Here is a 53208-nt window from a genome sequence, read left to right as displayed (position 1 = left end):
ATCGTCTGCAGCGTGATATGTGTATTAGAGACAGACTACATACAATATAGGGAAAGTGGAAGAAATGTATCTGCTTTCCTTTTTTGATTATAAATTTGAATAAATTTATGTAAAACTTATTCAAGTTTATATTGTATTTTTTTTTAGATGTACTAAAATAAACTTATAAAGAAAATAAAATTTATAACTAATTGATACTATTACAAACAAGGGGGAAGTTAAAATGGATCAAAATCTAAATTGGCTTAATGAAAAAAGAATAGAAAAAACGATAAAATCTCTAGAAAATAATAATATGAGAGGGCATTTAGTAAATAATAAAGAAGAGCTTCTAAAAAAAATTGAAGAAATAGTTAAAGCAGGTTCTCTAGTAGGATGTGGAGGATCTATGACCTTATTTGAAACAGGGGTAATTGATTTTATAAGAGAAAAGTATGATTTTCTTGATAGATATGCAAAAGACATTAAACCAGAAGAAATGAAGGAAATATATAGAAAATCTTTTTCTGCAGATGCTTATTTTACAAGTACTAATGCAATAACAGAGAATGGAGAGCTTTACAATGTAGATGGAAATGGAAATAGAGTAGCTGCTATGATATATGGACCTGACAAAGTAATAGTTATAGCAGGAGTAAATAAAATAGTTAAGGATGTAGATGAAGCTATAAAAAGAACAAAAACGATAGCTGCTCCAGCTAATTGCAAAAGATTAAATACAAATACTGGATGTAAGACTACTGGCATATGTATAGATTGTTCAAGCCCAGGAAGAATATGTTGTAATTATACACTTATAAAGAGACAATTAGCACCAGAAAGAATACATGTAATTTTCTTAAACGAAGATTTTGGATATTAAAAGAATAAAATAAGTAGGGAGAAATAATGAAAAAAGTAAAACTTATATACAATCCTAATTCAGGTGAAAAAAAGATATTATCAAATTTGGACACAATTATAGAATTATATCAGGAGAGAAATTATTTATTGATACCCTATAGATTGAATATTAAAGAACCTGTAAAGAATGCATTTAAGGAAGTGGATAGTTCCTATGACCATATACTGATAGCAGGCGGTGATGGTACCATAGATTTAGTGGTAAATGCAATGAAAGAATTAGACATAAGAATCCCAGTTGGAATTTTACCTACAGGAACTGCAAATGATTTTTCAAATGCTCTTCAAATTTCATTCGATATAAAAGAAGCTATAAAGAAAATCATAAATTTAAAGCCGAGAAAAATAGACATAGGGAAAGTTAATAATAAGTACTTTATAAATGTGGCAAGTGCTGGTATGTTTACAGATGTATCACAAAGGATAAACACAGACTTAAAAAATTCATTTGGAAGAATTTCTTATTATATAAAGGGAATAGAAGAAGCATTGTATATGAGGAAGTTTAAGATAAAAGTATCTTCTAAAGAAATGTATTATGATGGAGATATGTATCTTATGTTGATTTTTAATGGCAAAACAGCAGGAAATATAAATCTAGCATACAAAGCTGAAATAGATGATGGTTATTTGGATGTAATTATTTTTAAAGGAATGCCAATTCCAAAATCAATACCAGTTTTGATAAGTGTGCTTAGAGGTGATTACTTAGATCAGTATAATGGAAATGAAATACTGTACTTTAAAACCAAAAAAGTATATATAGAATGTGAAGATTCCCTTATAACGGATATTGATGGAGAAAAGGGTCCAGATTTTCCTCTTAGCATAGAATGTATAAAAGATGGGATAGAGGTGATGGGAATTAGTAGTGAAAAAAGTTAATAATCTAAAGTAAATTGTGAAGACTCAAATAAAAAATTACTTCTAACTAAAGTTATATATAGTAGAAGTAATTTATATTTTAAGTCTTCATTTTTTTATTGTAGGATTATTTAGCTGGTTTAAAAGAACTTTTTAGAGGAACTATTCTATTAAATACAAGTTTTTCATCAGTTGTATACTTGTTATCTATACTAAAGAATCCATTTCTAACAAATTGGAATTTATCAAAAGGTTTAGCATTTTTTACTTGTGTAGGTTCAACAAAACCTTGTAATATTTCTAATGAATTAGGGTTTATTTGTTCTAGGAAATGTTTGCCTTCATTTTCAGGAACATCATCAAGAATTAATGGCTCAAATAATCTAAATTCACATGGTATAGCAGATTTAGCATCCACCCAATGTATTGTAGATTTTACCTTACGACCTGTAAATCCAGAACCACTCTTAGTTTCAGGGTCATAAGTTCCATGTATTTCAATAACATTTCCATTTTCATCCTTAATTACATCAGTGCATTTTACGAAATAAGCACCTTTTAAACGAACTTCATTTCCTGGGAAAAATCTGAAATATTTCTTAACAGGTTCTTCCATAAAATCATCCTGCTCTATATATAGCTCTCTAGAAAAAGGAACTAATCTCTTTCCTTGAGATTCATCTTTAGCATTATTTTCTATTTCAAGCATTTCAATTTTATCTTCTGGGTAATTAGTTATAACTAGTTTTAAAGGTCTTAAAATTCCCATAGCAAGAGGTGCTTTTGGTTGTAGATTTTCTCTTAGGAAATAATCAAGCATTTGGCTATCTACTGTAGAGTTAACTTTTGATACCCCTATTTCACTACAGAAATTGCGTAATGCTTCTGCAGTATATCCTTTACGTCTGATACCAGATATTGTAGGAACACGAGGGTCATCCCAACCATCAACAACACCTTCATCTACAAGTTGTTTTAATTTTCTTTTACTCATAACAGTATTGTTTATATTAAGTCTAGCAAATTCTATTTGTCTAGGTACATTTTCCATTTCACACTCTTTGACAAACCAATCATAAAGCGGTCTTTGGTCTTCAAATTCTAGAGTACATATAGAGTGAGTTATCCCTTCAATTGCATCTTCAATTGGATGAGCAAAAGCATACATAGGATATATGCACCATTTATCTCCTGTGTTGTGATGTGTTGAATGAGATATTCTATATATAATTGGGTCTCTAAGGTTTATATTTGGAGAACACATATCTATTTTAGCTCTTAATGTTTTTTCACCATCTTTAAATTCACCATTTTTCATTCTTTCAAATAAATCAAGGTTTTCTTCAATAGACCTATTTCTATAAGGACTTTCTTTTCCAGGCTCAGTTAAAGTACCACGATATTCTCTCATTTCTTCTTGTGTCAAGTCACATACATAAGCCTTACCTTTTTTTATTAATATTAAGGCTCTCTTGTACATTTCATCAAAGTAGTTAGATGCAAAATTTAACTCGTTCCAATCAAACCCTAACCACTTAACATCTTCTTTTATAGATTCTACATATTCAACATCTTCTTTTAATGGATTTGTATCATCAAATCTTAAATTAGCTTTTCCATTAAACTCCTTAGCTAGTCCAAAGTTAAGACATATACTTTTTGCATGACCAATATGTAAATATCCGTTTGGCTCAGGTGGAAAACGAGTTATTATACTGTCGTGTTTTCCTGTTTCTAGGTCATTTATAATAATATTTTTTATAAAGTTAGATGAGTTCGTTTCATTTGACATATTTTATACCTCCTATTTAATTTGCTTATAATACAGGACACTACACTGTATTGCATAATATTAATTTTAATCCAAGATTAGAAAAAAATAAAGGTGTAATTAAGAGTATTATGCAAAATATTAACTTTTATACTAAAAATATGTTTTTTACAGTTTATTTACAAAAAATGAGATTTGTTGAATTAATCCTTAAAAGGCTGTATTATAATATGTATATTGTTAAGAATATTATGTGAAGTTAGTTATCTAAATTTATTTTAAATCTGTTGACAGATTTGTAAAGGAGACGATTATGGGAAAGGTTGCAAAAATTTTATTGAGTTTAATTGTTATTGTTCTAGTGTTTACAGGAATTGTTGTATACACTTTAACACCAAAAGAAAGATATGATGTCAGTTCACAAAATAATGAAATTATAGATGAAGAATACTTATCAAAAGGTTCATATATAAATTCCATGGAAGTAGTAAAAAATCCACTTAGAATGGTTGGGAAAGTGTCTGTTTCAGAGGATGAGTTTAGAAATTTAATATATACATTAATGCATAAACATGGGATTAAAGAACTTGAAAATAATTTTGTTGAAATGAAAGATGGAAAAATAAAAGTAGCAGGGCCATATAAGGTATTTGGATTAATAAATAGCCAATATGAACTTGAATTGAGACCTACTTTAAAAGGAGAGAATCTAATTGTAAGCCTTGAAAATGTAAAACTTGGTAAATTCAAGATAAGTGATAAGATGTTAGAGAAAATACTAAGTAACTATAATAAAAAAGTTCCATTTGAAGTTAATGGAAATAAGGTTACTTTAGAGAAAAGTTATCTTTATCCAGTAACTCTTAAAAATATATCTATAAAAAAAGGAAATATTGATTTAGATATGGAAGTAGAAATAGATTTGAAGTCACAAATAAATGGGGCATTAGGATATTTGAAGGATTCTGGAAAGGCTCAGGATATACTAAATCATTTGATTAATTTAAAGAAAACAGCTGTTGGTTAAAAATATAGAAAACTTATATTTATATTTTTATTATATTTCATACAATATTGGAGTACTTTAAAATCAAAATTTGTAAAATAACATTTATTGTGTTAGAATGTTTTATGATATTAAGTTGTAAATACGTAATATTATTTAGTTACTAGATTGGGGGGAAATGATGAATAAAGTCTATATTGTAACAACATATACAGGAACTTTATTATCTTACTTAATAAGGAATATAAGTAAAAAACTGTATACACATGTGTCAATATCACTAAATGAAAATTTAAAGCCAATGTATTCTTTTGGGAGATTAAATCCGAGAAATCCGTTTATTGGGGGATTTGTTGAAGAAAATATAAATCAAGGATTATATGCTATAAGAAAAAATACTGTGTGTAGAGTATATTCATTAGAAGTAGATAATTTACAATATGAAAATCTATTTAAAAATATAAAATTAATTAGTGATTATAGAGAAGATTACTATTATGATATAATGGCATTAATATATTTGCCAATGAATATTCATAGACAATCTGAATATAAATATGTATGTTCAAACTTTGTTGCTGATATGTTAGAAAAAAGTGAAATAGACATTTTAAATAAACAATCATTTGAAGTAACACCAAATGATTTTTATAATTTACCTGGTTTAACCTTAGAATATGAAGGTTTATTATCAGAATATAATTCTAGACAACATTCTTATGTATCAAAAATCGCAAACATCTAAAAATTTATTTTAGAGTTTATCATATAAAAACTATTGCTAGATAATTAGGCTGAAGATAGTAGTTTAACTTCGAGAGGATTAAGAATTCGTAAATCTTAGTTAGAACACTTTCTTCAGTTTTTAAATTTTAGTGATTATTTGTATTTTTACAGTATTTTTGGGGTATATAGATAAGATATAATTGAATAAAATATTTATATAAATGTATAAAGATATCTTAACACATAAATAAATATGATAAATATTTATTTTTTGTAAATATATGGATATAATAGTAATAATAACATTTTGTAGAGAGGAGTATTAAATGAAACGATATCTTAAAACATATGGAGTTGCAATAATAATTGTAGCAATTTATGCATTTATTAAATTACCTGTACTTAGATTAGATTTCACATCTTTATTTTCAGTAGGAATAATTTTCTTTGTTGTGGCAGGAATACTAGATATGATGTTAGATAGAAATGAAAGAACATCTAAACTTGCTAAATATAATTTTTCAATAGCAATAGCTTTACTTGTGTATATTGTAGTTGTACCTTTTATAACTTCTACACCTGTATTTCATGCAAAGGCATATAAAGAATTATTAGGAAAAGTAACTGAAAGTAAATTTACTGACGACATTAGTCCTGTCAGTGTAAATGACATTCGTCTTGTAGATGAAGATATGGCTATGAAATTGGGAGATAAAAAGCTTGGAGAAGTTCCAGCTATAGGCAGTGTGTCAAAATTAGGAAAATTCCATATACAAAATGTGGATGGAGAATTGTACTGGGTTGCACCTCTTGTTCATAGAGACATAATTAAGTGGGTAACATCTTTAAGTGGTTCAAGTGGTTATGTAAAAGTATCTGCAAGTAACCCTCAAGATGTTCAATTAGTTCAAGAAATAGATGGAAAACCAATAAAGATAGTATATCAACCAGAAGCTTACTTGCATCAAGATTTACAGAGACATTTATACATACATGGTGTGGTAAATGTTGGTATGACAGATTTTACCCTTGAAATAAATGATGAAGGGAAACCTTATTGGGTTGTAAGTTTATATGAGCATAAAATTGGTTATGGAGGAGCAAATGCTACAGGAATAGCTACTGTTGATGCAGAAACTGGAAAAATAAATGTTTACAATGTTAAAAATACACCTAAATGGGTGGATAGAATCCAGCCACAAGAATTTATAACAGACCAGATTAAAGACTGGGGAGTTTATGTTAATGGATTTTTAAATTCTGTTATATCAGAAAAAGGAGTACTAGTGCCAACAGAAGGAACATCATTAGTTTATGGAAATGATAATAGGTCTTATTGGTATACAGGTATAACATCTTCAGGAGGAGATGAATCTACAATTGGATTTATGTTAGTTGATTCTAGAACAAAAGAAGCTAAATTATATAAGCAACCAGGAGCCACTGAGACAGCTGCAATGAAATCAGCTGAAGGTAATGTTCAAGAAAAGAATTATGAAGCAACATTCCCTGTAATGTACAATATATTAGGTCAACCAACATATGTATCATCGTTAAAAGATAAGGCTGGTCTTGTAAAGAGAGTTGCATTTGTATCTGTTGAAGATTATAATGTGCTTGGTTTAGGTGAAGATAAAAACGAAGCATTGAGAAACTATAAAGATTCATTAGAATCTAAGGGTAATGATTTAAAACTGGATAATGATTTAAAAGATGAAGTCATAGAAGGTACAGTGACAAGAATAAGTCCAGATGTACGAGGTGGAAATACTAATTATTATGTGACTTTAGATTCAAGTAAAGAGATAATATTCAAAGCTACTTCAAAAGTATCTAGTGAATTGCCATTGACTCAAGTTGGAGATAAAGTCAAAATATCATATTCAAAAGAATTATCTGGTGTAATTGAAATGTCAGAATTTGATAACCTAAATATTGCAAACTTTGAAGATAAAAAAGCAAAAGAGGGAACAGGAACTGACGAAAATACAAACTCTCAAGGTTCTGAGAATCAAGATAATGTATAGTTTAACTTAAAAAAATCGAAAATAGTATTTAATATATTAATAGCTAGTTTTTATAAAATTTATTTTTATGAAAACTAGCTATTTTATTTTAATTCTTTGTAAATTTAATGTCATAAAATTAATATAATATTAGTACAACTTTGCAAATAATACTTCAAGGAGAATGTACTATGACTAATATGGAAAAAGAGATATTGCTTTTAATTAGCAGGGTTAGATGTGTTACAGAAGCTCAATTTAGAAAAATTTATGGAGACCAAAAGAGATATAATAAAAAAAACTTTAAAAAAACCTTGAGAAAAATGTGTAGTGAGTATACACTTAAAAAATATCCTTGTGATGTAGATTATTATAATTACAAAGACCTCTCATACGTATACTATTTGAATGGTAGTAAACTTTTTAAGGGAGATGATTTAATAAAGGCTCTAGTAGGGTCAGAATTAGTTGTTAGAATCAATACTGCAGGTTGTGATGTAAAAAGATTCTACCGAAATGTTAGTGTGGATGATATGAAATATGATTTATTTATTGAATATACAGACCAATTTGGTAATATAAAACAGGTTCTAGTAGATGTTGATTTAAATAATGAAATAGATATTTCTAAATATGAAAATCTTTCTAGAAAGATAGATAAATCTACAATTCCATTTTTTAAAGTGCCAAACGTTTTGGTAGTTACACCAGATAATCTATCTGAATTAAATGATTTAGAGAGATATGATAGTGAGTATAGTATAAATTTTATAGATTTAGGATTAAATAAACTATTTAATTGTATATAACCTAATTTTAAAAAAGAGAATTATAGATTTGCCACATTTTGTAAAATAATTGTTGCAATATTATATAGAATGTGATAAAACTATATTAATAAATTAATTAAAAATAATGAGCCTAGGGTAGAGGTAGCTATATTCAATAGTATTCAATAGGAGCTGGTAAGTGTTGATGATTGATGAAAGGGTCTATAGCCGAAGAAAATTTGTTGACGGATGGATTTTCTGGACTTATGCAGAATATGTATAAGGCTGTCACTTTTAAAGTGATGAGCTACAAGGTTACTTGGTCTATGAGATTTACACGTCCAAAGTATACCTTTGGGCGTTTTTATTTATCAAAATTTAACTTGAGGGGGAAAAAGCATGAGTATAATTGTTCAAAAATATGGTGGAAGTTCGGTGGCAGATACTGATAAAATAAAATCAATTGCAGAAAACATAATAGAACGAAGAAAAGAAAATCCACAAATGGTAATAGTTGTGTCTGCCATGGGTAAATCCACTGATGAATATATAAAGTTGGCTAAAGAATTGAGTAATGAACCTAGTAAAAGAGAATTGGATGCTTTGATGTCTACTGGAGAAATGATTTCAGCTTCTTTATTATCAATAGCATTAAATGCACTTGGATGTAAGGCTGTAAGTTATAATGCTTATCAGCTAAATATAAAAACAAGTGGTCTTCATGGGAAGTCTCAAATTGATGATATAAATGTAAATAGAATTAAAAATAGTTTAGATGAAGGAAATGTCGTAATAGTAACTGGATTTCAAGGAATCAATGAAGATGGTGATGTAACTACTCTTGGGAGAGGTGGTTCAGACACATCTGCTGTGGCTCTTGCAGTTAAATTAAATGGGAAATGTGAGATATATACAGATGTTGATGGAATCTATTTTACAGACCCAAGAAAATATTCAAAGGCTAGTAAACTTGATGAGATTGAATATGAAGAAATGCTTGAGTTAGCAAGTTTAGGAGCACAAGTAATGCATTCAAGAAGTATAGAACTTGCACAAAAATATGGTGTTGAAATTTATGTTGGACGTACATGTGGTACAGTAAAAGGAACATATATAAGAGGGGGAAAAGATATGAAATTAGAGGATAAAGTAATAACAGGATTAGCTACTAGTGATGACGATAGCTCTATAACAATCAAAGATTTTAAAGCAGAAAATATATCTAGTTTATTTGAAGATATAGCAACTATAGGGATAAGTGTAGATATGATAAGTCAGACTGCACCTATCTTAGATAAAATAAGTGTATCATTTACAGTTCCAAAAGAAGAATTAGGAGAATGTAAGAAGATAGTATCTAAGTACACAGATGAAGAACATGTAGTGGTTGATAATAATATCACTAAATTCTCTTTGGTAGGTCTTGGCATGAAAAATACTTCTGGAGTTGCTGCTAAGGTATTTAAGATATTCAATGAAAATGGTATAATGATAAAACTTATAACTACATCAGAAATTCGTATAACATGTGCTATAAATTCTGATGATAAGCAAATAGCTATAGAAAAAATAGCAGAAGTATTTAATATATAAAATTTGGGGAGGATATTATGAAACTTCATGGAACTATGACTGTAAATGATAATGAATTATATATTGGAGGAGTGAGTTGTCTAGAGCTTAGTGAAAAATATCAAACTCCACTTTATGTATTTGATGAAGCTTTGGTAAGACAAAACTGTAGAGAATATGTAGAATATTTTAAAGCCAAAGATGGAAAAAACAAGGTTGCTTATGCAGGTAAAGCTTTTTTACCTATTTATATGTGTAATCTTATAAATGAAGAACAAATGTGCCTAGATGTAGTTTCAGGAGGCGAATTATATACAGCCTACAAATCAAATTTCCCTATGGAAAAAGTTTTCTTCCATGGAAATAATAAGACTAAAGAAGAAATAAATATGGGATTAGATTTAGGTGTAGGTAAGTTTGTAGTAGACAATTTTTATGAATTGGATTTGATTGAAAAGTTATGTGAAGAAAAAGGTAAAGTTCAAGAAATATATTTTAGAATAACACCTGGAATAGAGGCTCATACACACGATTATATAAAAACTGGACAGATAGATTCTAAATTTGGATTTGCCTTAGTGAATGGAGATTTATTTAGAGCAATAGAGAAATTGAGTGAATACAAGAATATAAGACTTGTGGGTCTTCATGCTCATATAGGCTCACAAATATTTGATGTAGAGCCGTACATAGATACAGTGGACATAATGATGAACTTAGTAAAAGAGATAAAAGAAAAATTCAATATACAGTTAACAGAAATTGACTTAGGTGGAGGTGTAGGGGTTTATTACAGTAAAGAAGATAAGCCTAAGACTATAAAAGAATTCTGTGAGACTATAATTGCTAAAGCGGAAAGTTCATGTAAAGAGCTTGGGATAGAAGTACCTATATTGGTAATAGAACCAGGAAGATCAATAGTTGCAAATGCAGGAAGCACATTGTATACAGTAGGTTCAATAAAAGATATAAAAGATGTTAGAGTTTATGTAAGTGTAGATGGAGGTATGACAGATAATGTAAGACCTTCTCTGTATCAAGCTAGTTATGAGTGTAGTATTGTAAATAAAATTAACCATGAGACTATGAATCATGTAACAATAGCTGGAAAATGTTGTGAAAGTGGAGATATATTGATTGGGGATATAGATATAATGGATATTAAAAGTGGAGACATACTTATAACGACATCAACAGGTGCATATGGGTATTCAATGTCTTCAAATTATAATAAAATACCAAGAGCAGCAGTAGTATCAGTATTTGATGGAAATGATAAGGTAATATGTAAGAGACAAAGTTATGAAGATTTATTAGCTTTAGAAGTATAGAATGAAAATTAAATATTAAGTTTATTATAAGTAGATTTACTAAGGTATATATGGCTCTAAATTAATTTTTAGTTTGTTGTAGTTATACATAGCATATCTACTTATTTTTTTCTTTTACTAACAAATTTCTTGTAATAAATATAAAATATTTTAAAAACTTCCTAATTATGATAAAATTTAAAGTATATAACAAGGAGGGGTTTAATGAGAGGAAGAGTAATTTTATTAATATCGATATTATCTATATTTCTTGTAGGATGTTCATTTAATAATAAAGATGAAATAAATTTAACTGAGCAAGGAAAAACATACTTAGAAAAACATGACTATAAAAAAGCTATGGAATCATTGTCCTCTGCATTAGAAGAAGACAATACTAATGAGAATGCAAGGGCTATGTATATGCAAGCTATGAGAATGTCAAATATGACTGAGTTTGAAGAAGCGAAAAATTATGAGGATGCAATTAAGGAACTTAAGCTTATAGAGAAAATAAAAAATGGTTCATCTGTTATTAAAGAAGAAGCAACTAAAAAGAAAGAAGAATTAACTAAATTAGAAAAAGAACAAAATGAAGCAGAAGAGCAAAGAAAGAAAAAGGCAAAAGATACAGCAGGAGAAGATAGGTACAGAGTAGAATCAGACGCAAGAAAAACTTCTTATAGTAGAAATAGTAAAACTAATAAATCTAGTTCTAAAAATAACAGTAAAAAATCAGATGATGATAAATCTGATAATAACAGTAGCTCTTCTCAGAATCAAGAAAAACCAAATAATAATCCAGCACCAACACCACCTTCTCCAGATACTAGTGGTGGAGCAGAGAGTGGTGAAAATTCTCAAAGTTCAAATAATCAATAAATATAAAATGTGCATATATTTTTAATAAATAAAATATGCATTATAAAAAATTAGCTCTTAGCAAATTGTTTTTGCTAAGGGCTAATTTTTTATAAAATAGTTCAATAAAAAGCAACTAAATTTGAAATTAAAAATTTAAAAGTATATACAATAAATATAAGTTATTGTAGCCGATTATCTATATATTTATCAACATAAGTTTTTACAACAGCTGCTATTGGCACTGAAAGGAAAACACCTATAAAACCAAATAGAGATTGACCTATTAAAATTGCAGAAATTACCCATATAGCTCCTATACCAACTTGATTACCCATAACTTTTGGTTCTATAAAGTTTCCATCTAGTTGTTGTAATATAAATATGAATATAACAACCCAGATAGTTTTTTGTGGGCTATATAAGATTGTCATGGCTATTGGAGGTATTGCACCAATAAAAGGACCAAAATACGGTATTATATTACCTAAGAATATTATTGAAGCTAAAAATAAAGCATTTTCTATTCTGATAACAAATTGAAATCCTAAGAATGCAATTATACCAATAATAAGAGAGTCTAATATTCTACCAATCAAATAATCATAGAAAATGTCATGAGTAGTTCTAAAGAATTCTATAATATCATCTGCTTTGTTTCTATCAGTAGAAGAGTATAGTAATTTTTTAAACCCCAATGCAATTTTTTCTTTGTCATATATAATATATATAGACAGTATAAATCCCATTGTCATATTAAATAACATAGAAGATATACTAAGTGCATAGACTAATAAGTTTTTAGGAATTCTACTAATGGAATCATTTGCCTCTTTTAACACATTATCTAAGCTATGTTGTATGTGAGGAACTAAAGTCTTTAAAAAATCTATGTTTGACATATTTTTTTCTATAAAATTGTTTATATAATCAGTGTACATAGGCATTTCACTTATTAACCTGTTTAATGTATTGGCGATTGATGGAATTAACAATCTAATTCCAAAAGCTAAAATAAGACCTATAAATATATAAGCTATAAAAATAGCTAAAAGCCTATGTGCTTTAAATCTTATTTCAAAAAGCATTACTAATGGATTTAAAAGTAAAGCAAGCAAAATAGCTAGAAAAAATGGGCCAAAAAACTTTAAGAATCCTTCAATACTAGATATAAAATCTGATGGAGTATTAACAAATTTAAAAAATAAAATTCCAATAAACACGACTATTAAATAGTATTTTACATTTTCTTTTGAAATAATAATCACTTCCTTAAAATAGTGTTTAGTCAGCTATTACATATTAATAGTATGTGAAAAGAAATTACAATTATTTAGGAAAATTAAATAATTTTTTAGCTTGTTTTTAATCAAGGTCTAGTATAGTATAATAATGTAACAAAATTAACATTGATAAAAATATCAAATAACATATAATTTAAGATAAGAAAGGATTATGTATGAGAATTAATAAGTATATAGCTTCTTGTGGGATTGCATCTAGAAGAAAAGCAGAAGAAATTATTCTTGAAGGAAGAATAAAGGTAAATGGAAATGTAGTAAAAGAGTTATCATTTAATATTGAGGAAGATAAGGATATAGTGGAATTTGATAATAAAAAAGTAAAGCCAAGTGAAAAGCATGTATATATAGTGTTAAATAAGCCAGAAGGATATATAACTACAGTAAAAGACCAGTTTAATAGACCAAGTGTAATAGATATACTTAAAGATGTGAAAGAAAGAGTGTATCCAATAGGTAGACTAGATTATGAAACTAGTGGATTATTGATACTTACTAATGATGGAGACTTAACATATAAACTTACTCACCCAAAACATGAGGTTAACAAAACATATGTAGCAAGTGTGAAGGGAATTATAAGTAATGATGAAATAAGAAAGTTTGAAAGAGGATTAAACATAGAAGATTACACAACAGCACCTGCTAAAATAAGAGTAACTAAAGAAAATAAAGAAAAGAATTATTCTGTATGTGAAATAACTATACATGAGGGAAGAAATAGACAAGTGAGAAAAATGTGTAAGGCTATAAATCATCCAGTTTTAAATTTAAGAAGAATTTCTGTAGGTAAGATAGAATTAAAAGATATAAAAGTCGGAGAATATAGATACTTAACAGAAGATGAAATAAAATATTTAAAGTCAATAAAATAAGATAACAATGAAATAAGGTTAACAGTAGGGAGAGATAGTATTATGGCATATGCAAAATATTTAACTAAAATTACAGATATAAATAAATTTTATTTAGAAAAGGTTATAAGTAAAGGTGATATAGTAATTGATGCTACTATGGGAAATGGATATGATACAATGTATCTGGCTGAAAAGGTTGGAGAAAAAGGGTTTGTATATGCCTTTGATGTACAAGAAGAAGCAATAAAGTCTACAAGTAAAAAAATAGAAAAAGAAGGCTATGTAGACAGAGTAAAACTAATATTAGATGGTCATGAAAATATGAATAAATATATAAAAGAAGAAGTTTCATGTGTTTTATTTAATTTAGGATATCTTCCAAGAGCAAAACATTCAATTATAACCAAACCAGATACAACTTTAAAAGCTATAAAGTTGAGTTTAAAAATGTTAAAAGAAAATGGAGTAATAAGTATCGCTATATATACAGGGCATGATGGAGGTCAAGAGGAAAGAGATTGTATATATAATCTTATCAATAATTTAAGTCAGGATGAATTTAATGTTTTAGAATCTAAATTTTTAAATCAAGTCAATAACCCACCACAATTGATTTTAATTGAAAAGAAAAAATCACAATAAATACTAAAAAAAACTTGACAAGATTCTATTAAGAGTTAATATATATATTGTGACCTCTTAAAAATACTTTAAATAATAAGCATACGATAGTTTGCTTTTAAAATAAAATATATACTTAAATATGCAAAATAAGATAGGAAACTTTTAAATGAGTAAAAATTGAAAAATTTAAAAGAAATATTGGATAAATATTAAAAAATGCAAGGAAAGATGGTATAATAAATTTAATCGAAAATACTATGTGATGTATAAGGTACAGAAAAGTTAGAATTTTATGAGTTTAAGAAGTTATAATAAAAATTAATATGAAGTTGAGATAAAAACAAAATAATAGAATTTTTACAGAAAAAGACAATATTAACAAAAACAAAATAGTTTGTATAACTAAAAGGAGAAAAAAATGGAAGAAACAAATGAAATGAAGGACAGTAAACATTTGATATCAAATATACAATCTCAGTATACGAGATTGAGTAAAGGTCAAAAACTTATAGCACAATATATTTTAAATAATTATGATAAAGTTGCATTTATGACTGCATGTAAATTAGGTGAAACTGTAGGTGTAAGTGAGTCTACTGTTGTAAGATTTGCAAATGCCTTAGGTTATAGTGGATATCCTAAATTACAAGCAGCACTTCAAGAACTCATAAAAAATAAGCTAACTACAGTACAAAGAGTTGAAATGGCACATGATTATTCCGATGATTTTGCAATATTAAACAAAGTTTTAAAGAGTGATATAGATAATATAAGGTCCACATTAGAAGAAATTGATGAAAGAGCATTTAAAGAAGCTTCTAATAAACTTTTAAGAGCCAGAAAGATATATATACTTGGTATGAGAAGTTCTTTTGTAGTAGCTCAATATTTAGGTTTTTACTTAGATATAATACTTGACAATGTTCATATAATTAGAATGGATATGGGAGATGCTTTTGAGCAAATTGTAAGAATAAATGAAGAAGATGTTATAGTTGCAATTAGTTTCCCTCGTTATTCAAAAAAATCTTATCAAATTGTCGATTATGCTAAGGAAAAGGGAGCACATGTAATATCATTAACAGATAGTTTGTTTGCACCAGTAGCATCACTTGCAGATAATACTCTTTTAGTTAAAAGTAATATGGCTTCATTTGTAGATTCTTTAGTCCCAGCACTTAGTATTTCAAATGCTCTTGCTATATCTGTTGGAATGAAAGAGAAAGAAGATATTAAACAACACTTTGATGATTTAGAACAAATTTGGAAAAGATATTCTGTATATGAGTAAATTTTGTATATTAATAAATAGTTTCAAGGGTTAAAACGTTCAAATCTAGCCCTATTTAAACAAAGATATTATAAAAAAACTGACTGACACTTAACTGACAAATTCCTTTTTTAGGTCTAACTGACATTTAACTGACAGTCAGTTTTTTGTTTATCTGAATAATGTTTTGCTTAAATTGTTAGAGACTTCTTTGGCCATTTCCTCTAAAACAATAGAATATCTATTCATAGTTATTTTTATATATGTATGACCCAACCTTTCAGAAACCACTTTCATATTTAGAATAGGAATTTAATACTCTAGGAAAAGATGTTTGGAATACAATACAAAATTTTCCTCTAAGGTATCTAAAACATATTTTGACTTATGCTTAGATTGTGGTGAAATAGTGAGAACTTATATAAATGGTAAGACTGACAGGAATTGGTGTAAAGATGAGAAATAAAAATATATAGGATTTAGACTATCTTTATAGATGCTCTTTTTTTATACAATAAATTAAGAGGACAATGAAGTTATTAAATTTAAAGAAGTATATAAAAAGATTAAGGAATTAATAGAAATTATCTAAACTAATATTAGTACCTGTTGGCTAATAATTAGCTTTATTCTTTATTATATGATATAATGTAAAATAGAGATAAGGAAGTGGTTAGTATAGGAATATTAAAAAGTGCTGAATTAGTTAGAAAGATAGCACAAAGAATTGCTAGAGAAAAAGGAATAAGAGAGCAAGAAGCATGAAATGATGCTGTTACAGAGTATAAACAAAAACATAGATACTTAGTCTAGAGAATCATCTTTATAGATGGTCTTTTTTTATGTAAGAAGTTTGTGTAATAAATTAAAAATAAATGTAAAAAATATTATACAACTATAATAAGATAAAGTAATGTTTTTAAGGAGAAAAAGATATGTTTAATCAGTTTAATGAATTTCTTGGTAACTATATAAATATAATTTCTGTAATTGCATCATTTGCGTCAATAGCAGCCTTGATTATATCAATTATAGCTTTTATGGAATCTAATAAACAAGCCAAATTGATATTAAAATATAGAAGAAATAATGAGAATAATATAGCTGGTGATTATTATGAAAATGGTAATGGATATATTAGACTTGATTCTAATAAGATAGATGATAAACCTGGTATCTATACTAAGATTCGTAGTAATAACTTAGTTGATTTTGTAATAGAAAACAAAAGTACAATTGTTGCAAAAAGCCCTATATTAAGTTTGAAATTTATTAATATGGAAGTAGAGATTGAAGAAAATAATAACTTTGAACAAATAAATAGTGAGCTTAGATGGCATCCCAAAGATAATACTACAATCCATAAAGGAATAAATTTTAGAATAGAGCAATTTAATTTTAGAAACTGTGTTATGCTTAAAAAAGACGTTTATATAGAGGTAGTATTATCAGCTGATAATATGGAGACAAAGGAATTTAGAATACCAATAAAAGTATATTAAAGAACACTAGTAAGTGTTCTTTTTTTATTTAATGAATTGGAGGCATCAAATGAATAAAAGAGAAGTTGTGTATTTAAATTTAGAAGATATAAAACCTTATGAAAATAATGCTTTAAAGATTCAATTAAATTCAAGTAAAATCTCTATATAAATATTATTATATATTTAAATTATTTTTAGAATAATTATAAATTTATATTAATAAATAACTGTAAGAGTACACTTGTTTTATAGTATAATAAATTAATATATTATTCAGAAAATTAAGGAGAGATACTTATGCAAACCTTAGATGTATACATGAAAAAATTATGTCCACAGTATCTAATAAAACATAGTGAAATCGTTGATGAAGTAACTGTTGATGTACGTACACCAACAGAATATGGTAGTATAACTAAATTACAACATAATATCTCTGTTATTGATGAAAAAGAATATGACTTTCTGCACAGGAATAAACCTATTGCAGGAATTATTGTTTTATATGGTTTAATAAAAAATCGCAAAAATATAAAAGATAAACTCCTATCTATTAGTGATAACAATAGTAAAAAGATAATAATTGCTTGTTCTAAAGGTAGGATTCGTAGTCCAGTTGTTTGGATGTATTCTAGATATTTAAAAATAGATTCTAAAGTACTATTGGATGGAATAAACTCTATAAAAAATAATTCTTAAAAGCGAAAATTTGAGTATTTTGTAATTGTCGAATAGTTTTTGAAGGATATTGACCTTTGAAGTTGAATTTTATACTTTGGAAGAAATTAATATGGATGAAGAGTATTTAAAAGAATATTTATTTTATTATGAGAAATTAAAAGGTAAGAAGAGTAAAGAAGAAACTATAATTTAATAATAATAGAAAAAATAAATATATAGGACAATATAACTGTAGTAGATTTAAATGCTAGAAATAATATGTTGATATGGTTTTATACAGAATTGACTTTGTTTATTGAAATAGATAGTTTATCCATACAAGTTTTAAACAAAGCTTCATTTTCCATACTTATAACAATAATAGTTTTGCTTCTTATGATGTATTTGTTATGAAAAAATGGAAAAGAGCTTAAGAATTTAAGCAAAGGAATAGAAGAAGAAAATAGCTTTATGATTAAATAAACATCTATATATGAAAGGTATGAGTCCTAAAAAGGGCTCTTTTTTTATTCTCAAAACAAACAAAAACGAGGTGGTTATATGGCTAAATATGAATATTGGATAACGGAATGGTGAGTATTTGGATGAAGATATGGGCTTTACATGTGAGCATTGGAAATTAGTTAAAAAGTTCAATTTAATATCAAGTACAATATAAAATAAGAAGAGATTAAAATAATATGAGTAATTCAAGTGCTTTTTAGTCTGAAATACGACAAAGATTGACAATGTAAAATATGTAGCAGATGATAGATTCTTAGATGAAGAAGGAAAACCAGTCGAATGGAAATTAAGAGTTTTATCTTCTGAGGAATATGAAACCTTAAGAAGAAAGTGTCCTAAAAGGGTTAAAAGTTGTAGGCAATATACAAGTGAAATTGACTACAATAGCTATGTAGCTGAATTATGTGTAGCATCAACAGTATTTCTTGATTTAAAGAATGATGATTTACAAAATAGTTATGGAGGAATGTGAGAATTTCAGCTATTAAAATAATGCTTACAACAGGAGAATATATAAATTACACAGTAAAAGTGAATGAGGTTAATGGATTTGACACTTCATTTAAAGATAACATAGGAAAAGCAAAAACTAATTCGAGATGGAGAAGAATGTAGAACTTAAAACTAGAGATTAAATTGGCATAGTCACATTACTAATATATGAAAATGTTACAATCTTGGAAATAGATGGATATATATGTTGTATAGTATAATGTAGATAATATATCACTAAGTAAAAAATAACAAAGAAATCTAAATTATTAGAGGTGTATTTATGGAAAATAAGGATATTAAACTTACAATATGTATATTTGCTTTTGTAATTGGAATAATAGTGTTATTTTGCTGTATAGGTTTAGGGCAATTTAATATAGAATGTATTATGCGACAAAATGGTGGAACAATGGATACCAACCAATACAATATATATTTAGAACAATCTATTTCACAGTATAGAAATTTTGGTTCTATATTGGCTTTATTAGGAGGAATAGGAATACTGTGTGATAAAAGTGTTAGAAAATACTAAAAAAGTACGTTTTTATTAAGATAAAAATTAATCTTTATTAAGGATGTGATGAATGATATGTCAAGAGAAGTGTTTACTGTAAAAATTACACCAGTAGAAGCACAGAGAATGGTAGAAAAGAATTTGGATGCAGATATAGTTTTTTCTGATATGTATAGCTTAGGGAATGGTAAACTTATACTAATTACAACTTTCGACAAATATTATGCAAGAAGTAATAGTAATTCAGGGTTAGTGGTGATTTGTGAAAATACAACTGGAAAAACTCTTGTTAAAATTGCTTCAACTGGAAGTTCGATAGGACTTCTTCAAATTGATTGGGGAGTAGGAAATAATTTGCTTAAAAGAGTAAAAAATATTCTTAGTGATTATATTATAGGTGTAATTAATATTAATAAAGGTTAAAACTGTACTTATTGTGTATACGAATAATAATCTTATAACTTCTTAAAGATAGGAAAAAGCAATAAAACTTAAAGTCAAGCTATTAGAAATTTCATAGAAATTAGTCTAGACTATAATAAGTGGAACATTTTAAGTTACAGAAAAAGTAAGAGTGTAAAAAATTAAAAACTCTCCCTTGACATAGTTAATTTGATATGTAACAATAGTTATACAACGTTAGTAATCTGAAAATCTAATAAGGAAGTGAAATTTAATGCCACCTAAAGCAAAAATAACAAAAAAAATGATTTTGAATATTGTATTGGAAATTACAAGGGAAACAGGATTTGAGACTGTAAATGCAAGGAGTATAGCAAACAAACTACAATGTTCTACTAGACCGATTTTTACTTGCTATGAAAATATGGATGAATTAAAAAACGAATTTCTTGCTTTTGCATATGAATACTACAAGCAGTATGTCACTAATTACAGTAATTCTGTAAATGTTAGCCCTTACTTAATTCTTCCTCTTTCATATATTGAATTTGCTCAAGAAGAAATACATTTATTTAAGTTATTATTTATAAATGATATGGATTTGAATATGACAGAGGCAAAGGATTTTTACAATGAGATTGACAATGAAAAAAGGGCAAGAGATTTTTCAGAAATCATTGGAATAGAATTAGAACGTGCAAAAGTAATATTCTTGGATTTATTCCTTTATACACATGGTATAGCAGTCTTAGTGGCAACGAAAAAATTAACATTAGATAGAAATAGTGCTGAAAAAATGGTAAGAAAGATATTGTCAGCTTTTATAATACAAGAAAAACCAGATTGGAATTTATCTATTTGATGTTTAATAATTAATATAGAAGGAGTATAATATGAAAACAAACAAATATTTAATTGATTTTTATAATAATTATGATGAAGATAGTAGACTGAGATTAAAGCATGGATTAGTTGAGTTTTTTACAACTATGCGTTATATTGAGAAATATATAAAACCTAACGACCATGTTCTTGAAGTTGGGGCTGGAACTGGACGATATTCTCATACGTTGGCACGTCAAGGATATACAGTTGATGCAGTGGAGTTAGTAGAGCATAATATAGAGATTTTCAATCAAAATACACAATCTGATGAAGATATAACCATCACTCAAGGTAATGCCAAGGACTTATCTATTTTTCCTGACAATAAATATGATATGACTTTGCTATTAGGTCCACTATACCATCTTTATAGCATAGAAGATAAACAACAAGCTCTTCGTGAAGCAATTCGTGTAACAAAACAAGGAGGAGTGATTTTCGCTGCATATGTCATATCTGATGGATGTCTTCTTGATGAAGGGTTTAAACGCAGTAATATTAATGTTGCTGAATATGTTGAAAAAGGATTAATCGATTCTCTGACATTTGACACCAAATCCGAGTCAAAGGATTTATTTGAACTTGTATGTAAAGAAGATATTGATAATTTAATGTCCATATTTCCTGTAACCCGATTGCATTATGTAGCATCAGATGGATGTGCATTATTTATGCGTGAAGCAGTAGATACAATGGACAATGACACATTTGAATTATATCTGAAATATCATTTTGCTACTTGTGAACGTGAAGATTTATTGGGGGTTACAAGTCATGCGATTGATATATTCAGAAAATAAGTATATGGATTTAAATTTAGAGATATTTTATAAATTGATGGTTGTTATTTATGAACTTATACCAACTAATGTAGTTTTGAAAGTATTATAAAAGTATAATTGTTTTTGTTGAAATACTACATAATTTAGACTACTATTAAAGAAAAGGTATTGGAGGATATAGATATGATTATAAGTACTGGAGATATTAAAGAAGAATATGGGGTTATAGATGCTATATTTGCAATAGACTCTCATAAGGAAGGAATTTTTAGAGGTGCAGACCCAAATTCAGCATTTAAAGGAGTAAAAGAACAATTAAAGAAAAAATGTGAACAATTAGGTGGAAATGCTGTAATTAATTGCCAATTTGAATATCGTATTGCTGTGGCAGATGGATTTGCAAGCAAAAAACAAGTTGTTGAAATATTTGCGTATGGAACAGCTGTAAAAACTTTATAATGAAATATAGATTAATTCAAAGGGTCACTTTAATCGATGGTCTATTTTATATATTATGGTAATATATAAAATAATTACTATGTAGTAAAGCATAAAGACATATTTACAAAATTAATAGCAGAAGGAGCATTAAATAAAAATATAAATGATAATGTATAAGTAAAAAATATGCTTAAAGGCACTATAATGTACAGTGGTGATTATAAGTATACATATTAGGATTTATATTATAAAAATGACAAAAGAGAATAATTTAGTAGTTGGTCTATCGAGTGATTTACTGGTTTGACAATACCAGCAAGAATAATAGGTAAGATTACATTTTTAACTAGAAAAGGGAACACTATAACAACGGGAAAAAAATTAACATTAAAAAAATATGAAAGTTTTACTTTAGAGCCAGAGTTAGGTAAGCAAATATTTGTACTTCAAGGTTCTTATTCAGTGCATAAATTTAAACCAGAATATAGCAAAAGATATTTAGATTGTTTAGGAGTCGCTTGCATGAAATAGTTATATGGGAGAAATTTTGAAAATTAAATTAGAAGTTTTTATTTAATATATATGATTAGAAGGTATCAGCTAGAGTTAGTTGTTACCTTCTTTTTTAATAAATTCAAAGTTTATAGAACGATATATCTTTTTCTAATTAAATAATACAATACGGCTGTTATAATTGCTACTACTATTATTACTATTATTGTACTCTCTGATTTTTTTATGAATAAACCCATTGTTATATATTCAAAGCTTATTAAATAGCTATAAAATATATCTAGTTTAACAGTTTTTTTTCTATCTATATTCCCATATTTTAATTCTAATTTATTGAAATATCTTTCACTACAAAAATTAGTTTTCCGTTTAATTAAATACCTTATTGTAGTCCCTATTATAATACCTATTCCAATAAGTATAAGATTGATATTATTAAAACTCATAGTAGGTACCTCCTTTAAAATTTAATAAAATAGAGCTGAGTTAAATTTTATTTTTTTTAGTAAATAAATGTGCCAAAAAATAAAATATACAAGCACCTGTTAGCATTCCAACTATAGTGTGAATTTCTATTTTCTTTTTAAATATAGAAATAAGTATAAAATATGAAATAAGTATGCCTAATATGTAGTATAGGAAAAAAATTAAAAGTTTTCTTTTCATATAATCACCAGCTTGTATAAGATTTGTTTTTCTTAATTAAAGTATAGCAGTAGTATATAGATAAAAAGAGTCTAAAATATTACAAATATATACAGTGAAAATTAATAATGATATAATACATTTCAAAAAAATTAGTTGTAAATATGACATACAATAAACATAATATACTTGATGGATATTCTGGATATAAAATAACTGATTGTCATATATTGAAAATCAGTTATTTTTTATATTGCTCAAATTACTATATACTTCTTTGGTACTGCATGTTTTGTAAAAGAATACCTATATTGTTTAAAAACTTTAATATAATTTTATACTCTATAACATATTTGGATAAACTATGTAATGAGATAAAAGGAGGTATAAGCAAATGGAAAATTCTATGTTTTGCTACCAATGTGAACAGACAGTAGGTGGAAAAGGATGTACAAAGATAGGGGTTTGTGGTAAGACACCAGAAATAGCAGCACTTCAAGATTTATTAATTTATCAATTAAAAGGTATAAGTTGTTATGCTAAAGTTCTTATAGATAATGGAGAAGAAATAGATAAAGAAATAGTTTCTTTTGTAGAAAATAGTCTGTTTACGACTCTAACTAATGTTAATTTTGATGGTGATGCTCATGAAGAAATGCTTAGAAAATCACAAGAAATAAAGCAGAGATTAAGAGAAAGAATTAAAGAATCTATTAAAAGTAATGAATATACTGAATATAATTTGAGTGATACAAGAAGTCAAATGTTAGAAGATGCTAAGAGAGCTGGAATAATGTTTGATGAAAGTTTAAATCCTGACATACGTTCACTTAGAATGACAATACTTTATGGGTTAAAAGGTATAAGTGCCTATGGACATCAAGCTAGAGAACTTGGATATTATAATAATCAAGTAGATGAATTTTATTTTAGAGCACTATCAGCAATTACAGATGATGATATTTCTTTAGAAAATTTAATAACATTGACTCTTAAGACTGGAGATATGAGTGTCGCTGTAATGCAAAAACTAGATGAAGCTAATACTACTGTTTATAAAAATCCAGAACCTCATAAGGTAAATGTCAAAATAAAAAAAGGACCTTTTATAATAGTATCGGGGCATGATTTAAAAGATTTAGAAATGTTACTCAAACAGACAGAAGGAAAAGGAATAAATATATATACTCATGGAGAAATGATTCCTTGTCATGGATATCCAGAATTAAATAAATACTCTCATTTAGTAGGTAATTTTGGTGGAGCGTGGCAAGACCAGCAAAAAGAGTTTGATTCTATACCAGGATGTATATTAATGACAACAAATTGTTTGATGAAACCTAGAGATTCTTATAAAGATAGAATTTTTACGACTAGTGTTGTTGGATGGGATGGAGTAAAGTATATAGGTAAAAATGAAAATGGAGAAAAAGATTTTAGTGAAATAATAAATAAAGCACTAGAATTAGGTGGATTTAAGGAAAGTGAAGAGCCGCACGAAATATTAGTTGGTTTTGGGCATAAAGCTACATTAAGTAATGCACCTGCAATAATAGATTCAGTTAAATCTGGAAAGATAAGACATTTTTTCCTGATTGGAGGATGTGATGGTGCAAGACCTGGTAGAAACTATTATACAGAATTTGCTAAACAAGTACCAGAAGATTGTATAATTCTAACTCTTGCATGTGGGAAATATAGATTTAATAAGTTGAATTTTGGGGAAGTAGCAGGATTACCTAGACTGTTAGATGTTGGTCAATGTAATGATGCTTACTCAGCAGTAAGAATAGCCTTAGCTTTAGCTGATGCATTTGACACAGATGTGAATAGCCTTCCTCTTTCAATAATATTGTCATGGTATGAACAAAAAGCAGTAGCAGATTTGTTGGCATTATTATCATTAGATATAAAAAATATATATTTAGGACCAAGTTTACCAGCATTTATAAGTCCAAATGTACTACAGTATTTAGTTGATACATTTAATTTAATACCTATTAGTACTCCTGAAAAGGACTTGGCAACATGCTTAAATATCCCAGCAAAGTAATAAAAATTTTAGATTATAATCAAAAAAGAGTGTTTTAAACACTCTTTTTTAATCATCTTCATCTTCTACATACTCAAGTATATCTCCTGGCTGACATTCTAAAGCTTTACAAATTTCATTTAAAGTAGTGAATCTAATGGCTTTTGCTTTTCCAGTTTTTAATATTGATAAATTAGCATTTGTAATATCTATTTTTTCAGCCAAATCTTTAAGTGATATTTTTCTTTTTGCCATCATTACATCTAGATTAACTATAATTGCCATAACATCACCTCTATATTGTCAAGTCATTATCTTCTTTTATTTTTATAGCTTTATCAAATGTTTCAGCAATTACAAAACACATTAGTGCGAATATAAAAGAAATAATCATAAGTGGTGAAATACCACCATTGTCGCTTCCAAAAATTATTAGATTGTTTGTATTCAAACTGTAACCATTGATACATTCAATCATGGTATTGACTAACAAGCAATATCCCATTATTTTAAATCTCTTTACATTTTCAAGTATAAAAGGTGAGTATTTAGTGCTATTAATTATAAATATTAAGAATAAAATGACTATAAAGTAGTCAGAAAAATATAGTATTCTTGCAATTAAAGTAATTAATTTATCAGAACTAAAATCATACAAAAACATAGGTATCATACACAAAAATGTTATACCAGCAACTCCCAAAATTAATAATATAAAATATAGAAAGATTGATAAAATGTTACTAAAAAATTTTGTAATCATAAAAAATATTCTCTCCTTAACATAGACTATATTATTGATTATAATATATAATTTATTGTTTTTCAATAATAAATTATTGACATAACATATAAAACTATTATAATATATATTAAAAATAAGAATGTATAAGGTGGTAAGTTTATATGAAAAAGAATTTAAGTTCTAAAATATTAAATAATATTGTATTGGTCGGAATAATTTTGACCTTATTATCACTTATTTTAGTGCCATTAGTATTGACTGCATATTTTAAAAGTGGTGTGGGTATTACAGATACGAACATGCCAACTGTGATATCAGTAGCTATATATATATGTGCTATCCCATATATTGTGTCATTGTTTATATTAAAAAAATTATGCAAATTATTAGCAATCAATAAACCATTTTCAAAAGAAATACCTAAAGACTTAAAAAAAATATCTGTATGTGCATTTAGTGAGATTTTTATATTTAATTTTGTAGTGATAATATTATATTATTTTTATGATGTATATTTATATGCAATTACTATAATACCTTCAGTTATAGTGTCATTTGTTTCATTATCTATAGGGTTTTTGACTTTAGTTTTATCAATTTTATTTAAGAAGATTATTGAAATAAAAGAAGAAAATGATAAAACTATATAGTAGACTTAAAATTTGAGTGATAATATTTTATTATTATTTTTTTATAATTAATTTTATTAGATTTATTTAATATCATAACCTTAATGTCACAATAAATATGCATATATTAGTAAGAGATAAAAGATTGAGTTTTGTACATAAATACAGTTTATTGATAACAACAAGTAAAAACTGTACACTGTATAGAAGAGAGAGGGAAAGATAATATTTATCTTTCTTCTCTCTATGTCAATTAATTATTAGTGCTTGTTTAAGATTTTGTATACTTTTAAAGTTTTTAAATAACAATTAATTTATTGTCTATTTAATTACCTTAAATAACATCAAAATTAATTAAAGGCTTATAGACAATGTAATCATGAAAATAATATTGTTATTTTTTATTTAAATGAGGCATTTATCCATTCATCTAATGCGTTTAGTTCTTCTGGCGTGTTAAACCAATGTTTGCTATTTTCAAGAATAGTTAGACTACAACCAAATTTTTGTACGAATTTTTCTACCACACTGATTTCAGTAAGTTCATCATATCTGCCATATAATATTTTTGTTGGTACATTCCATTTAGTAATAGGATGTTTTTTTGCATATAATAGATATTCCCAAGAAAGAGTATGCCCAAATGAAGTTGGAATAACTAGTTCATGTTTAAGTTGTTCTTCTGATACATTTGCCCAAAGCATCATATTTGAAATGAGCTGTTGCATATCAAGAATTGGAGAAACAAAAATACATTCTTTTAATGTATCTCTTTCAAAGCTCAACATACTATACCATGCTCCAATACTATTTGCATATAAAGAAATTTGATTCCAATGACATTTTACATATTCCATAATGGTTGATAACTCTGGGACAACATGCCAGGGGTCAAATGAATTATTTTCTTTTTCACGCTCTCCATGTTCAGGTAAATCTATACTTAAAACCTGATATCCATGATAAACAGCGATATTGGCAAAAGCTTCAGCCTCCTCTTTATAACCTGATTGTCCATGTATGTAAATATACAATTGATTTGAAGGATTTCCCCAAAGAATTGAAGGAATCCCATGAATTTTAAAATATTTTTTTTGCATAAAAGTCTCCTCTCAGTTTGACATAGTAGTTATTTCTATAATTAAGCAAATTATAAAATAATATTGCAATGAAACAAATTAGTATAATACTAATTATATTAGCTTAAAAACTAATGCAATTAGTATTATATTGAATTGAAATCAAATTGTCAATACTTTATAACAGTATAAAATATTTTCTAAGTTTCAATTATTGACGTAACTAATTAGATTAGTTAAACTAATAAGGTAATTAATTTAAAATGAAAGAAGGAGAATTATGCGTGTTAGTAGAGAAATAGTTATACAAACTGCATCAGATATAGCTGATAAAGATGGTCTTAATAAGGTTTCTTTAAAAGTTGTTGCAGCAAAGCTAGGTATACGTACACCATCTTTATACAATCATATAGAAAGTTTAGATGACCTGCTACTTGAAGTGGCACATAATGGAATGCGAAAAATGAATAATCAGATGGAAAAGGTTGCTATTGGTAAGTCTGGAGACACAGCTATAAAATGTATAAGTATAGAATATTTTAATTTTGTAATTTCTCATCCTGGTGTCTATGAAACAATACAATGGGCTACTTGGCATGGAAATAATGAAACATTAGAGGTATTTGGTGAATATAAAACCTTATTAGAAAAACTTATTGTTTCTTGTAATTTAGAAATAAAAAACACAGATGAAGTGTTAAATTTGATAATGAGTGTACTGCATGGTTATTCGACTTTACAACTTGGAAAAGCACTTGTAAGTCAAGAAGAAGCTATAAAAGGTCTAGCTGATTCCATTGATACTGTTCTATTAGGTATTCATAAAAAGTATGATTAGTAGGAAACTATTAGGGCTGTATGTTAATACAATAGATGCTTGATATTATATATCTAGTGGGTAAATTGTAAAAATACAATAATAAAAAATATCTCTTGTTTATATAAAGTTAATAGTTTAATAATTAATTTGATTGATACATTAACAAAAAAGATATAAAAAATAAATCAAAGCTCCATATTAGTAAGATTTTTAAAGTGTGTTATCAAAAATAAAAAAGGTATAATTACTTTTAAGCATTAATAAAAAGCAAAGCTACTATAAAATATTTAAGAGACTTTGCTTTTTATTTAAGTTATTATATTGTCAATTTCATAGGTGTAAAACGTATACCATCAACAGTTTGCTCAATATCAACATCTTTAAATCCTAATTTGTGGTAAACTTCAACTGCATAAGGTGATGAATTTACAGTGATTTCTGTTAGATTGGTTTTGTTATTAGTACAATATTCTATACCTGTATTCATTAATTTTCTTGCAATACCACGTTTATGATAATTTTTATCTACAAATAGCATACATATATGATTTAAATCTCTAATAGATAAGACTCCTATTAATTTTTTACAATCAAAACAACCCCAAAAGAAGAGTGTTTTTTCTTGGACTTTTTCAATAATAGAGTTATATTCTATAAATTCATGAAATGATTTGATTCCATCATCACAATAATCTGGAGACTCAAATTCTTCAAATACATTCCATATTAAATCTAATGCATTCATAATGTCCTGTTCTTTTAATTCTCTTATTAAATATTCTTTACTTATCACAAGCAACACCTCTATTATTAAAAAATTTTATTATAAGTATATATCTTAAATATATTTAAGTCAATACGATTTATTTTATAAATTTAGAATATTATGATAATATGTAATTTATATACAATAGAGATATACTATAAAATTTACTTAAATATATACAATTTAGTAGTTTAAATAAGTCTAAAATGGCATTATTTAAAAAATATAAATATGACATAATATTGTCGTATTTAAAATGTTAAAATAAAAATATATAAATGATATTTATAAACTATTATATAATTAGAAAAGGAGAAAAGTATGAAAATTATTGATATAAATATAAATAATATTGACAATGAACATATATGCTGTTCAATTTCTGAAAAAAAAGGAGAAAATTGTGCTCTTTCTAAAAAACTTTGGATGAAAAATCATTTTGATAAAGGTCTTGTTTTTAAACGACTTGATGTAAGAGGTAAAGCTTTTATAGAATATATTCCAGCAGAAAATGCATGGTCTCCTATTATTGCAGATAATTATATGTTTATTAACTGTTTTTGGTTATCTGGAAAATTCAAAGGTCAAGGATATTCTAATTTATTGCTACAGGAATGTATTGATGATGCAAAATCAAAAGGAAAATATGGATTAGTTGTGCTTTCATCCAGTAAAAAAATGCCGTTTTTATCTGATGCTAAATATCTAAAATATAAGGGATTTTGTTTAGCAGATACATCAGAACCAAATTATGAGTTATTATATCTTCCATTTACTGATAATGCTCCTATTCCATGTTTTAAGGATTGTGTGAAGCAAAGAAAATTAAATGGAAATAGCATCGTTTTATATTATAGTAACCAGTGTCCACACACAGAAAAATATGCTTCTATTTTGAAGAAAATTGCAGATTCTAGAAGTATAGATGTAAATCTCATAAAATTTGAAACAGCAAAAGAAGCTCAAAATGCTCCTGCACCATTTACTACATACAGTCTTTTTTTAAATGGTGAATTTATGACTAATGAGATACTTTCTGAGAAAAAGATTGAAAAATTTTTAGATAGTAAGGTTCAAAATATATAACTAAAAAATGATATAAATATTGCAATCTGAAATTGCAGTATTCTATAATTTAATATATTTTAGATGTCTCTTAAATTGATATATGATAATATAAAAGAATAGTATTAGGAGGTGATGAATATGAAAAGACTCTTTAAACAGATTAAAATATATATAAACAATAATAGAAGGATTGTTATTGTATCTGTTTAGGTGTTTTTTTGATAACAATTATAATCTTTCTCTTAAAAAGGAGAAAAAATGATATTAAAAACAAAAAGATTAACTTTAATTCCACTATCACTTCGTCAACTTGAGCTTTGGATTTTCGATAACTCAAAATTAGAAGGAGAATTAAATTGTACTTATTGTGCACAACCAGTAACTGGATTTTTCTATGATATTGTAAAAGGACAAATAAATATTGCTAATAAAGATAAAAAAAATATATTATTTTATACATTTTGGTTTATTATGTTAAATGAAAATCGTAAAGTTATAGGCCTAGTTGATTTTAAAGATGTACCAAATTTTCATGGTGAAATTGAGATTGGTTATGGTTTAGGTGATAATTACAGAAAAAAAGGATATATGACAGAAGCAGTTGAAAAAATATGTGACTGGGGATTAAATCAACCAAATGTATCTTTTGTAATAGCTGAAACTGATATTGAAAATATCGCTTCACAAAATGTTTTATTACGATGTGGATTTAAATTGTATCGAAATTCGAATACAAAATGGTGGAAATTAAGCATATAGAAAAAAAATCCAAAATTTTATAAATTATATTGACAAAGTTAAAAAAATAAACTATCATATAAAACAATAAGAAAATAAATTGAAATTCTATGAAAAAGAGAGTAGCATAAAAATAATTGATAGAGAGCTGGGGATGGTGGAAGCCTAGTAATGAATTTTATTGTGAATAGAGCTTTGGAGAAGATTACCAGAATTAATAGTATGGTAATTGGTGAGTCTCGCCTTAAGAGATTAGAGTGGGTAAGATTATCTTATCAATTAGAGTGGTAACGCGGGTGTATATTCGTCTCTTGGTCTTTGACCAAGAGGCTTTTTTAATTTTAAGAATTCATTTGCAGATACTTTTTAATTTGATTTGTAGAGATTGTTATAATTTTACCAATAAGAGTGGTACCGCGGAAATTCGCCTCTTAGTATTTATAATACTAAGGGGCTTTTATTTTAGTTAGAAGGTTTTAATCTATGTATTATCAAATGATTATTATATGATAAGAAATAAAAATAGAATTCTAATATTGCTTTAATATAAAATGGAGGGAATAAAATGAGTAAAATAAAAGCTGGGATTATTGGCGCAACTGGATATGTGGGAGTAGAATTACTAAGATTATTAATAAACCATGATAAAGTTGAAGTGACAGCAATAGGTTCAAATTCGTATGTAGGAAAAGATATAGTTGAACTATACCCGAGTATAGGCTATAAAAATAGCATGATATGTATAGAAAACGAAAAAGTTATTGATATGTGTGATGTTGTGTTCACTGCTCTCCCACATGGGGTTAGTGAAAAGTTTGCAATAAAAGCAATTGAATCTAAAAAGAAAGTTATAGATTTAGGTGCTGATTTTAGAATAAAAGATGAAGAAATATATAGCAAGTGGTATGGAGTATCATTTATAGATGAGACTTTACATAAAAAAGCTGTTTATGGATTAAGTGAAATATATGAGGATGATATAAAAGATGCAGATATAATTGCAAATCCAGGATGTTATCCTACTAGTATTTCTTTACCATTAATACCATTATTGAGTTCTAAGTTAATAAAATGCAATAATATAATCATTGACTCTAAATCAGGTCTTACAGGGGCTGGTAGAGAATTGTCATTTAGTAGCCATTTTACTGAGGTTAATGAAAATATAACTGCATATAAAATAGGCAAACATAGACATACTCCAGAGATAGAACAAAATTTAAGTGAAGCATATAAAGAAAAAATAAATGTAGTTTTTACACCGAATCTAATTCCAGTAAATAGAGGGATATTATCAACTATATATTGTGCAAAAGAGGATAATATCTCTATAAATCAGATATATGAAAAATTGACTGATTATTATGAATATAAAGAATTTATAGAAGTTCTTCCATTGGGAAAAGTAGCCTCTTTAAAGAATGTTAAGTTATCAAATAAATGTGCAATATCATTACATGAAAATGGAGATACATTGATAATTTGCTCAGCTATAGACAATATGATTAAGGGAGCAGCAGGGCAAGCTATACAGAATATGAATATAATGTTCGGTATTGATGAAACTACAGGTTTAAAAAATATAGCACCATCATTTTAGGAATAAAAAATACTAAACTCATATAGGTAGGAGGATAAAGATGGAAATTATAAAGGGTGGAGTTACAGTTTCAGAAGGATTCTTTGCTTCTGGAATTCACTGTGGCTTGAGAAAAAATAAAGAAAAAAGAGATTTAGCCTTGGTTTATTCAGATGTTTTATGTGATGCAGCAGCGGTAGTTACTCAAAATAAGGTAAAAGGAAATCCTGTTTATGTAACACAGGAACATATTAAAAATGGAAAAGCACAGGCTATTATAGTAAACAGTGCCAATGCTAACACATTTAATGGAAAAGAAGGACTTATAAATGCTTATAAAATGGCTAAATTCACTAGTGATAAATTAAATATTAAGGAAAATGATGTTTTAGTTGCATCTACAGGTGTTATAGGAAAGCCATTAAATATAGACTTAATAGAAGAAAATATGGATGAATTAGTGAATAATCTAAGCAAGCAAGGTCATATTGGAGCAAGAGAAGCAATTATGACGACTGACATTATAAAAAAAGAAATAGCAGTAGCAATAATGTATGGGGATAAAAAGATAACTATTGGAGGTATGGCAAAAGGTTCAGGTATGATACACCCTAATATGGCTACAACTTTAGGATTTATAACTACTGATGCAAATATTGATGGAGTTTTGCTAAAAGAAGCTTTGAAGGTGGCTGTTGATAAAAGTTTCAATAGAGTTAGTGTAGATGGAGACACAAGTACTAATGATATGGTAATGATTCTAGCAAATGGAAAAGCAAAGAATGAGAAGATGAGTAAAAAGGATGAACATTATCAAGTATTCTTGAGTGCACTTACATATGTTTGTATAGAACTTGCTAAATTAGTTGCCAAAGATGGAGAAGGATGCACAAAATTAATTGAATGTTATATAAATGGAGCATTAAGTGAAGAACATGCAGTAAAATTAGCAAAAACAGTTATATCTTCTTCACTAGTAAAGACAGCTGTATTTGGAGCTGATGCAAACTGGGGAAGAATACTGTGTGCTTTAGGATATGCAGGTGAAGATATAGATATGGAAAAAGTGGATATTATTTTTGAGAGTATGAAGGGATATATTGAAGTATGTAAAAATGGAAATGGATTAGATTTTAATGAAGAAAAAGCAAAAAAAATTCTTGAAGATGATGAAATAAGTATATTAGTAAATTTAAATATGGGAAATGCTCGAGGAAATGCATGGGGATGTGACTTAAGCTATGATTATGTAAGAATAAATGGAAGCTATAGAAATTAGGAGGAAATATTTTAATGATTAATATAGAAAAAGCAAATACACTTATAGAAGCTTTACCTTATATAGAAAAACATCAAGGTAAGACTATTGTGGTTAAGTATGGTGGAAGTGCAATGAAAAAAGATGGTCTAAAAGAATCTGTTATGGAAGACCTTGTACTAATGAGTTATGTTGGAATCAATATAGTTCTAGTACATGGTGGAGGGGCAGAAATTAATAAGTTGCTCGCAAAAGTAGATATAGAAAGTAAATTTGTAAATGGACTTAGATATACAGATGAAGAGACTATGGAAATTGTAAAAATGGTGCTTGCTGGTAAAGTAAATAAAGACTTAGTGAATAAAATACATACGAAAGGTGGAAAAGCAGTGGGTCTTTGTGGAATAGATAATAATATGCTTTTATGCGACCCATATAAAAATTATGAACTAGGATTTGTAGGTGAAATCAAAAAAGTAAATGTGGAGCTTATAGAATCTTGTTTAAAGTCAGGTTATATTTCAGTAATTGCCACTATAGGTGTTGGAGAGGATGGCGAAACTTATAATATAAATGGAGATACAGCAGCTTCTGCTATAGCCAAGGAATTAAATGCAGATAAATTGATACTTCTTACAGATGTACCTGGCTTATTAAGAGATCCAGATGAAGAAAAATCATTAATAACAGAAGTTATATTAGAGAATGTTGATAAATTATTTGCAGAAGGAATAATTACTGGAGGTATGATACCTAAAATACGTGGTTGTGTAGATGCCTTAAATAATGGAGTAAATAGAGTGCATATTTTGGATGGAAGAGTTCCTCATTCTATAATAACAGAGTTATTTACTGATAGTGGTATAGGAACATTAATAAGAAAAGAAAATGAATAGAAACGAAAATAATATATAAGAAAATTATGAATTTAAGAGGGGATGATAAGAATGAATAAGAACAGTACAATCTCAAAATGGAATGAATATTTTATAGATACATATAATCAACCTAATTTTGTTATAGATTATGGTAAAGGAAGTTGCTTTTTTGATATTGATGGTAATAAGTATATAGATTTTACAAGTGGATATGGAGTATCTTCTCTTGGATATAGTAATAACAGTCTAAAAAATGCTTTAAAAGAACAAGTGGATAAACTACTTCATACTTCAAATCTATATTTTAATGAACCAGTATTATATGCTGGAGAGAAAATAATTAATATAAGTGGAATGGATAAAGTATATTTTTGTAATTCTGGAACAGAGGCAAATGAGACAGCATTTAAAATAGCAAGAAAGTATAGTAGTGATAAATATGGTGAAGGTAGAGGAACTATTATAAGTTTAAAAGACTCTTTTCATGGTAGAACAATGATGTCTTTAATGGCAACTGGTATGGATAAATATCATAAGTACTTTTATCCACTTCCTGAAGGTTTTAAGTATATAGAAAGAAATAATATTGAAGATTTAAAAAGTAACATAGATTCAAGTGTTTGTGCAATAATACTCGAAGCAATCCAAGGTGAAGGTGGAGTTAATGTACTTGAAAAAGATTATGTTTTAGAACTAGCAAAAATATGCAAAGAAAAAGATATAGTGTTGATTTTTGATGAAGTCCAATGTGGTATAGCAAGAACTGGTAAGCTTTTTGGATATGAATACTTTGATGTAAAACCAGACATAGTTACAGTAGCAAAAGGATTAGGAGCAGGCATACCAATAGGTGGAGTACTAGTAAATGAAAAGCTTTCAAAAGTACTAGGAAAAGGAGACCAAGGTACAACCTTTGGAGGTAATTTATTGGCTATGGTGGCAGCTACAGTTGTATTAGATGAGATATCTAAAGAAGGTTTTTATAATGATATAACAGAAAAAGGTGCTTATATAAGAAAATCTATTGAGGATTTTAATAGTGAAGTAGTACTAAACACAAAAGGTCTTGGTTTGATGATAGGAATTGAAACTAGTGTTGAATCTAGCATTATAGAAGAGAAAGCTAGAAAAAAAGGGTTGCTTATTTTGACTGCTGGTAAAAATGTATTAAGATTTTTACCACCATTAACAGTCAGTTACAAAGAAATAGATGAGGCTCTTAAAATTTTAAAAGACATACTACTAGAAATTAACTAAATATTCAAAAAAAATAATTAAAATAAAGAATTAAGATATATAAAATAAATAACTCGCAAATTTAACTGAATTTAAAAAGTTTACAAAAAGGGGAGAATGAATATGAATAATATAAGCTTAAAGGGAAAGAGTTTTTTAACATTAAAGGATTTTACAAAAGAGGAAATCAGATACTTATTAACTTTATCTAGTTATTTAAAAACTAAGAAAAAGGTCGGCATAAAAGGAGATTTACTACAAGGGAAAAATATAGCTTTATTATTTGAGAAAACGTCAACAAGAACTAGATGTTCATTTGAAGTAGCTGCCCATGATGAAGGAGCACATGTAACTTATCTAGGCCCTAATGATTGCCATATGGGAAAAAAAGAGTCTGTATCTGATACAGCAAAAGTCTTAGGCAGATTTTATGATGGAATAGAGTTTAGAGGCTTTAAACAGGAAACAGTTGAAAGCTTGGCTAAATATTCTGGTGTACCTGTTTGGAATGGACTTACAGATGAATATCATCCAACGCAAATACTTGCAGATTTTTTAACAGTGATTGAAAATGTAGATAAGGATTTGAATAAAGTCAAATTCGTGTATGTTGGTGATGCTAGAAATAATATGGGAAATTCATTAATGATAGGATGTGCTAAAATGGGAATCCATTTTGTAGCACTTGCACCTAAAGAACTTTGGCCAAATGAAGAGTTAGTGAATGATATGAAGGAGATAGCTAAGAAATCTAAGGGAGATATAATATTGACTGAGAATATTGATGATGTAAAAGGTGCAGATGTTATATATACAGATGTATGGGTTTCTATGGGAGAAGAAGAACAATATGAAACAAGAATAAATCAACTTAAGGATTATCAAGTAAATATGGAAATGATAAAGAAAACTGAAAATGAAAATGTTATATTTTTACACTGCCTTCCAGCATTCCATGACTTAGAAACTAAAGTTGCTCAAGAAATTTATGAAAAATTTGGATTATCAGAGCTAGAGGTTACAGATGAGGTATTTAATTCAAAATATTCAAAGGTATTTGAAGAAGCTGAAAATAGAATGCATACTATAAAAGCGGTTATGGTTTCTACTATGACTGATGTAGACATGAATAACAGTTTAGTATAGATATCCTTTATCCTAAGCCTTATTTTAAGGAAAATGCATAAATATTCTAAATATATTATTCAAAAACTCTTATTATATGTTAAAATAACTTATGTATCAACAAATTAAGAGGGAGGATTTGAGATATGAAAAAAAGCATATTAGTTTTAACAACTTTTTTATTAGCAATATCTTTAACAGCATGTTCAAGTGCAAAACCAGAAGATACAATCGATAGTTTTTTTAACAGTGCAAAGAAGTTTGACTTTGAAGGCATGAATAAGGTAATGGAGAATAATGACGAAAAATATAAAGATGTATTAAAAGAACTAGATACAAAAGACCCAAATGCACAGTATGCTTTAGATTATCTAAAACAGAATGCATCTAAAATCACATATACAATAAAAGATAGTGAGATTAAAGATAATAAGGCGACAGTAAAAGTAGAGTGTAAGTTTGTAGATTCAACACCATTACTTAAAGAGATAGTAGCTGAAGCATTTACAAAGATGCTTGGTATGAGTTTTTCAGGACAAGACTTAACTGATGAAAAAACAACTGAAATGCTAGTATCAATTATGAAAGAAAAACAAAAAAGTGTTAAAGAGACTTATGTAACAAAAACTGTAGAGTTTGAGTGTTCTAAAAAAGATAACAAATGGATAATAAGTTCAGTTAATGATGCAGTAGCTGATGTATTATTATCTAATCTTGTTACAGCAGGACAAGAGTTATCTAATTCTATGGGTACTATTCAATAGTATAATCTTAAATGTAATAAATAGAAAAATATTTAAAAAGGATACCAATCTTGGTATCCTTTTCTATTAAAATACTATAATATATAGTTAAATTTTATATCATCAAAGAACTAAAATATAAAACTATAGGTTTATATTTTTTTAACTAAACAAACAACTTGTATCTTTTCTAAAATATAGTATCTAAAAATTTATTTAGCTAGTTTTAGATATTTATTGATAACTGCTTCAGCTAAACATTTTGATGAATCGATAATATTAATTGAAGAATGAGATTTTTCTAAAACTACATTTAAATCAGTACAAGCAATTATTATATTTTTAATAGATTCTTTTTTCACATCTTCAATAAGTTCATTCCAAATATCAATATTATATGGGTTTCCTTTATCTGTTTTTATATTTTGAATAAGAGTATTTAATTTTTTCTGCCATTCATCTTTAAATATAAACTCATGCCCATTATGTAGTATGCCATCTTGATAAATTGTAGATTCAAACGTTGATTTAGTTGAAAAAAGGGTTACTTTTTGTGAGACAGTAGGAAGTTTCTTAATGGTTTCTTCTACAATGTTTAACAGTGGTATATTAATTGATTCTTTTAATTCTTTAAAGTATATATGTGCTGAATTACATGGCATAGCAATAAAATTTACTCCAATTGATTCAAGTTTTTGCAAACCATCAATAATAGTTTGTTTCATAAGTTCATGGTTTATTGAACAGTCAATGTAAAATGGCGTAGGTAAGGAATATATCATCATCTTTGGGAACTCATCATCATATTTTGCTCCATATTGTGATTGACATTCATCAATAACTAAATCCACAAATGGTGCAGTTGACCTTGGGCCCATTCCAGCTAAAATTCCAATTAATTTTTCATCCATAAAAATTATCTCCTTAATGTACAAATTTATCTTAGGTATAAAATATCAAAACTGGTTATATAATAGTATAAAAGTCTGCTTTTATAATAGATAATATAATACAATTATATAGCATAAGGTAAGTAATGATAATATGCTTTAATTGTGTATTTTTTCTGGTATAAAATTATTTTAAATCGAGATTATCTAATATTTTTAAAAATATTTTTACAGCAATATCTAAATCATCTACAGAAACACTTTCGTCAGGATTATGACTTATTCCTCCAGCGCATCTTATAAATACCATACCAATATCAGTTATATTGTCCATTTCTTGAGCATCATGACCAGCTCCACTGTAAATATAAAAAGGATTAAGATTTAAGTCTATAAAACTTTTTTCTATAGTTTTAGTTATTTTATCAGAACATGGTACAGGAACATTTTCAAAAGAAAGTTCACTTGTATAATTAAGCTTTCTATCCTCACATATATGAGATATTTCGTTGAATATCTTTTCTACTGAACTATCAAGAACTTCTTGAGAACAAGAACGTACATCAAGGGTAAATTCAACCCTTTCAGGTACTACATTTGATGAAGATGGATAGAAATTCATCTTTCCAACAGTAGCAACTAAATTAGTAGTCATTCTAGCTATATTTTCAATGGCTAACACACATTCACAAGCACAACATCCAGCATCAAATCTCATATCCATTGGTAGTGTACCAGCATGTCCAGATTTACCATTTACTGATATCTTAAAACTTTTAAATCCTGTAATACTTGATACAATTCCAGCAGGAAGAGATTCATTTTCTAAGACAGGTCCTTGTTCAATATGAAATTCTAAATACGCATCTATATCTTTTCTAGGATGTAAATTTATTAAGTTTTTAGTATTAAATCCAAACTTTGTTACAGCTTCTTCAAGTGTAATTCCATTTTCATCAACAGATTTAAGAAGATTCTCTTTAAAAGTGCCAGCAAAAACTTTACTTCCCATTAAAGATGTTTCAAATCTAGTTCCTTCCTCTTCGGCGAAGGCAACTAGCTTAATGTTGAAAGGATAAGATTTATTCTTGTTTTTTGACTCTTCAAGTCCAATTAAAGGGACTATTATTCCTAGCATACCATCAAATATACCTCCACATTTTACACTATCTTGATGAGATGCAACTACTAATGTAGGGGCATTTGGAATATTAGATTTATATGTACCTATGACATTTCCAATATCATCAATTTCAATATCAAGATTCAAATCTTTCATCCATGAACTTATTAAATCAATAGATTTTTTATGTTCATCAGTTAATATAAGTCTTGTAAGACCATTTGTTGTTGAACTTATTTTTCCTAATGTTTGCAGATAATTCATACATTTTTGACCTAGCATGTGTACCTCCTAAATATGTATTTTTTTATTTTCAAGATTAGTAAGGTTATATTATAATAATCCTTGAAAAATAACATCCTCATCTTGCTTTTCTACTTTTTCTGTAATTTCTAATTCCGTGTTTGAATTGTCTCCTTATACAATCTTTTATTTATTTTCATTTTTTATCTAGAACAATTGAAATACTCTAGTTTAACATTATTCTAATAGTCATTTATGCTGATGTCAAATTAAGAAAATTTATTTTTAACTTTATATTATCAAGATTAAAATTTTTAAAAATAAAATAGAGCTTTAATTCTATTAATAATGATTAATAAATTTAGTAATTTTGGCATTAAGTATTAAAATAATTTAATTTACTGTGTATAAGAATTATTTTTAAACAGAGTCTTGTTTTTAGATTCAAGAATGTAATTAATAATTAAATTTATATGAACATCATGTTGAATGAATATACTGATAAAAGAGTAAAGTATTATTAAAGATAAATATTCAAAATATAATACCGAGTAGATATAAGACATAAAAATAAAATACTATCAAAACAAAATTGATAGTATTTTTAATAAAATCTTACTTAAACAGTTTAAATAAAAACCCATATAAAATATTTTATATTTCTTTTTTGCTATAAATTTTTGATGATATAAAATATGAAATTACAAATAGCAATATAGCAATAAATGGAAGAGAATATAATAGTGTATTAAATATAATTTCTAGTGAAAGAGGTGAACTAATAGTTTCTAGAATATTTTTAGAAACTAATAAAAGTAATGTTGGAACTAAAAAACATAAAATCATTAATACACGAGCTTTTTCTGTACCAAATTTATAAACAAGTGGTAAGATAAGACTACCAAAACATATTGAAATAGATAAGACTAATGCATTAATAAGTAGAGTTTCACTTAATATAAAATTATGTTTAAAATAACCAATAATGATACTAAGTATAAGTGAAACCAATACACCTACAAAGCTAAATATTAACATAGTCAAATATTTACTTAGTACAATATCATTACGCTTAATAGGCATTGTAAGTACATAACTATCCCATTTATTTAAATCATCATATGAGAATGTTGAAACAATCATTGTTGTACACAGGACTACAATAATACCCACAAGATTATTAGCATCTCCTCCTCCAAAAGAAGATATAAGCCCAAACATAATTACAAATAAAAGTAGAAATTTTATATTTCCTTTTAAATTAATTAAATCTTTTAAAATTAAGCCTTTCATTATTTATCACCTCTCACATAAAATAACATAATTTCTTCTATAGACGTATTATCAACTACAAAGTTTGGATGTTTTGCTATAAATCTATATTTATCATTAAGAAGTACTTCATATCCAAATTGGCTTTTACGATAATATGAGTAATCTTCTTTTGAAATATTATTAAAATCACTAGGTTTGCATTTTAAAATTCCCATATTATTAATTAATTCATCCTTATTTTCACTAAAGACTATTTTACCTTTATGTATAAATGTAATATAGTCTGCTATTTTATCTAAATCACTTGTAATATGTGAAGATAAAATAATAGAGTGCTCTTCATCTTGTATAAAATCTAAAAATATATCCAATATTTCTTCACGAACAATAGGGTCAAGTGAACTAGTTGCTTCATCTAGTATTAATAATTTTGGATTATGTGATAAAGCTACAGCAATACTAAGTTTCATTTTGTTACCCTTTGAAAACTCCTTAATTAGCTTATTCTCTGGAACTCTCAACTTTTTTAAATAGTCTTTGAATAATGCATGATTCCAATTTTTATAGATTTTACTCATAATTTTTGATACATTATCTAGATTTAAATTTTCATGAAAATTACTTCCTTCAAATACGACACCAATTTGTTCTTTAATTTCTTTTTCATTTTTTTTGTTATCAAGACCAAATATTTCTATATTTCCACTATCATAAGAAATTAAATTTAAAATTGCTTTTAATGTAGTAGTTTTTCCTGCACCATTTTCACCTACAAATCCCATTATGCTTCCTTTTGGTACTGAAAAAGATACATTTTGTAGACTAAAATCTTTATAAGTTTTATTTAAGTTTTTTATAGTTATTGCATCCATAATTATCATTCTCCCTTATATAATAAAAGTAAAATATCTTTTAGTTCGTCATATGTAATACCACTACTTTTAGCTGTATCAACTGCTTTTTGTAGATACTCTTCAATTAAACGAAATTGCTCTTCTTTCACAAAATCCATGTTTTTACTAGATACAAAGCTACCTTTACCAGTAACTGTCTCAATAAATCCATCACGTTCTAAATCACTATATGCTCGTTTTGTAGTAATCACGCTTATTCTAAGTTCCTTTGCCAATAGTCTCATACTTGGAAGAGCTGACCCTTCTGGTAATTCTCCACTTATAATCATACTTTTAATTTGTGTAGTAATTTGTTCATATATTGGCTTTCCACTTGAATTACTAATAACTATATTCAACAAAACACCTCCTTAAAGTGTATATATAGTATATATACATTATATAAATATATATATAATATGTCAACTGTTTTTAGAAAAAAAGGAATTTGAAATATATATATTTGAAAAAAGTATTTTATAAGATACTAGTTTTTTTTGATGTATTAAAATTTTAAAAAAAATTTATAAATATTGTTCTAAAATGTTACCAATAAATTGGAAATGCTAATTTAAAAACGTAATAAAGTTTAGCTTATAGGTAAACAAAAGTTTAGTCTAGAGCTAAACTTCTTGCATTCTTACTTTTGACATACATATTTTTTTGTAATATATTTATATTATCAATTAGAGGTAAGGAGAGTGATAAGAGATATTTAATTTAGATAAGACATTAAAAAAAGACCTAAATCAGGAATATACAGAGAGTAAAGATTTAGTTATGAATAAAAGTAAATATATGAATATTTGCTTTAAGAATTATATTAAAGTAGTAGAAGGAATGTATACTAAAAGAGATTTAATTCCATTAAAATTAATAAACTCTATGGATAAAAATAATAAGATTAGAAAAACACTACATGAATTATCTTGTGAACTTGAATATCCAAAAACTTCTTTATCTTCATTGTTTACAGAATTGAAAAAAATGGATTTTTTACAGAGAGTGAAAAATGGGGAGTATATGATAAATCCACATATAGCTTATAAAGGTAGTAGAGCTGATAAAGAAAGTTTATTAGCAGAATATAATGAGATAAAAAGACCTAGTAAGGTTAGTAAATAAGGAAGAAGGTTTTTATATGAGTTTAAAACTTGATAGAAATGTTCTACAGTGGTTTGATTATGTATTTGAGAATGAAAAAACTAGTTTAAGACACTACAATTTTGATTGTACACTAAAAGAGATTAGTCGTGCTAGTTTAAATAGAGTAGCTTTTATATTAGAAAAAAATAATTCTAGGTACTGGAAGCTTTATTTTGAAATACCAGCCGAAGTCACTTTAAAACTTAAACAAAACATTCATCCTTTATTTAGGGAGTATATATATGAACAAATATCACTGTATAACGATAATCAAATTTACAATTTTGTAAATTCAAACATATTAAAAGTGTTTAACAATATTGCTATTTATCAATATAATATTTTAGAAAATCTATATACTATTGATTTTAGAAAGAGTTTTATAGATAAATGTCAATATTTATTAATTGGTGAAAAAAGACTTATAGATGAAGATTTATACTTAAGGGCAAAATCAAAAGAAGTATTTGATTTTTTTAATTCAGATGAAACTTTTAATCTAACGTTAAGTTTTGACATGCAAAAAAATGAGAATTTACTCGATAGTCTTTTGGAGCTTAGGAAATCAATAATCATAAATGAGAGAATTTAATTTATTTGGATATAATATTAAAATGGAGGGATTTATATGGACGTAGAAAAAATGACTTTAAGAGTTCAAAAAAGTTTAAATGAGGCTTATAATGAAGCAGTAAAAAATCACAACCAACAAGTAGATGTAATTCATCTTTTCTCAGCACTTATTAACCAAGAAGATGGATTAATACCAAATATAATCGAAAAAATGAATATATCAATTGATTCTTTGAGAAATACTGTAAATTCTGAACTGGATAAGCTTCCAAAAGTATATGGAGAAGGCGCTGACTCACAAGGAGTATCAGCTACTAGAAAAATAAATGAAGTACTTATAAAGGCAGAGGGTATTTCTAAAGAATTTAAAGATTCATATATAAGTGTAGAGCATGTCATGCTTGCAATGATGGAAACAGAATCAAAATCAATTGTTGGTAAAATATTAAAACAATATAATATAAATAAAAATGACTTTTTAAATGTTTTATCACAAGTTAGAGGGAGCCAAAGAGTAGAAACACAAGACCCAGAAGGGACATATGATGCACTTGCTAGATATGGAACAAACTTAGTAGATTTAGCTAAGAAAAATAAATTAGACCCTGTAATTGGAAGAGATGAAGAAATAAGAAGAATTATAAGAATTTTATCAAGAAGAACTAAAAATAATCCTGTATTAATTGGTGAGCCAGGTGTAGGTAAGACTGCAATTGTTGAAGGATTAGCAGAGCGAATTGTAAGAGGCGATGTACCAGAAGGATTAAAAGACAAAATTGTATTTTCCCTTGATATGGGAGCATTAATTGCTGGTGCAAAGTATAGAGGTGAATTTGAAGAAAGATTAAAGGCAGTTTTAAAAGAAGTTCAAAGTTCTGATGGAAAGATTATATTATTTATAGATGAAATTCATACTATAGTTGGAGCTGGTAAAACAGAAGGTTCAATGGATGCAGGTAATCTTATTAAGCCTATGCTTGCAAGAGGTGAATTAAATTGTATTGGTGCAACTACTTTTGATGAATATAGAAAATATATAGAAAAAGATAAGGCACTTGAAAGACGTTTTCAGCCTGTAATTGCAGAAGAACCTACTGTTGAAGATACAATATCTATACTTAGAGGTTTAAAAGAAAGATTTGAGATACACCATGGAGTAAGAATACATGATAATGCTATTGTAGCAGCAGCAAAACTTTCTCATAGATATATACAAGATAGATTTTTACCAGACAAAGCAATTGATTTAATTGATGAAGCAGGAGCTATGATTCGTAGTGAAATAGATTCGTTACCAACAGAATTGGATGTTGTAAGAAGAAAGTTATTTATGCTAGAAACTGAAAGAGAAGCATTACTTAAAGAAAATGATGATAAGAGTAAATCAAGATTGGATGATATTCAAAAGGAAATAGCGGAATTAAAATCTAAAAATGATGAAATGACTGCTAAATACGAAAAAGAAAAGAGTCAAATATTAGATATTAAAAACTTAAAATCTCGATTGGATGAAGCTAAAGGTAAAGCTGAAAAATATGAGAGAGAATATGATTTCAATAAAGCAGCAGAGGTTAAGTATGGTGAAATACCTAAATTAGAAGAACAAATAAAGAACTATGAAGAAAGTATGAAAGATGGTTCTGAAAATTCACTTTTAAAGGAAGAAGTTACTGAAGAAGAAATATCTAGTATTGTATCAAAATGGACAGGTATACCAGTAACTAAACTAGTTGAAGGTGAAAGAGAAAAATTACTTAAACTAGAAGAAGAGCTTCACAAAAGGGTTATAGGGCAAGATGAAGCAGTTACAGCGGTTTCAAATGCAGTAATACGTGCAAGAGCTGGTCTAAAAGATGAAAGAAAGCCAATTGGTTCATTTATTTTCTTAGGACCTACAGGTGTTGGTAAAACTGAGCTTGCAAAAACTCTTGCTAGAAATTTATTTGATAGTGAAGATAATATAATTAGAATTGATATGTCTGAATACATGGAAAAACATGCTGTATCGAGATTAGTTGGACCTCCTCCAGGATATGTAGGATATGAGGAAGGAGGACAACTTACAGAAGCAGTTAGACGTGCTCCTTATTCTGTAATACTATTTGATGAGATAGAAAAAGCACATGAGGATGTATTTAATATGTTTTTACAAATATTGGATGATGGTAGACTTACTGATAATAAGGGTAAAACTGTGGACTTCAAAAATACTCTTATAATAATGACTTCTAATATAGGAAGCAATTATCTATTAGAAGCAGGAGGAAATATAACAGAGACTACTAACAGCTTAGTAATGAATGAAATGAAACACAGATTTAAACCTGAGTTTTTAAATAGAGTAGATGACATTATAATGTTCAAGCCTCTAGACCAAGAAAATATCAAGAAAATTATAGATATATTTATGACAGATTTAAAAAATAGATTAAAAGAAAAAGATATTACTATTGAGGTTACAGATTCAGCTAAAGATGTTATGGTGAGAGAGGGTTATGACCCTGTATATGGAGCAAGACCACTTAAGAGATATATAGGAAATACATTAGAAACTGTAATTGCAAAGAAACTTATTGCTGGAGAAGTATATGATGGATGTACTATAGTTATAGATGGAAAAGATGAAAATATTGAAGTTTTAGTTAAATAATTAAAAAAGAAGCAGGGTATAATTATGTTAAAGATTTTACCCTGTTTCTTTTTGATTTATAAACTATAATAAAATATATGTTTTGTCAAACTAATAAAAATACTTTTAAATCAATATATTAAAACTAATCTGATTCAAAGTCAGTATTTTAATAAGTTCTCCATGATATATTCATAGTTCTAAGATACTTATAACTTTAAAATAATTGTAAAAAACTATTATTCATTTTTATTATACTTAAATAAATAAAAGCCAATTAATAGTGCCCCTATTAGGCAAAGAAGTGTAATAATAATATAAACATTTCTCATTCCAAATACAAATATTTTATCATTATCAATTATATAGTCGTTAACCCTATACCCAGCCTTAATACTCATAAAATTATATAAAAGTGTTGTAGAAATGGTAATACCTATAACTTGACCTAAATTTCTTACAAGAGAATTTATACTTCCGACAACTCCCAACTTACTTTTGGGACAATTTGACATTATCAAAGCATTATTGGCAGGTTGAAACACAGATTGTCCTATTGATATTATTGATACAGAAATCACGAATAAAATAAGGATAGAACTCTCTTTTAATCTTGACATTAAGAAAAATCCAAAGCTCATAACAATAAGACCAATTAAAATAATTTTTTCTGACTTAATTTTATCTGATATATTCCCAAATATCGGTGAAAAAATGGCTAAAATCAAAGGGGATAATATCATAAATAAACCTGCTTGAATTGGGGAAAGTTTCATAGTATTTTGTAAATAAAATGGAATTAAAACACTAGATGATGCAATACAAATGAATGATGTAAGAGTACAAACTAAATTCAATGAAAATTTTAAGTTTCTAAAAATTTCAAGGTCAAGAAGTGGTTGAGGATGATTTTTTTCTAATATCAAAAATAATATAATAAAAATAATTGATAGTAATAGTGTAATTAATATATATGGATTTAGTAATCCCGTTTGTTGAGCAATAATTAGAGCACTAAAAAATAATGTTGTTCCTAAGAATTGAAGTATAGCACCAGCCTTATCCATTTTTTCTGAAGTTATTTTACTGTCTGGGAGAAATTTTGTATTTAAAAATATTACAATAATACCTATTGGAATGTTTATAAAGAATATAAAGTTCCAATTAAACATTGATAAAATAAATCCTCCTATAGATGGTCCGACCATATTGCCAATAGCAACAGCAGTAACCAAAATTCCTAGAGCTTTACCTCTACTTTCCTTTGGAAATAACTCTGTAATGATTCCATGATTGTTTGCCATGTAAGCAGAAGCACCTATTCCTTGAATAAAACGGCAAATTATAAGTAAAGTTAAAGAATTACTTAATCCACACAATAATGAAGCTGTTGTAAAAAGAATAGTGCCTGCTTGAAATATTCTAGGTTTACCAATGATATCTCCAAGTCTTCCGAAAAATAATAGTGTTGAACAAATAATAATTGAATAACTTGCTACTATCCATTCAATGGATGATAGAGAGACATTTAATTCACTTGCAAGAACAGGAAGTGCTACATTTATAATACTAGAATCTAATGTTGCCATAAAAGTCATTGCAATAACTACAAATAAAACTGTTATACTTTTTTTATTTTCACTTTCTTTAAAAAATTTTGTCATTTTTATTACCTCCTTATTATAATGACTAGTATTATTTTAATGTTTACAATAATAATTACATTTTATATAATATCGATATGAAATAATGAATACAACAACGATATTGCTTATAATTAGCACTATTTTGATAAGAGGTAAATAATGAATGATAAAAACAAATATTTTGACAGAAAAAGTCAAGAAAGTTTCATAGATATTTTTTTAAAAGAGGATATTAAAAAGGGAGAAAATTTTAAAAGACATTGGCATGAGCATCTACAAATATATTATTTTGTTGATGGTATAGCATACTTAGAATGTGGCTTGAGTAATTTTAAAGTAGTATCTGGAAATATTGCAATAGCAAATAGTAATGAATTACATTATTTAGAAAGTCTATCAGATAATCTGAAATTTTATACTATTCGTATTGAACCTAGTTTTCTTTTTAGTAATCAAGTTGATTTGTTACAAACTAAGTACTTAGCACCAATAACTCTAAATCGTATTGTATTTAAGAATTTAATTCAAAATGATTCTTTTATTTTAAAATATATTAAAGATATACTTGATGAATATGACAATAAAGAAATTGGATATGAGTTATCTATAAAAGCTAATATTTATCAATTTATAGTATTTTTGTTAAGAAATCATGTTGACAAAATCTTTTCTGAAGAAGAATTTATAGAAAGAAAATATTCTTTAGAAAAATTTGAAAGTGTATTTGATTTGATAGAAGAAAAATACATGGATAAAATCACATTAAAAGAACTTGCTGACAATATGAATTTGAGCACACATCATTTTTGTAGAACATTCAAACAAATAACTGGTAAGACTACAACTGATTATATAAATGGAGTAAGACTTGATAAGGCTATATATTATTTAAAACAAACAGATTTAAATATGACAGAAATTGCTATGAGATGTGGTTTTGATAGTATAAATTATTTTAGTCGTTTATTTAAAAAGAATTATGATATATCTCCAACTAAATATAGACATGAACATAGAGATGCTTGCAGTATTCTCTTAAAAAATAATAACGAATAACTTATAAATATACTTTATAGAAAGTATAGTATTTCAAGTTTTTGAGTTTTTATAAAGATTGATAAAATATATGATATAAAAGAGTAAAATTATTAATAAAATTAAAGTTATAAATGAATATGAAAGGATATTGTACCTAATGAAAAATATTTTTTATTATGAAACTAAAATTGGTAAAATAGGAATAGCAGAAAAAAATAGTTGTATTACAAATCTGTTTTTTGACACATCTAGCTTAGATTCTAAAGAATATTTAGTCAAAGAAACCAAAATTATAATAGAAGCAAATAAACAACTAAAAGAATATTTAGATGGAAATAGAAAAGAGTTTGATTTACCTTTAGAGTTGTCTGGAAGTGAGTTTATGAGAAAAGTTTGGAATGAACTTTGTAAAATTCCATATGGAGAAACAATGACTTATATAGAACTAGCAAACATAATTAATAATCCTAAAGCATACAGAGCAGTAGGGATGGCAAATAGCAAAAATCCTATTTCTATCTTTATACCTTGTCATAGACTAATAGGTTCTAATGGCAGTTTAAGAGGTTATCTAGGAGGAATAAAGGTAAAGGAATATTTGTTGAAACTTGAAAAAGATAATAAATAATACATGCAAAGTAAAAGTTTAAAGACAATGACTATTAGAGAAAAGTTAAATTCTATCTAAAAAACTACAATAAGTTAAATGAATATAAAAATTTTATATATTTATAAAAAGTTTTATAATAAAAATTATCTTAAAAAATATATAAAAATGTAAAAAATATACAAGATTCTACAATAATAGATTTTTTTGTTATTATTACGAGTTTTTTATTGCATCTGTAGAATAAAAGTATTATTATATAGTTAAGATAATTATCTAGGAAAATTTTGGATGATTATAACATATTTTATAAAATATAAATACATAAACTTTATTAAAAAATTGTTGGAATTTCTGACTAACATTAAGAACGTAAGTTTGCTGGGGGATGGTGTATGTGGAAAAATCAAATACTACTGTTACAAGAAAAGAAAAAATTGAAGATACAGGAATGAAATTAGATTATTTATTGAGTGAAGATATTACTTTTTATGAATTATTACTTGAGGTTTTGAATAAAGAAAAAGAAGAGAATTAATTCTCTTCTTTGAGAAATCTTTTTAGATAAGCATTATCAATCATTTTTTCTATAGCTTCTCTATCTTCTTTTTCAAGTGAATATATTTTTTCTAATAGTTTTTTTGTTTTTTCACTGACTGATAAGTTTTCTATGATTAATTTATCTTCTTTACTCATCTTTGTACTTTCATTTACACCCAGTAAATAATCAGTGGATGTTTTCAGTTCTTTTGCCAATCTTACTATAATTTCACTTTTAGGTTCTCGTAAATTATTTTCATAACGTGATAAACTCGCCTCAGTTATACCGACTTTAGTAGCAAGTTCTTTTTGATTTATATCCAATTCTTTTCGTAAATTTGCTATTCTATCTCCTAAACTTTCCATATGTACATCACTCCTTACCGAAATTATAAGTTATTTTTATAAAAAGTAAAATAAAATTACCAAAAATATAAAAAAAAAAGATTAAAATAATAAAATATATTGAAAATTACCATTTGTATATGTATAATATGAATTATACAAATGGTAATTGATAAAGAGGTGATATTCTGAAAATAGAACATAAATAAGTAATAAATATATACTATCTAGATACATTTTATTTAAATATAAATAAATATTTTAACAATGAAATTACCAAATGTATAAAACGATGCTATAGTATAAATAGTTTGATGTTTCAATAAATTTAAATGTTTAAATATACTAGAAATAAATTATATGATATTGTTTCTTATAAATTAAAATAAGTTGAGTAGATGGAGGAATTAATGTGATAATAATTAGAAGTCAAGATAAAACTGATTTAATGCAAGTTAATCAAATTAAAATAAATGATAGTCGAATTTATGTAGTATTTGAAAACCTTAATACTAAAAAAATAGGAACTTATGAAAGCAATGCAAGAGCTATACAAGTGTTGGATAATATACAAAGTTTTATTGAGAATGGAACAAAATATGATTATATAACATCTAACAAAGTTAGATATAATATTAATAAAATATTTCAGATGCCAATTAAATAGTGAATGTGTATTTTATGTTTAAGAATGAAAGCCTTCTTTCCTTATATAGAATATAGAAAAGAAGGCTTTACATCTTTATGAATATTGAAATATTTTTGTTTTTTTATTTAGATTATTCAATAGTATATTAAGGACCAATTAAATAACAAGAATTCTCCTAAAACAGTCAATATTAAATATATGATAGCTTCATTTTTATAAAGAGGGGTAGTTTTTTTATTTATTTCATCATCGATTGTAATAGCAATTTCATCTTGAATGATATTTTTACATATCGGTGCTAAAATAGTATTTTTCTTCATCAAATTAAATAACTTATTTACACATATCCATATTAAATATCCTAAAATAGCTCCTAATGTATTCATCATTAAATCGTCAATATCTGTAGTTCTAAGATTAAATAATTGACAAAATTCAATTGATAATGAGAAACCTAATCCAGTTATTGACACATTAATAATATTTCTAAATTCCTTCCAAATTAAAGGAAGTAAAAATCCTAAAGGCATAAACATAATTATATTTAAAATATATGTTAAAGCACCAACTGAGCTAAATGGTATTAGATTTATTTCATTAAATCTAATAATTTCTCTATACCTTCCTATATGCCAGATGCTACCAATACCAGCTTTACTAAGTGCTAAGTAAATATATAGTAAAAAAATATATACCCATACTAAATGTATTACTACATTCTTTTCACATTTCAAGTTTTTTCTTTTGATAACAATTATTTGATATATCAAGCATGGTAGTATAGCGCAAAGAAATGAATAAAGTATCCACATAATTGTATTTTATCTCCTTTCAAAATTTATGTTTTAGCTATATAACTACTATATTTATATTAAGCTTTAAGTTTTAAAAATCTTTTAATAAAATCTTACAAATTTATTAATTTATAAAAATATCTTATTAATCTTAATAAAGCATAGAAAACCAAAGTTCCTATACTTATATATGGATGTTTAAAAAATTTTATCATATGCATAAATATTATAAATATATGGAAATAATAATAGTATATTTTGGTAAAATAGGAGGGATTCTATGAAATGGATTAAATGGTATAGTATTACATGTATATGTATTTTTATATTTGTAGCTTTTTGGATGCTAATATTTCCTAGTGAAGTAAAATCGATTGACACTTCATCTGCATATAATTTTGTTGAAAAAAAGGTTCCAAAAAGTGCAGTATATCAAGGATATAAGCAGAACCCAATCAATGGTACTACTACAATTTATTATAATTATAATGATTCAACACATATAGTTAAATTGTCACATCCAGAAGATTATTCAAGAGAGATTAATTGGAATAAAGTTTCAAATATTAGATTTGATTAATAAAAAAGTATCTAAAAAATACAAATACTAAAGAGTTTAAATATGCAAAACAAAAAGATTTTTTAGAGTGCATATATTTAATATACTTAAAGTAATTCAGTCAATCAAAATGATTGGCTGTTTTCTTTATATGATAAAAGAAGTATAAATCTAATTGGATAACATGATTGTCAGTTTCTTATACTAGAAAAATAAAAATTGTCATCAAAACACATAAAAGCGAAAGTATATATATTCATAGCTTGTAAACAATTGAATTTACTAGATTCTAATAAAACAGAAAATACTGATATTTATCTATTAAGATTATTTATTCTGTTTCATAGAATAAATAATCTTACTCTATGATTT

57 protein-coding genes, 1 riboswitch and 1 other annotated feature are annotated in these 53208 nt (G+C 26.7%); of the genes, 42 read left to right on the top strand and 15 right to left on the bottom strand.

From position 1 onward, the window contains the following. Positions 1 to 223: 223 nt before the first annotated feature. Together KGF38_RS16680 and KGF38_RS16675 are read left to right on the top strand one after the other, a co-directional pair. A complete protein-coding gene (locus tag KGF38_RS16680; protein ID WP_054270516.1) occupies positions 224 to 862 on the top strand; it encodes a lactate utilization protein in 639 nt (212 codons plus the stop codon). A 26-nt stretch (positions 863 to 888) separates the two neighbouring features. Then, the gene (locus KGF38_RS16675; RefSeq protein WP_054270515.1) at positions 889 to 1788 is read left to right on the top strand and encodes a YegS/Rv2252/BmrU family lipid kinase; all 900 of its coding nucleotides are present in this window, start codon (positions 889 to 891) and stop codon (positions 1786 to 1788) included. Positions 1789 to 1894: 106 nt separating this feature from the next. On the opposite strand, the gene KGF38_RS16670 is transcribed toward KGF38_RS16675, so the two are convergent. Continuing rightward, a complete protein-coding gene (locus KGF38_RS16670) occupies positions 1895 to 3559 on the bottom strand; it encodes a glutamine--tRNA ligase/YqeY domain fusion protein (RefSeq protein WP_054270514.1) in 1665 nt (554 codons plus the stop codon). A 292-nt stretch (positions 3560 to 3851) separates the two neighbouring features. Between KGF38_RS16670 and KGF38_RS16665 the strand changes: the two genes are divergently transcribed. The 7 genes from KGF38_RS16665 to KGF38_RS16635 all read left to right on the top strand — a co-directional run bounded on the left by KGF38_RS16665 (position 3852) and on the right by KGF38_RS16635 (position 11810). Next, positions 3852 to 4565, top strand: coding sequence for a DUF2140 domain-containing protein (locus KGF38_RS16665; RefSeq protein WP_074178230.1), 714 nt, complete (start codon positions 3852 to 3854; stop codon positions 4563 to 4565). A 160-nt stretch (positions 4566 to 4725) separates the two neighbouring features. After that, positions 4726 to 5289, top strand: a complete 564-nt coding sequence (locus tag KGF38_RS16660) for a hypothetical protein (RefSeq protein WP_054270512.1) — start codon at positions 4726 to 4728, stop codon at positions 5287 to 5289. A gap of 307 nt (positions 5290 to 5596) precedes the next feature. Then, the gene (locus KGF38_RS16655) at positions 5597 to 7297 is read left to right on the top strand and encodes a hypothetical protein (RefSeq protein WP_074178228.1); all 1701 of its coding nucleotides are present in this window, start codon (positions 5597 to 5599) and stop codon (positions 7295 to 7297) included. A gap of 170 nt (positions 7298 to 7467) precedes the next feature. Beyond that, the gene (locus KGF38_RS16650; protein ID WP_054270510.1) at positions 7468 to 8085 is read left to right on the top strand and encodes a hypothetical protein; all 618 of its coding nucleotides are present in this window, start codon (positions 7468 to 7470) and stop codon (positions 8083 to 8085) included. Positions 8086 to 8195: 110 nt separating this feature from the next. Further along, positions 8196 to 8364: riboswitch (Lysine riboswitch) on the top strand. An 81-nt stretch (positions 8365 to 8445) separates the two neighbouring features. Beyond that, on the top strand, positions 8446 to 9639 hold the full coding sequence (locus KGF38_RS16645; protein ID WP_054270508.1) for an aspartate kinase: 1194 nt from the start codon (positions 8446 to 8448) through the stop codon (positions 9637 to 9639). Between the two features lie 17 nt (positions 9640 to 9656). Next, entirely contained in the window at positions 9657 to 10949 is a 1293-nt protein-coding gene (lysA, locus tag KGF38_RS16640; RefSeq protein ID WP_054270507.1) for a diaminopimelate decarboxylase, read from the top strand. A gap of 204 nt (positions 10950 to 11153) precedes the next feature. After that, the gene (locus KGF38_RS16635) at positions 11154 to 11810 is read left to right on the top strand and encodes a tetratricopeptide repeat protein (protein ID WP_054270506.1); all 657 of its coding nucleotides are present in this window, start codon (positions 11154 to 11156) and stop codon (positions 11808 to 11810) included. Between the two features lie 161 nt (positions 11811 to 11971). On the opposite strand, the gene KGF38_RS16630 is transcribed toward KGF38_RS16635, so the two are convergent. Further along, the gene (locus tag KGF38_RS16630) at positions 11972 to 13057 is read right to left on the bottom strand and encodes an AI-2E family transporter (RefSeq protein WP_054270505.1); all 1086 of its coding nucleotides are present in this window, start codon (positions 13055 to 13057) and stop codon (positions 11972 to 11974) included. Positions 13058 to 13248: 191 nt separating this feature from the next. On the opposite strand from KGF38_RS16630, the gene KGF38_RS16625 reads away from it, so the two are divergent. The 14 genes from KGF38_RS16625 to KGF38_RS16570 all read left to right on the top strand — a co-directional run bounded on the left by KGF38_RS16625 (position 13249) and on the right by KGF38_RS16570 (position 22563). Beyond that, on the top strand, positions 13249 to 13965 hold the full coding sequence (locus KGF38_RS16625; protein WP_074178226.1) for a pseudouridine synthase: 717 nt from the start codon (positions 13249 to 13251) through the stop codon (positions 13963 to 13965). Positions 13966 to 14007: 42 nt separating this feature from the next. Beyond that, a complete protein-coding gene (locus KGF38_RS16620) occupies positions 14008 to 14589 on the top strand; it encodes a class I SAM-dependent methyltransferase (protein WP_054276862.1) in 582 nt (193 codons plus the stop codon). 400 nt (positions 14590 to 14989) lie between these two features. Beyond that, positions 14990 to 15862 (top strand): MurR/RpiR family transcriptional regulator, encoded by an 873-nt coding sequence (locus KGF38_RS16615; RefSeq protein WP_021384902.1) that lies wholly within the window; start codon positions 14990 to 14992, stop codon positions 15860 to 15862. A gap of 313 nt (positions 15863 to 16175) precedes the next feature. Beyond that, positions 16176 to 16307 carry a hypothetical protein gene (locus tag KGF38_RS20460; RefSeq protein ID WP_255646262.1) on the top strand — a complete coding sequence of 44 codons (132 nt, stop codon included), beginning with the start codon at positions 16176 to 16178 and terminating at the stop codon, positions 16305 to 16307. Between the two features lie 469 nt (positions 16308 to 16776). Then, a complete protein-coding gene (locus tag KGF38_RS16610; RefSeq protein ID WP_054270502.1) occupies positions 16777 to 17343 on the top strand; it encodes a hypothetical protein in 567 nt (188 codons plus the stop codon). Positions 17344 to 17622: 279 nt separating this feature from the next. Then, positions 17623 to 18024: a hypothetical protein gene (locus KGF38_RS16605; protein WP_074178224.1), complete on the top strand. Its 402-nt coding sequence runs from the start codon at positions 17623 to 17625 to the stop codon at positions 18022 to 18024. A 703-nt stretch (positions 18025 to 18727) separates the two neighbouring features. Then, a complete protein-coding gene (locus KGF38_RS20455; RefSeq protein WP_265327127.1) occupies positions 18728 to 18982 on the top strand; it encodes a phage tail assembly chaperone in 255 nt (84 codons plus the stop codon). Further along, a complete protein-coding gene (locus KGF38_RS20450) occupies positions 18979 to 19125 on the top strand; it encodes a phage tail assembly chaperone (protein ID WP_265327126.1) in 147 nt (48 codons plus the stop codon). Before KGF38_RS20455 ends, KGF38_RS20450 begins: the two co-directional genes overlap by 4 nt. Before the next feature lie 160 nt (positions 19126 to 19285). Then, positions 19286 to 19540: a hypothetical protein gene (locus KGF38_RS16595; RefSeq protein WP_054270500.1), complete on the top strand. Its 255-nt coding sequence runs from the start codon at positions 19286 to 19288 to the stop codon at positions 19538 to 19540. Positions 19541 to 19597: 57 nt separating this feature from the next. Continuing rightward, positions 19598 to 19945 (top strand): DUF6054 family protein, encoded by a 348-nt coding sequence (locus KGF38_RS16590; protein ID WP_054270499.1) that lies wholly within the window; start codon positions 19598 to 19600, stop codon positions 19943 to 19945. 253 nt (positions 19946 to 20198) lie between these two features. Further along, complete coding sequence (locus KGF38_RS16585) at positions 20199 to 20786, top strand: TetR/AcrR family transcriptional regulator (RefSeq protein WP_054270498.1); 588 nt, start codon at positions 20199 to 20201, stop codon at positions 20784 to 20786. A 31-nt stretch (positions 20787 to 20817) separates the two neighbouring features. Further along, positions 20818 to 21609: a class I SAM-dependent methyltransferase gene (locus tag KGF38_RS16580; RefSeq protein ID WP_074178222.1), complete on the top strand. Its 792-nt coding sequence runs from the start codon at positions 20818 to 20820 to the stop codon at positions 21607 to 21609. 165 nt (positions 21610 to 21774) lie between these two features. Beyond that, entirely contained in the window at positions 21775 to 22050 is a 276-nt protein-coding gene (locus KGF38_RS16575) for a heavy metal-binding domain-containing protein (RefSeq protein ID WP_021384859.1), read from the top strand. A gap of 285 nt (positions 22051 to 22335) precedes the next feature. Beyond that, the gene (locus tag KGF38_RS16570; protein WP_054270496.1) at positions 22336 to 22563 is read left to right on the top strand and encodes a hypothetical protein; all 228 of its coding nucleotides are present in this window, start codon (positions 22336 to 22338) and stop codon (positions 22561 to 22563) included. A 110-nt stretch (positions 22564 to 22673) separates the two neighbouring features. Here the strand turns inward: KGF38_RS16570 and KGF38_RS16565 are convergent, their stop codons facing one another. After that, entirely contained in the window at positions 22674 to 22991 is a 318-nt protein-coding gene (locus KGF38_RS16565) for a hypothetical protein (protein WP_074178221.1), read from the bottom strand. Positions 22992 to 23584: 593 nt separating this feature from the next. Between KGF38_RS16565 and hcp the strand changes: the two genes are divergently transcribed. After that, complete coding sequence (gene hcp / locus KGF38_RS16560; RefSeq protein ID WP_074178220.1) at positions 23585 to 25243, top strand: hydroxylamine reductase; 1659 nt, start codon at positions 23585 to 23587, stop codon at positions 25241 to 25243. Positions 25244 to 25291: 48 nt separating this feature from the next. Here hcp and KGF38_RS16555 read toward each other — a convergent pair whose 3' ends face one another. Then, positions 25292 to 25507: a helix-turn-helix domain-containing protein gene (locus tag KGF38_RS16555; RefSeq protein ID WP_054270493.1), complete on the bottom strand. Its 216-nt coding sequence runs from the start codon at positions 25505 to 25507 to the stop codon at positions 25292 to 25294. Positions 25508 to 25517: 10 nt separating this feature from the next. Continuing rightward, on the bottom strand, positions 25518 to 25985 hold the full coding sequence (locus tag KGF38_RS16550; protein WP_054270492.1) for a DUF2975 domain-containing protein: 468 nt from the start codon (positions 25983 to 25985) through the stop codon (positions 25518 to 25520). Positions 25986 to 26128: 143 nt separating this feature from the next. Between KGF38_RS16550 and KGF38_RS16545 the strand changes: the two genes are divergently transcribed. Continuing rightward, positions 26129 to 26617, top strand: a complete 489-nt coding sequence (locus tag KGF38_RS16545) for a DUF2975 domain-containing protein (protein ID WP_054270491.1) — start codon at positions 26129 to 26131, stop codon at positions 26615 to 26617. A gap of 380 nt (positions 26618 to 26997) precedes the next feature. Here the strand turns inward: KGF38_RS16545 and KGF38_RS16540 are convergent, their stop codons facing one another. Continuing rightward, the gene (locus KGF38_RS16540) at positions 26998 to 27630 is read right to left on the bottom strand and encodes an alpha/beta hydrolase (RefSeq protein ID WP_227832538.1); all 633 of its coding nucleotides are present in this window, start codon (positions 27628 to 27630) and stop codon (positions 26998 to 27000) included. A 325-nt stretch (positions 27631 to 27955) separates the two neighbouring features. On the opposite strand from KGF38_RS16540, the gene KGF38_RS16535 reads away from it, so the two are divergent. Beyond that, positions 27956 to 28513, top strand: a complete 558-nt coding sequence (locus KGF38_RS16535; RefSeq protein ID WP_074178219.1) for a TetR/AcrR family transcriptional regulator — start codon at positions 27956 to 27958, stop codon at positions 28511 to 28513. Between the two features lie 298 nt (positions 28514 to 28811). On the opposite strand, the gene KGF38_RS16530 is transcribed toward KGF38_RS16535, so the two are convergent. Further along, on the bottom strand, positions 28812 to 29288 hold the full coding sequence (locus KGF38_RS16530) for a GNAT family N-acetyltransferase (RefSeq protein ID WP_407811674.1): 477 nt from the start codon (positions 29286 to 29288) through the stop codon (positions 28812 to 28814). A 294-nt stretch (positions 29289 to 29582) separates the two neighbouring features. Here KGF38_RS16530 and KGF38_RS16525 point away from each other — a divergent pair, with 294 nt between their 5' ends. The 8 genes from KGF38_RS16525 (at position 29583) to KGF38_RS16490 (ending at position 37907) form a co-directional block, all read left to right on the top strand. Further along, positions 29583 to 30347 (top strand): N-acetyltransferase, encoded by a 765-nt coding sequence (locus KGF38_RS16525; protein WP_074178218.1) that lies wholly within the window; start codon positions 29583 to 29585, stop codon positions 30345 to 30347. 240 nt (positions 30348 to 30587) lie between these two features. Continuing rightward, positions 30588 to 31088: a GNAT family N-acetyltransferase gene (locus KGF38_RS16520; protein WP_054270487.1), complete on the top strand. Its 501-nt coding sequence runs from the start codon at positions 30588 to 30590 to the stop codon at positions 31086 to 31088. An 80-nt stretch (positions 31089 to 31168) separates the two neighbouring features. Next, positions 31169 to 31382: a binding site (T-box leader), on the top strand. Positions 31383 to 31632: 250 nt separating this feature from the next. Then, positions 31633 to 32667: an N-acetyl-gamma-glutamyl-phosphate reductase gene (gene argC, locus KGF38_RS16515; protein WP_054270486.1), complete on the top strand. Its 1035-nt coding sequence runs from the start codon at positions 31633 to 31635 to the stop codon at positions 32665 to 32667. 40 nt (positions 32668 to 32707) lie between these two features. Then, positions 32708 to 33925 (top strand): bifunctional glutamate N-acetyltransferase/amino-acid acetyltransferase ArgJ, encoded by a 1218-nt coding sequence (argJ, locus tag KGF38_RS16510; RefSeq protein WP_074178217.1) that lies wholly within the window; start codon positions 32708 to 32710, stop codon positions 33923 to 33925. 14 nt (positions 33926 to 33939) lie between these two features. Next, complete coding sequence (gene argB / locus KGF38_RS16505; protein ID WP_074178216.1) at positions 33940 to 34800, top strand: acetylglutamate kinase; 861 nt, start codon at positions 33940 to 33942, stop codon at positions 34798 to 34800. Between the two features lie 51 nt (positions 34801 to 34851). Next, positions 34852 to 36039: an aspartate aminotransferase family protein gene (locus KGF38_RS16500; protein ID WP_054270483.1), complete on the top strand. Its 1188-nt coding sequence runs from the start codon at positions 34852 to 34854 to the stop codon at positions 36037 to 36039. A gap of 102 nt (positions 36040 to 36141) precedes the next feature. Beyond that, the gene (gene argF, locus KGF38_RS16495) at positions 36142 to 37164 is read left to right on the top strand and encodes an ornithine carbamoyltransferase (protein WP_074178215.1); all 1023 of its coding nucleotides are present in this window, start codon (positions 36142 to 36144) and stop codon (positions 37162 to 37164) included. 125 nt (positions 37165 to 37289) lie between these two features. Next, entirely contained in the window at positions 37290 to 37907 is a 618-nt protein-coding gene (locus KGF38_RS16490; RefSeq protein ID WP_074178214.1) for a DUF4878 domain-containing protein, read from the top strand. A 191-nt stretch (positions 37908 to 38098) separates the two neighbouring features. Here KGF38_RS16490 and KGF38_RS16485 read toward each other — a convergent pair whose 3' ends face one another. From KGF38_RS16485 to KGF38_RS16465, 5 genes are all read right to left on the bottom strand, one after another. Continuing rightward, a complete protein-coding gene (locus tag KGF38_RS16485; protein WP_074178213.1) occupies positions 38099 to 38797 on the bottom strand; it encodes an aspartate/glutamate racemase family protein in 699 nt (232 codons plus the stop codon). A 166-nt stretch (positions 38798 to 38963) separates the two neighbouring features. Further along, on the bottom strand, positions 38964 to 40181 hold the full coding sequence (locus KGF38_RS16480) for a M20 family metallo-hydrolase (protein ID WP_074178212.1): 1218 nt from the start codon (positions 40179 to 40181) through the stop codon (positions 38964 to 38966). Between the two features lie 615 nt (positions 40182 to 40796). Beyond that, positions 40797 to 41435 carry an ABC-2 transporter permease gene (locus KGF38_RS16475; protein ID WP_054270479.1) on the bottom strand — a complete coding sequence of 213 codons (639 nt, stop codon included), beginning with the start codon at positions 41433 to 41435 and terminating at the stop codon, positions 40797 to 40799. Beyond that, positions 41435 to 42298: an ABC transporter ATP-binding protein gene (locus KGF38_RS16470; RefSeq protein ID WP_074178211.1), complete on the bottom strand. Its 864-nt coding sequence runs from the start codon at positions 42296 to 42298 to the stop codon at positions 41435 to 41437. The genes KGF38_RS16475 and KGF38_RS16470 overlap by 1 nt, the downstream gene beginning before the upstream one ends. Then, on the bottom strand, positions 42295 to 42669 hold the full coding sequence (locus KGF38_RS16465) for a GntR family transcriptional regulator (RefSeq protein WP_021384840.1): 375 nt from the start codon (positions 42667 to 42669) through the stop codon (positions 42295 to 42297). Before KGF38_RS16465 ends, KGF38_RS16470 begins: the two co-directional genes overlap by 4 nt. A 421-nt stretch (positions 42670 to 43090) precedes the next feature. Between KGF38_RS16465 and KGF38_RS16460 the strand changes: the two genes are divergently transcribed. The 3 genes from KGF38_RS16460 to clpB are packed head-to-tail and all read left to right on the top strand — an operon-like array spanning position 43091 to position 46679. Then, positions 43091 to 43435: a replication/maintenance protein RepL gene (locus KGF38_RS16460; RefSeq protein WP_054270477.1), complete on the top strand. Its 345-nt coding sequence runs from the start codon at positions 43091 to 43093 to the stop codon at positions 43433 to 43435. 16 nt (positions 43436 to 43451) lie between these two features. Then, positions 43452 to 44048: a hypothetical protein gene (locus KGF38_RS16455; RefSeq protein WP_054270476.1), complete on the top strand. Its 597-nt coding sequence runs from the start codon at positions 43452 to 43454 to the stop codon at positions 44046 to 44048. Between the two features lie 36 nt (positions 44049 to 44084). Beyond that, positions 44085 to 46679 carry an ATP-dependent chaperone ClpB gene (gene clpB, locus KGF38_RS16450; protein WP_074178210.1) on the top strand — a complete coding sequence of 865 codons (2595 nt, stop codon included), beginning with the start codon at positions 44085 to 44087 and terminating at the stop codon, positions 46677 to 46679. Between the two features lie 218 nt (positions 46680 to 46897). Here the strand turns inward: clpB and KGF38_RS16445 are convergent, their stop codons facing one another. Continuing rightward, positions 46898 to 48322, bottom strand: a complete 1425-nt coding sequence (locus KGF38_RS16445; protein WP_074178209.1) for an MFS transporter — start codon at positions 48320 to 48322, stop codon at positions 46898 to 46900. A gap of 141 nt (positions 48323 to 48463) precedes the next feature. On the opposite strand from KGF38_RS16445, the gene KGF38_RS16440 reads away from it, so the two are divergent. The 3 genes from KGF38_RS16440 (at position 48464) to KGF38_RS16430 (ending at position 50487) form a co-directional block, all read left to right on the top strand. Further along, complete coding sequence (locus KGF38_RS16440) at positions 48464 to 49360, top strand: AraC family transcriptional regulator (protein WP_074178208.1); 897 nt, start codon at positions 48464 to 48466, stop codon at positions 49358 to 49360. A gap of 139 nt (positions 49361 to 49499) precedes the next feature. Further along, entirely contained in the window at positions 49500 to 49970 is a 471-nt protein-coding gene (locus tag KGF38_RS16435; RefSeq protein ID WP_054270472.1) for a methylated-DNA--[protein]-cysteine S-methyltransferase, read from the top strand. A 376-nt stretch (positions 49971 to 50346) separates the two neighbouring features. Next, a complete protein-coding gene (locus tag KGF38_RS16430) occupies positions 50347 to 50487 on the top strand; it encodes a hypothetical protein (RefSeq protein ID WP_065388392.1) in 141 nt (46 codons plus the stop codon). Here KGF38_RS16430 and KGF38_RS16425 read toward each other — a convergent pair. After that, positions 50484 to 50855 carry a helix-turn-helix domain-containing protein gene (locus KGF38_RS16425; RefSeq protein ID WP_054270470.1) on the bottom strand — a complete coding sequence of 124 codons (372 nt, stop codon included), beginning with the start codon at positions 50853 to 50855 and terminating at the stop codon, positions 50484 to 50486. The genes KGF38_RS16430 and KGF38_RS16425 overlap by 4 nt on opposite strands. A gap of 391 nt (positions 50856 to 51246) precedes the next feature. Here KGF38_RS16425 and KGF38_RS16420 point away from each other — a divergent pair, with 391 nt between their 5' ends. Beyond that, positions 51247 to 51501, top strand: a complete 255-nt coding sequence (locus KGF38_RS16420; RefSeq protein WP_054270469.1) for a hypothetical protein — start codon at positions 51247 to 51249, stop codon at positions 51499 to 51501. Positions 51502 to 51617: 116 nt separating this feature from the next. On the opposite strand, the gene KGF38_RS16415 is transcribed toward KGF38_RS16420, so the two are convergent. Then, complete coding sequence (locus KGF38_RS16415; protein ID WP_207713509.1) at positions 51618 to 52295, bottom strand: VanZ family protein; 678 nt, start codon at positions 52293 to 52295, stop codon at positions 51618 to 51620. A 262-nt stretch (positions 52296 to 52557) separates the two neighbouring features. Here KGF38_RS16415 and KGF38_RS16410 point away from each other — a divergent pair, with 262 nt between their 5' ends. Continuing rightward, positions 52558 to 52857 carry a hypothetical protein gene (locus tag KGF38_RS16410; protein WP_054270467.1) on the top strand — a complete coding sequence of 100 codons (300 nt, stop codon included), beginning with the start codon at positions 52558 to 52560 and terminating at the stop codon, positions 52855 to 52857. The last annotated feature ends 351 nt before the right edge of the window (positions 52858 to 53208 follow it).

It is taken from the genome of Clostridioides sp. ZZV14-6387 (assembly GCF_020657835.1).
GTDB lineage: Bacteria > Bacillota > Clostridia > Peptostreptococcales > Peptostreptococcaceae > Clostridioides > Clostridioides difficile_A.
This window is presented reverse-complemented; position numbering and strand designations above follow the sequence as displayed.

Coding starts and splice junctions, on each gene's coding strand:
- KGF38_RS16680 (WP_054270516.1), top strand. CDS start 224: ATGGATCAAAATCTAAATTGGCTTAATGAAAAAAGAATAGAAAAAACG.
- KGF38_RS16675 (WP_054270515.1), top strand. CDS start 889: ATGAAAAAAGTAAAACTTATATACAATCCTAATTCAGGTGAAAAAAAG.
- KGF38_RS16670 (WP_054270514.1), bottom strand. CDS start 3,559: ATGTCAAATGAAACGAACTCATCTAACTTTATAAAAAATATTATTATA.
- KGF38_RS16665 (WP_074178230.1), top strand. CDS start 3,852: ATGGGAAAGGTTGCAAAAATTTTATTGAGTTTAATTGTTATTGTTCTA.
- KGF38_RS16660 (WP_054270512.1), top strand. CDS start 4,726: ATGAATAAAGTCTATATTGTAACAACATATACAGGAACTTTATTATCT.
- KGF38_RS16655 (WP_074178228.1), top strand. CDS start 5,597: ATGAAACGATATCTTAAAACATATGGAGTTGCAATAATAATTGTAGCA.
- KGF38_RS16650 (WP_054270510.1), top strand. CDS start 7,468: ATGACTAATATGGAAAAAGAGATATTGCTTTTAATTAGCAGGGTTAGA.
- KGF38_RS16645 (WP_054270508.1), top strand. CDS start 8,446: ATGAGTATAATTGTTCAAAAATATGGTGGAAGTTCGGTGGCAGATACT.
- lysA (WP_054270507.1), top strand. CDS start 9,657: ATGAAACTTCATGGAACTATGACTGTAAATGATAATGAATTATATATT.
- KGF38_RS16635 (WP_054270506.1), top strand. CDS start 11,154: ATGAGAGGAAGAGTAATTTTATTAATATCGATATTATCTATATTTCTT.
- KGF38_RS16625 (WP_074178226.1), top strand. CDS start 13,249: ATGAGAATTAATAAGTATATAGCTTCTTGTGGGATTGCATCTAGAAGA.
- KGF38_RS16620 (WP_054276862.1), top strand. CDS start 14,008: ATGGCATATGCAAAATATTTAACTAAAATTACAGATATAAATAAATTT.
- KGF38_RS16615 (WP_021384902.1), top strand. CDS start 14,990: ATGGAAGAAACAAATGAAATGAAGGACAGTAAACATTTGATATCAAAT.
- KGF38_RS16610 (WP_054270502.1), top strand. CDS start 16,777: ATGTTTAATCAGTTTAATGAATTTCTTGGTAACTATATAAATATAATT.
- KGF38_RS16605 (WP_074178224.1), top strand. CDS start 17,623: ATGCAAACCTTAGATGTATACATGAAAAAATTATGTCCACAGTATCTA.
- KGF38_RS16595 (WP_054270500.1), top strand. CDS start 19,286: ATGGAAAATAAGGATATTAAACTTACAATATGTATATTTGCTTTTGTA.
- KGF38_RS16590 (WP_054270499.1), top strand. CDS start 19,598: ATGTCAAGAGAAGTGTTTACTGTAAAAATTACACCAGTAGAAGCACAG.
- KGF38_RS16585 (WP_054270498.1), top strand. CDS start 20,199: ATGCCACCTAAAGCAAAAATAACAAAAAAAATGATTTTGAATATTGTA.
- KGF38_RS16580 (WP_074178222.1), top strand. CDS start 20,818: ATGAAAACAAACAAATATTTAATTGATTTTTATAATAATTATGATGAA.
- KGF38_RS16575 (WP_021384859.1), top strand. CDS start 21,775: ATGATTATAAGTACTGGAGATATTAAAGAAGAATATGGGGTTATAGAT.
- KGF38_RS16565 (WP_074178221.1), bottom strand. CDS start 22,991: ATGAGTTTTAATAATATCAATCTTATACTTATTGGAATAGGTATTATA.
- hcp (WP_074178220.1), top strand. CDS start 23,585: ATGGAAAATTCTATGTTTTGCTACCAATGTGAACAGACAGTAGGTGGA.
- KGF38_RS16555 (WP_054270493.1), bottom strand. CDS start 25,507: ATGGCAATTATAGTTAATCTAGATGTAATGATGGCAAAAAGAAAAATA.
- KGF38_RS16550 (WP_054270492.1), bottom strand. CDS start 25,985: ATGATTACAAAATTTTTTAGTAACATTTTATCAATCTTTCTATATTTT.
- KGF38_RS16545 (WP_054270491.1), top strand. CDS start 26,129: ATGAAAAAGAATTTAAGTTCTAAAATATTAAATAATATTGTATTGGTC.
- KGF38_RS16535 (WP_074178219.1), top strand. CDS start 27,956: ATGCGTGTTAGTAGAGAAATAGTTATACAAACTGCATCAGATATAGCT.
- KGF38_RS16525 (WP_074178218.1), top strand. CDS start 29,583: ATGAAAATTATTGATATAAATATAAATAATATTGACAATGAACATATA.
- KGF38_RS16520 (WP_054270487.1), top strand. CDS start 30,588: ATGATATTAAAAACAAAAAGATTAACTTTAATTCCACTATCACTTCGT.
- argC (WP_054270486.1), top strand. CDS start 31,633: ATGAGTAAAATAAAAGCTGGGATTATTGGCGCAACTGGATATGTGGGA.
- argJ (WP_074178217.1), top strand. CDS start 32,708: ATGGAAATTATAAAGGGTGGAGTTACAGTTTCAGAAGGATTCTTTGCT.
- argB (WP_074178216.1), top strand. CDS start 33,940: ATGATTAATATAGAAAAAGCAAATACACTTATAGAAGCTTTACCTTAT.
- KGF38_RS16500 (WP_054270483.1), top strand. CDS start 34,852: ATGAATAAGAACAGTACAATCTCAAAATGGAATGAATATTTTATAGAT.
- argF (WP_074178215.1), top strand. CDS start 36,142: ATGAATAATATAAGCTTAAAGGGAAAGAGTTTTTTAACATTAAAGGAT.
- KGF38_RS16490 (WP_074178214.1), top strand. CDS start 37,290: ATGAAAAAAAGCATATTAGTTTTAACAACTTTTTTATTAGCAATATCT.
- KGF38_RS16485 (WP_074178213.1), bottom strand. CDS start 38,797: ATGGATGAAAAATTAATTGGAATTTTAGCTGGAATGGGCCCAAGGTCA.
- KGF38_RS16480 (WP_074178212.1), bottom strand. CDS start 40,181: ATGCTAGGTCAAAAATGTATGAATTATCTGCAAACATTAGGAAAAATA.
- KGF38_RS16475 (WP_054270479.1), bottom strand. CDS start 41,435: ATGAAAGGCTTAATTTTAAAAGATTTAATTAATTTAAAAGGAAATATA.
- KGF38_RS16470 (WP_074178211.1), bottom strand. CDS start 42,298: ATGATAATTATGGATGCAATAACTATAAAAAACTTAAATAAAACTTAT.
- KGF38_RS16460 (WP_054270477.1), top strand. CDS start 43,091: ATGAATAAAAGTAAATATATGAATATTTGCTTTAAGAATTATATTAAA.
- KGF38_RS16455 (WP_054270476.1), top strand. CDS start 43,452: ATGAGTTTAAAACTTGATAGAAATGTTCTACAGTGGTTTGATTATGTA.
- clpB (WP_074178210.1), top strand. CDS start 44,085: ATGGACGTAGAAAAAATGACTTTAAGAGTTCAAAAAAGTTTAAATGAG.
- KGF38_RS16445 (WP_074178209.1), bottom strand. CDS start 48,322: ATGACAAAATTTTTTAAAGAAAGTGAAAATAAAAAAAGTATAACAGTT.
- KGF38_RS16440 (WP_074178208.1), top strand. CDS start 48,464: ATGAATGATAAAAACAAATATTTTGACAGAAAAAGTCAAGAAAGTTTC.
- KGF38_RS16435 (WP_054270472.1), top strand. CDS start 49,500: ATGAAAAATATTTTTTATTATGAAACTAAAATTGGTAAAATAGGAATA.
- KGF38_RS16425 (WP_054270470.1), bottom strand. CDS start 50,855: ATGGAAAGTTTAGGAGATAGAATAGCAAATTTACGAAAAGAATTGGAT.
- KGF38_RS16415 (WP_207713509.1), bottom strand. CDS start 52,295: ATGTGGATACTTTATTCATTTCTTTGCGCTATACTACCATGCTTGATA.
- KGF38_RS16410 (WP_054270467.1), top strand. CDS start 52,558: ATGAAATGGATTAAATGGTATAGTATTACATGTATATGTATTTTTATA.